We start from the raw sequence: 48,191 nt of genomic DNA, 5'->3' as shown, positions 1-48,191 counted from the left end.
ACGATGATACAGAAAAACTAGTGGGATTAGCGGGTGAGGTGACTCTTCCTAACTTGGAAGCCATGTCTGAAACCGTATCAGGTGCTGGTATTCTAGGGGAATTTGACAGTGTGAACCCTGGACACTTTGGTTCCCTAACTATTGAAATAGCATTTAGAACCCTTTTTCAAAAGTCATTCACTTTAATGAAGAATAGAGGGAAATCTCTAGTTTTACGTGCAGCACAGCAAAGTTTTGATATATCCAACGGGACCATTAGCCATCGAGGACTAAAAATCACATTAAAATACGCAGCAAAAGGGCTTGAACTAGGAAAACTAGCAGTAGGAGCCGCCACAGAATCCAAAAACACCCTTGAAGTTTTATATATTAAAGTTGAAGAAAACGGAAAGACTTTGCTTGAATTAGACAAGCTTAATTTTATTTATATTTTAGATGGCGAAGATGTTTTGAAAGATATTAAAAAACTAATTTAATCAGGAAGTGGGAATTTAACATGTCAGCAAACGAAAATATTATCGAACTCAAAAAAACATATACCTTTGAAGGGAAGGAATACAAAGAATTGGATTTTTCTCCTTTAGAAGATTTAACAGCTGCGGATTTAATTGAAGCGGATAAAATATTTGGAACCACTGGCCAATTTGCAGTAGTGAATGAGATGACACTCGGATACACCTTGATTGTCGCATCTACAGCTACTCATACACCCATTGAGTTCTTTAACCAATTGGGAGCGTCAGACGCCCTTAAAGTAAAAAATAAGGTGATGGGTTTTTTGAACAACTAGGGGTTATCGAACGAAAAGACCAAAAAATCATAAGAAGTATGACGGGACGAATGCTAAGAAAAATATGCATTCGTCTTTCTTTAACTACGCATACGAATTTAACGCATTTTTTGGAGATGACCCTATATGATTTGTCTGAGTTCATTGAAGATTTACAGGAGGCGAACGAGAAATGAGCAATCAAAAGGTTTATGAGATCGCTTTTAAACTTGGTGCTTCCGTTAATTCTTCCATGAGGACAGCTTTTGCAAATGCCAATAAAAATCTATCAGATACAAACAAAAATACTGACGGAGTGAATAAGAAATCCGGCATGTTGTCTAAGAGCATGAAAGGGTTAGCCACCACAACTCTTGCTGCAGGTGTAGCCGTTGCTGGATTAGCTGTAGGGTTAGGGTCAGCAGTTAAACAATTCGACGAATACAACGGATCAATGAAACAAATACAGGCTTCAACCGGCGCCAGTGTAGCAGAAATGGCTGAAATAAAAGAAGCATCAAAGAATCTCTATAATGCCAATCTCGGTGAAGACTGGAATGACTTAGCACAATCCATATCTGCAGCAAAAAGTGTCACTCAACTATCAGGAAAAGAATTAGAAAAGGCCACTGCAAACGCACTCGTTTACCGTGATGTTTGGGGAGAAGACGTATCCGAATCAATAAAAGCTACTGATACAATGATGCAAAACTTTGGGATATCCAGTACAGAAGCCTATAATTTGATGGCCCAAGGAGCTCAAAAAGGGCTCAATAAATCCGGAGAGCTTCTTGATTCAGCAAATGAATATGCCCCTCAATTCGCGTCTTTAGGCTTCAATGCGAATCAGATGTTTGATGTGTTTAGTGCCGGCTTAAAATCTGGCGCATTTAACCTGGACAAAGTCGGCGATGCCGTTAAAGAATTTAACATACGATCCAAAGATGGGTCAAAGGCAAGTTCGGAAGCATATCAAGCTTTAGGCATGGATGCTGGAAAGATGACAGATATCTTTGCCAGAGGCGGGCCCGAAGCACAAAAGTCATTCAATACAGTGGTACAAGCCATTAGTAAAGTAAAGGATCCTGCTGAAAAGAATGCTATTGCAGTAGGATTATTCGGAACGCAAGCAGAAGATTTAGAGAAAAATGTTATTGCTGCCATGGGTAATGCACGAAGTCAGTTTGATATGACGAAGGATACCATGGAAGACGTTAAAAACATTAAATATGACACGTTAGGAATGGCATTACAAGGAATCGGTCGGCAAATCCAGACCGGTTTTTTAATTCCTGCGGGTGAGAAACTGCTTCCCGTTATGCAGAATTTCTCGAATTTCATCAAAGATAATATGCCAGGTATCAAAAAATCCTTTTCCGAAACATTCGGTTCACTAGGCAATTTAGTGTCTAAGGCTTTTGACAACATAGGACCAGTCTTTCAATCATTAAAGACAAGTGTGGATCCTATATTATCACAAATAGGAACCATTGCCGTTTCAGCTTTTCAGCAAATCTCTGGTTTTTGGGAAAAAAATGGACCGACAATCACTAGTGCTTTTTCGAACATATTAAAGGTAGGTCAATCCATATTTCAAGGGCTAATGAGTGTTGTTCAGTCTGTTTTGCCTATTATTCAACCTATTCTAACAAATATTGTAGGATTTTTTATGCAAATAATCAGTCAAGTCTCCACTTTTTGGAATGAAAATGGTGCGCTGATTCTAGCTGCAGTCCAAAACGTTTTTGGCGGGATTGTAGCAATAATAAAATTCCTTTCCCCGGCCATTTTATTCATCATAAACATGATTTGGGGCAATGTGAAGGGCGTCATTCAAGGTGCGCTATCCATCATAATGGGTCTAGTAAAGGTATTCGCAGGTCTATTTACCGGAGATTTTTCGAAAATGTGGGAAGGAATTAAGCAGCTTTTTACCGGTTCCATTCAATTTATTTGGAATTTAGTAAACCTCTTATTCTTTGGGAAAATTCTAGGTGGAATCAAAGCACTCGCTTCAGGCGCCATTGGGAAAGTGGCAGGAATGTGGACGTCCATTAAGGGCTTATTTAGTGGCGGTGTCAGCGCGGTATGGAAAAACGTTTCAGGGTTAGCTCCTAAAATTCAATCTGGATTTTCGGCAGCCAAAACTGCAGCGGTCGACCTTGCCAAAAGTATGTGGTCAGGGGTTAGGACTCAGTTTAATAAAATTGTAGATGGCGCGAAGGCTCTTCCAGGCAAAATCGGATCTGGTATTAAAAGCATGACAAACGCGGCTTTAGATGGAACCATTTCTATGGGAAATAAACTTATTAAGAGTATTGGGAAAGTCGTTAACGGCGTTATTGACGGACTCAATTTCATTATGGGCAAAAAAGGTCTTAGTCTTGGGATTTCCATTGATAATTGGGGCGTTCCTCAATATGCCAATGGGACATCAGGACATCCTGGTGGATTAGCGATTTTAGGCGATGGCGGAGGTCCGGAGTTGTTCCGAACTCCATCCGGTTATACCGGTATAAGTCCAGGTACAGATACTCTTATGAATTTACCTAAAGGTACTCATGTTATCCCAGCAAAAGAAACTAGACAAGCTTTAAATAATATACCTGCCTATAATAGCGGAAACGTTACTAATGCTTTACAAACCGCATCTAAATGGGTCGGAAATGGTGCCAAATCAATTGCAGATAAAACAAAAGCTGGGGCAAAAAAAGTAAAAGACACCGCCTTCGATATTTATGGATATATATCGGAGCCTGGCAAGTTAATGAATAAATTGCTTGAAAAATATAATGTGACTGCTCCTTCTTTTTCCGGGTCCTTCGGTGACATTGCAACAGGTTCATTTAAGGTGATAAAAGAAAATGCCAAAAAATTCTTAAAAGATAAACTGGCGGACTTCGGCGGGGGTGGGAATTGGTCAGGCGGTACCGCAGCGCCCTCACAAGTAAAATCATGGGTAACGCAAGCATTAAATATGACAGGTACTCCTTTATCGTGGTTACCCCCTATGCTTGTCAAAGCACAAAAAGAGTCTGGTTATAATCCACGGGCTATAAATTTGTGGGATATCAATGCAAAAAGGGGAATTCCGAGTAAAGGATTATTTCAAACGATTGATCCAACTTTTAACGCCTACAAAATGGCTGGAATGAATGACATTTACAACCCAATCCATAATGCCGTTGCAGCCATCAGATACATTAAGAGTCGTTATGGAACAGTCTTTAACACACCAGGCATTAAAAGCATGGCCAGAGGCGGTGCTTACAAAGGGTATTACAAGGGCGGCCAAGTAAATAGTTCACAATGGGCTATGGTTGGTGAGCAAGGTCCAGAATTAATGAAGTTAAATGGTGGTTCACGAATATTCAACAATAAGAAAAGTAATTCGATGCTTTCAAGTTTGCTGTCTTTTGGTACATCTAAAGATCAGCAAGAACAACCATCTTCTAAAGGAAAGAGCAAAGAAACAAGTGATCAGTTCATTTTTGCGCCTGTCCTTCATATCGGTGATCGGGCGGACAGGGCTGATATTGAAGAGATGGTCAAAAGTGCTTTAGGTGATCAGTACGAGCAATTTAAAACATTTTTCACACAATATAAGAGGGAGCAAAAGAGACTTTCTTTTGATGTCTAAGGAGGCGATTTTTTGAGAACTTATACAACGGTTTCCGGGGATACCTTTGATAAAATCGCCTTTGAAACGTTGGGAAGCGAGTACCTCTTCCCTTTGATTTTAACTGAGAATCAGCAATATCGGGATGTCTTGCTTTTTTCTGATAATGTGGTTCTGTATATCCCTGATGTTGAAACGGATGACTATGAAAACATTCCGGAATGGATGACAGATGATTTTACTGATGAATCTGGCGGTTCCGAAGATGAAGAAACGGCAGATGTAGCCTTGGAAGGGGTGGATTCTTAATGGATGGCAGAAGGATAACCACTGATATTTTGTATGATAATCAGACAATCATCGTGGATATTGATCCGTTCATTACAGACGTGGCGTTTACAGACAATTTCACTGGACAAGCTGACACCATATCCCTTTCGCTTGGTGATCGTGAACGAAGATGGATGCATAGTTGGATGCCAAAAAAGGGCGCTTCAATTGAAGCGTCCCTTAATATTTCATCTGATTGGGGCAGCTCCAAATCCACAAAACGGAAGCTTGGATATTTTGAAATCGATGATATAAGCATCAGTGGTCCCCCAAATAAACTGACTGTGTCTGGATCTTCGGTTCCTCAATCTAGTTCATTGAAAGGACAACGGAAATCTAGGTCCTGGGAAAAGACGAATTTTAAAAAGGTCGCGGCTGATATTGCCAAGAAAAATAAAATGAAATTGTATTTTAGCTCAGAAGAAAATCCAAGTTTTGACCGGGTTGATCAGGAAAGTGAAACAGACCTAGCCTTTTTAATGAAACTTTGTAATGATGCCGGTTTTGCATTGAAGGTAGCCAATAAAAGTATTTCTATTTTTGATGAAGTGAAGTTCGAAAGGGAGCCAGTAGTGGATAAGATCAAACGAACAGATTATCGTGTAAAGGATTACTCCGGAAATGACACATTGACCAATATTTATAGGTCATGCAAAGTTTCTTATACCTACACGATTACTGTGAAGGACCCGAAAACAAAAAAACAAAAGAAAATCTCAAAGACAATTACCTATACCTTCACTCCATCTAAACCGCCAAAATCTGACCGGGTGTTGGTTGTTAATGAAGAAGTGAAAACCAAAGCAGCAGCTATGAAGCTGGCCAAAAAGAAGCTACGGGCCGAAAATAAGGAGGGCACCACGTTTTCTATTAAACTGGCTGGATTTGCTCTTTATTATGCCGGGCAGACCGTCATGCTGGCTGAATTTGGCGGATTTGACGGGAAGTATATTATCACTTCTGTAACTGGAAAAACGGGCAATAATTCAGAAATCAGTTTAGAGTTGCGAAAATGCTTGGAGGGTTATTGATGATGAATATCACTTTTATAGGTCGAATTTCAACTATAGATTCAGAGAATATGACTGCAAGGGTTCTTCGGGAAGATAAAGAAATAGTAACAGGTGAGTTTTCCATATTAAATAGAGGGGATGATTGGACCCCTGAAGTTGGTGATTCAGTATGTTGTCTTTCTTTGACTGCTTCAACGGGTTGGATTCTAGGCGGTGCATAGGTAGGATGGTGATTGAATGTGGGTAAGATTGGCAGTTTTGCGGGTGTGAGTTTTGAAGTATCCTCCAAAAAAATCCTTACGTTTAATGACTTTTCAAGAAGTGGCAGTGCTCGTTGGTCACTTCACGATGTCGTTAATCGAAAACCGATGCCGGAATTTTTAGGTCCCGGCCAAGATAGCCTAACCTTAAAAATAAAGCTCTCAGCCAGGCTGGGAGTGAGCCCTACAACGGTACTAAATACGTTGCGTACTTTTAAGGATAAAGGGAAATATGGGTCTTTCATTATTGGTACGAAGCCTATTTCATCAAATTATTGGTATATCGAGGATATATCGGAGGATTACACAAATATTGACGGAAAAGGCCGGGTTATATCAATCGAAATTACCTTGAATATTAAAGAATATCCGAAGCCTGTAGTTGTTTCGGTCAAAAAGAAGGCTAAAGCAAAAAAGAAACCAACGGCAGCTTCTAAAAAGAAGGCGTTGGGTGTCATTACTATTAAAGTAGGTATGCTAAACTGCAGGGCTACTCCATCATTAAAAGGAAGAATCGTAAAAGTATTAAGAAAAAATCAGAAATACACGGTTTATGGAATTAAAAAAACAGATATTCCTTGGTATGACCTGGGTGGGGGCAAATGGACATCCGCGGTATCACAATACACAAGGTTGAAGAAAGGGTGAATCGTAGTGTATGATATTACCCCTTTAAAGAGTATCGATTTCGGTGCAACAGGCATGGCAGCGATATTGCAGAATGCCTGTTTTGTGCTGTCTACGGTTTCTGGCACTTGCTTCATGGATCGTTCCTTTGGTTGGGAACCTCCCGTGGATGAAACAAGCGAATCTGCCAAGTCCATTCTTTCAGCTGAAATAGTAGAGGTCTTGGAAAGTAACATTCCGGGTCTTACTGTCGAAAGCATCGACTTCGAGGAAAACATTTTAAATGGTCATATATATCCGAAAGTGAAGGTGGTGATTGAAGATGTCGCCGAGATTTAATTTGCCCGATATCGATTTTGCAGAGGTGGATCCTGAAGAACTCGAAAATGTAGGTATATCAAAATTTGAGGAACTTATGAAGATCACCCTTACTGATTCAGACCCAAGACGAAAATGGATCCAGGCAGTGGCCTATATAGGCACCATATTAGCCAATAATATCGATTATACCGGTAAACAAAATCTGCTTGCTTATGCATCGGATAATTATTTGGAGCATATCGGAGCCGGAAAAAATGTATCACGATTGCAGCCGATAGCAGCTGAAACAACTGTCCGATTTGAAGTATCGGCTCCAGAGACTTTTACCATTCCTCAAGGGGTTCGCCTTTCCGTGAATGATCTATTATTTGCTTCAGCAGAAGAAAGAGTCGTCAACCCAACAGAGATCACCGCGGATTTAAGATTTGTATGTGAAACACCAGGTACAGATGGAAATGGCTTTTTGCCAGGACAGATTACCAATATAGTGGATCCTGATTTGGTGCCATGGGTGTCAAAGGCGTATAACACTACAAAGTCAGAGGGCGGAGTGAATTGGGAAGAAGATGACCCTTTCGCTGAGAGAATCCGGACTTCAAATGAAAGATATTCAACAACTGGGCCAGAACAAGCCTATGTCTATTTTGCCAAAACAGCTAATCAAAAGATCATAGATGTTAAGGTTTTTTCTCCTTCTCCAGGTGTAGTAGAAATTGTGCCTTTATTAGTTGATGGGGAAATTCCTTCAGAGGCTATTCTGCAGCAAGTAAAGGATATTTGTTCAGATAAGACTGTCAGACCCTTGACCGATTATGTCCAAGTTTCTGCCCCGGGAATTTTCAATTATGACATGGAAATAAGTTATTTTTTGCCTAATTCAAGTTTAGCTGAATCCTCAAAAAAACTGATAGAGTCAGCTTTTAATGAGTACCTTGTATGGCAGCGATCAAAGTTAGGGCGTGGAATAGACCCCAGTGAGTTATATGCCAGGTTACAAAATGCAGGTGCCAAGCGCATAAGTGTGACACCTAGTAATTATGTAGCGTTGAACATTAATCAGGTCGCCAGAGAAGGCTTAGTGAGTTTGACATTTGGGGGATTTACGGATGATTAATTTGGAAAATTTCTCATTGTCTCAAATGCTCAGAGGCAGTCTAGTTCATACAGAAGAGGAAAAAGCATTAGCTGAAGCAGCCACAGCCATTTTAAGAGAAGTGATTCAAAAATCAAAAATATTGGATCCTAACCATGAGATACCGGATTCTCTTTTGGACTTGATTGCATGGGAGGAACATGTGGATTTTTATGATTCCACATTGACAAGCTCACAAAAAAGAGAACTCATCAAACGATCTGATTTTTTTCATCGACACAAGGGGACCTCGGCAGGAGTGGAAGAATTAATCACCCTCATTTTTGGGGAGGGGAAAGTCGTTGAGTGGTTCGAATATGGTGGTGAGCCTTATCATTTCAAGGTTATAACAAATAATCCATCCGTTACGGTAGAAAAAGCCCTGCAATTCGCTGAAGCTGTCAATTCGGTGAAAAATTTACGTTCCAAACTAGAAAAGGTAGAAATAACAGCATCAGAAAAATTACAAATCTTCTTTGCAGGCGGTGTTCATACCGGGGACAAAATAACGATAAAACAGGTGATATAAATGAGCTCTTTTGGAGGAGTATTTTTAACTAATAATGGGACGGTATTGCAAACAAAAGCACAGTCCGGGAAACTACTAAAATTTACTAGGATAGCCCTAGGAGATGGAGAAAAGGGACCAACTAACCCAAGTGATCAATCAAAACTCATTCATGAAGTGAAAACGCTAGAATTACTTAAATTGAAAACTTTACCTGAAGGCCAAATAGTCGTTGGTGGAGTTCTCAATAATAAGGATCTTATAACTGGATTCTATTGGAGAGAAATTGGTTTGTTCGCTGAGGATCCTGATACAAAAACAGAAATACTTTATAGCTATGGCTATGCAAAGAACGGAAACGCAGAGTATATTCCTGCCGGAGGCGGTGCGGATGTCATTGAAAAAGCGATTGATGTTTTCACAATCATCGGGAACGCTTCTAACGTATCTGCCCAAATCAATCAAAGCAACGTCTATGAAACGCCAGATGGTACTATGGAAAAAATCGAGATACACAATAATAAAACCGCAGGCGTCCATGGAGCTACAAGCGCGGCCACAGCCAATCGATTAATGACCAGGGATTCTGCCGGCCGGGCAAAGGTGGCTCCTCCTTCAGCTGATGATGATATTGCCATATTAAGCACCATTAAGAATGCTATTACAAATTTAATTAACGGAAGTCCCTCCGGTCTGGATACTTTACAAAAATTGTCCCAGGCGTTAGGTAATGATCCTAATTTTTCCACTAATATTACCAATTTGATTGAGACCAAAGAAACTCCAGATGGGGCAAAAGCTAAGGCGGATAAAGCAGAAACTAACGCAAAAAACGCATCAGCACCGATTGCGCACGTTGAGGCGGGCGGAAATGCTCATGCCGCAGTAACAACCACTTCAAACGGGTTTATGGTTGCTTCCGATAAAACAAAACTTGATGGAGTCGCAACAGGTGCAAATAATTATGTGCATCCAGCAACACATTCACCTAGCATCATTACGCAAGATGAAAATAACAGATTTGTCACGGACGTAGATAAAACCAACTGGAACGGGAAAGAAACTCCCACAGGAGCTCAATCAAAAGCAAGTGCTGCAGAGTCCAATGCAATTAATTTTGCAAAAGGATTTGGTATTGGAGATATTTCAAAAGATATATCCGGCACAGATTTAAACGTTCTGGATCTTACCGGATTTTACAAAGGAAACAATTTAACTAACAGCCCTAAAGGAAATGTATCGGATTATTTTTTCGTAATAAACCAAATGCATAGCACGACTAATAAGGTTCAAATAGCCTTCCATTACGGTACGGGATCACCGAATATCCCTACTATATATATTCGGAATTTTAGGGGAGGTACATGGTATGCATGGGAAGCTATCGAAACCGTTTCTGGTTCCCAGTCAAAGGCTAACGCCACACAAGTAGCGAAACTTACTCAGGATAACGGTTATTCAATTGTTATTCCAGATGGAACAGATATAAAAACCATAAATATGTCAGGTTTTTATATTGGGTACAATATGGCTAATATGCCAAGTAGTAAATATTACAGGATTCTAATAAACGCAAATTCACAAACGTCCCGTTTTTTAATAGCGATAGATTCAGCTAATCTTGCTTATTTTGCCACAATGAATGCGGGTGTTTGGAGTGATTGGGTTCAAATAGAAACCCCAGATGGGGCAAAAGCTAAAGCGGATAAAGCAGAAACTAATGCAAAAAACGCATCAGCACCGATTGCGCACGTTGGGGCGGGCGGAAATGCTCATGCTACAGTTACAACCACTTTAAATGGCTTTATGATATCGACAGACAAAGCTAAGCTTGATGGAGTTGCTACAGGGGCAAATAATTATGTGCATCCAGCAACACACCCGCCTAGCATCATTGCGCAAGATGCAAATAACAGATTTGTCACGGACGTAGATAAAACCAACTGGAACGGGAAAGAAACTACCACAGGAGCTCAGACGAAAGTAGATGCTTCTTTCAAAAGATACAAAGTGGCTAATAATACAGATATAAAAACTTTACCTGCAGGAAGATATTATGGTTCGCTTTTATTAAATGGTCCACTAGATATCTCCGACTCTTCATGGTTATCAGTAGATGTTTTTGAAGCCAGCGAACATTCCATGAAACAATTTCTAGCGATAAGAAACTTAGATAATAAACGTTGGATTTCAACTATTCACACAGATGGAGTGTTAAGAAATTGGGAGGAAATCATAACAGATAATACCCAAAATATCGGTACCGGATGGAAAACACCCACTTTATTAAATGGATATGTTAAAGGGAACGCAGATGAACCTTTGAGATATAAGAAAATAGGGAACATGCTGCACTTACAAATTACTGCTTACGGAACAGCGAACGGCACGACAAATCCAATTTTTAATTTGCCAGCCGAATATAGACCTGAGTACGATCTTTTTCCTCCTGTTTCCATGATTGGTAACTATAATACAGCGCGAGGTTTTATAGGAAAGAACGGCAATGTTTCAATATCAACAAAATCAGAAGTTATTAGCGGAATGACGGGTGTCATGTTCCATATTGTAGTGCCGTTAATGTGAGGGGGGATGAAAAATGGAATCAAAGATTGCTCATGTGTGGGATGAAAATTGTTTTTATAAAGAAGCTGTGGAAATTTTCCCGGATGAATCAGGACAATATATATTGCCTAAAAATGGAACATTCGAACCCCTTCCTATACCTAACTATAAACCTAAATTTGTTGAAGGGAAATGGATTGAAACAATTAGCAAACCAAAACCAGAACCAGAATATGTCTCTGAGACCTTGGAAATTAAGCTAGCCCTTGCTGAAATTGCAGAAGCAATGGAACTGGAAAAAACAGCTACTCAATTAGCTATTGCAGAGTTAGCTGAAACAATCACAGGGGGTGCTTGAAATGGCAAAACTTTATTACGATTTAATTAACAAAGGATTGCGTGCAATTGAGGATGTTCCGATACGTTGGCGAGAAGATTCCCAGGCCCTACTGGATGCGGACCAAGTAACTGTATAGTTTAGGAGTATCCAGAAGTACTATCATGAGATGGGATACAATAAAATGGTGTATCATATTTCTTTTTATGTTAAATTTATCTTATGAAAAAATTACTAATTTTTATAACGATTCTATTAACCGGATGTACCTCAGAAGTTGCTAATACCCAAGATGATTTATTAATCATTGCGCATCGAGGGGATTCATCAGAGGCACCAGAGCACACTATGCCAGCTTATGAGAAGGCTATAGAATCAGGAGCCGATTACATTGAAATTGATTTGAGGATGACTAAAGACGGTCAGTTAGTTGCTATGCATGACGAAACAGTTGATCGCACCACAAACGGAAAAGGAAAAGTATCTGATTACACTTTAAAACAGTTAAAGGATCTTGATGCAGGTATTTGGTTTAGTGATGAATACAAAGGAGAAAAAATCCTTTCGTTAGAAGAGATTGTGGATAAATTCGGAAGTGGTACACAGTATTATATTGAAACAAGAATCGTCGATATTCAAACTGGAATGGAAGAAAAACTTCTTGATATCCTTTCAAAACGGAAACTTCTTGAAAATGTAGTCATTCAGTCTTTTTCCCCAGAAAGTTTGAAACGAATGCATAAATTAAATAAGGATATACCTCTTATCCAATTATGCCAGAATGCAGATGTTCCTTATTTGAAGGAAAATGAAATCAACCAATATGCTAATGGCATTGGGCTAAATGGCAAATTAGTAGATGAAGATTTTGTAAAAAAAATGCATGTTGCTAATTTAGAGGTGCATACTTTTTTTAATAAAGAAAATGAGAAAAAGATAATTAAAGATGTGGTTTCTTATGGAGTAGACGGGGTCTTAACTGATTACCTAGTCAATGCCAAAAGATACCGATAACAAGAAGTCGTCCAAAAGGGCGGCTTTTTCTTATATTTAAACACCCAGACATACAGACCAGAGAGAATTTTATGTTAAAGGGGGTCATGGACATTGGAGGAGATGGACATGCCACAACGATTAGAGAACCATGAGCAACGAATATCGAAGTTGGAAACCAATTATGGTGAGGTTATCGATAAGATTAATAGCATGGAAAAGGGGCAATTAGAAATTCAAAACGTGGTCCTTAAATCTTCTGGTGATCAAAAAGATTTATTAAATAAATTAATCGAACACAGCCTAGGAATTACCGTTAAACAAGAAGAGACTAAAGGTGAGGTTTCTAAACTAAAAATAAGTTCACGTAAGGAAATCGTTTTAGGAATACTTGGTGGTGGGGGAATTGCTGGTATCCTCACTGCCATAATTGCATTCTTTACAAAGTCATTCGGAGGTTGATCATATGGATAACGAAGTCATGCAACAAGTATTAATATTTACAACTCTTTTAATACCAATCGTCACAGCGGTAGTCCAAGTCGTTAAAAGTACCATTACTTTGCCAAACAATGCTCTACCAATAGTAAGTTTGGTCGTTGGACTTGGAATAGGTTCTGTTGCTTTTCCGTTCACAGATATGGATATTGTTTTAAGGCTATGGGCTGGAGCATTCGCAGGTCTGGGTGGTACTGGTCTTTATGAAGTATTCAATAACCGTAAAGGTACTACAAAATAAGCTGCCCATCCGGGTGGCTTTTCTTTTTAAAAAACAAGGAGGATATTATTATGACGACTATAAAAGGGATAGACGTTTCGCATTGGCAGGGTGTAATTAATTGGGATAAAGTCGCAAAAGATGGTGTGAAGTTTGTATTTATTAAAGCAACCGAAGGAACGAGTTATTCCAAGCTTTCCTATTTTAAAGATAATGTTCCGAAAGCTTTGGCAGCAGGGTTAAAAGTCGGAGCCTATCACTATGCTAAGTTTGCTACTGTGGAAGAGGCAAAGGCTGAAGCAGCGTATTTCTTAGGTTCTATTCGTTCTTTTGGATTAAATTACCCTGCCGTTCTTGATCTAGAAGAAAACAAGAGAAGTGCAAGTAAAAAGATACTAACGGACGCTGCTATTGCATTTTTAGAAGCTATTGAAGATGCAGGACACACAGCTATGCTATATACAGGTAAATCCTTTCTTGAAAAACATTTAGATGAATCAAGATTGAAAAAGTATGCTTTGTGGATTGCTCGATACAATAGCACTTTGGGACGCAGTGCAGATATTTGGCAACATTCTGATACAGGAAAAGTAAATGGTATTAGTACAAAGGTGGATTTAAACATAGCCTATAGGGATTTCACATACACAGTAAATCCTATTAACCCACCTGACAACCCTAATACATCAAAACCTACATCCACAACAACTTATACTGTGAAAAAAAACGACACACTTAGCTTGATTGCAAAAAAATATAATACAACCGTAAAAGCTCTTGTTAGTCTTAACGGAATTAAAAACCCAGACAAAATTAATATCGGTCTGAAACTGAAAGTCAATGGATCATCTTCCACTGCAACAACAAATGGTACTAAAAAATATCACACTGTTAAAAGTGGCGATACCGTATCAGCTTTAGTTAAAAAATATGGAAGTTCCACATCTCAAATTAAAACTTGGAATAGTTTAAAAAACATTGATAAAATTTATGTCGATCAAAATTTACGTGTGAAATGAATACAAAATAATTTTACGGTTATATTATCTATAAGCTCTCAATTACCACCATGCTAGTAGCCCTTCTCTTAGTGAGAAGGGCTCAGGCTGTCGACAAAGTCGACAGCTATTTTTTGTATCAAGTTTAGCAACAATATATTGTGTCCTTCTTTCAAGTAGACAACTAAATATGCTGGTTTAAAGATATGAAATCCCCTTTTTCACCAATAACTTCTTTGAAAAAGGGGTTTGTCTACAGTCCGGAGCACCCATTGCATGCTTTTTGTAGCATTTATATGGAAATTCAAGGTATTATTATAGGATACTAGTCATAGATGGGGTGTACGCATGGGTGTGAAAATAGAAATTGCGATTTATAGTGAAACTGGCAAACCGATGAGTAATTTAAAAGCTAATGAACAGGAACTGAATGGGAAGAATTTTACATGCCCATACTGTAGCAAGGGATTAATATTTAGGAAATCGGGAAAAAGAAAATTAGAAAATAGAACAATAGACATATCCCCTTATTTTTATTTAGAAAAGGGGATAGAGCATGGTCCAGGATGTCGGTACAATACATTCGGCCAGATTGAAATTATAGCTAGACAACCCTTGGCGTTAACAGATTTTATGGAAAAGAAGAAAGAAAATCAAATGGCAATAAGATTACAAGTTGTGAAAAAAGCAATGGCGGAGCCGCCAGAAGATGGAGAAGGGGGTACGGCAGACCCAAAAGGAAAAGGGGACGCTCAAAATAAGAAATATAAGAATAGTGGTTCAATGGCTCCATATCTTAGTAGGATGAAAGATATCATGGTACTTCGTTCTAGAATGGAAGAGAATAAAGATATTAAGAAATACTTAAAATTAGAATATGGAAAAAAGACGATCAGCTGGGACAAGTTTTATTTTGGCCCCGAATATAAGGGTTTCCTAGAACTATCAAAGTATTTTAGAAATAAACAGGCACCGAAGCACCCTGTATGTGTTGAGGGAATAATAAAAGAATATAAAAAAGTACAGAAAAAAAGGGGAGGTTATTTTTATTCATTCCTTCTAGAAAAACCTTTTATAGAAGATACGGATACAGAAGGTTATCATCATATTCCAAGTGTAAGTTTAAATATAGATGCTGAACATGAGAGATTAGTTAACTATATGAAAGATAATTATCAAAAGCATGTAAAACAAGTGGTTGCTTATGGAGATCCTTATGCGGAAGTAAAACCCTCAGAGGCACAAAAGATAAAATATCATAATATTTCTATCTGGATTAACCGTACGGCGCAAGTTCATTTGTTTAATGATGTTTTTACTCAGTTATTGGGAGAATAAAAGCGCTACATATTAAAAGAGCACCCTAAGGGGTGCTTCAGATTGTAGACAAAAGGGTTTCGGAACGAGAACATTCCGAAACCCTTTTGATTTTTAATTGGATTGGAAGCAGTTATAGAGAATAGTTGACCTCTCTGAGGTCATTCTAGTTCTGGGCCTCGTCAAGTCCATTTGACCATTGTATGTTAACTAGATTTGTATTAAGTATTCATGGAAACCTAGAAATTTTACCATCTAGATTTTAATTAATTTCAAGCTAACATCTTTGGGATATCGGTATCTAATGTTGTCCCTAACCCAATAAATAAACAATACTAAAGAAAACAATAACATAAATGCTCCAATAAAAAGAACTGTTGGTTTCAAATGTATTTGTGCAATATCCATTTCTATTTGAAAGTTTTTATTACCGATATCTGAAACGTACCCACTAAAAACTGTTCCATAAAAAATGTTATCTTTTCTTTGATATTTATCAGGTTCTTGGTTTAAATTTTCAGGATAAACATATGTCTTACCTTGACTTTCACTTTTTCCTGTAGTCATCCAAATAGCTTTTATAGTAGGATTTTCATTAACTAAATACGGAAGTGTGGAGTGATTTTCGATTTCTTTCATAGCAAACAAGTCTACATCGATCGTAGCCCTATCAAAATCTTTCTGTACTAAATGCATATTCCAAAAGTAAAATCCTAAGATGGTAAAAGCACTGACAAAAAACAGGAGAAAGGCTAATCCAAGAAATTTATTATTTGTAAATTTTTTCACCTTATATTCAGCACTTAACTCTTTAAGCACACTTTGAGGAGATTCATATTCACTTATAGCCATTTTTACAGCTGAATTGGAAACGATCCCCGTATCCATATAAGAAATAGCTTTTTCCTTTATATTTCCAAACAATTCTTCTTCCACATCATTTTTAATACTATTCGATTCTTTTAAGTTATATTTCACCTTTTTACAAAAATTGCGTATTAACTTTTCATCATCACGATTAATTTTTGTCATGAGCTTCTCCCTCCTAGAAATAAATCTATTAATTTCTTGAAATGTTCCCACTCTTTTTTCTTATTTTGATAGTTGATCACGCCTTGTTCGGATATTTCATAAAACTTTCGTCTTCCTCCCTTACTATGGTCTGACCAAAAAGAACTGACTAGTTCTTTTTTTTCTAACCTTTTAAGTGCTAAATACAAAGTAGACTCTTTCATATCAAAGGTTCCACCACTAAGTTGTTTTATCTCTTTTGACAGCATATATCCATACATTGATTGAGTATCAAGCAAAGATAAAATAATAATATCAACATATCCTTTTAAAAGTTCTTTATCTATCTCCAAAATAACACCCCTTCCACTATACAAAGTACTCTACAACACAAAGTAGTTGAAGTCAACAATAATTTGGCAATTAAAGCTAATTATGGTAAATTATTAATAACATTAATAAAATTAATGAAATTTATAGTATTTATGGAGGATTATGTAATGAAACGTTTTTTCTTTTCACTTGCTTTATTAATAGGAATTTTATCTCTTTCTACATTTTCAAGTGCTAGTGCATATGTAGAATCCGAACCAACATCAACACTAAATAAGTATCTTCAAGCTGTAAAAGATAAAAATATTGAGGAAATTATTAATAATGTTCAAGATGATAGATATGAGGATGACAAAAATTTACAAAAAGATGAATATATGAATCAACTTAACGAACAAAAATTAACAAACTATGAAATTATTGATTCCAAAGTAATCGATGAGAACAATCAGCAATTAAATGCTGTATTAACTTTTGAAAATGGGGAAATTGTGGAAATTCTATTTTCACTAGAAAAAAATGGCGGAACTTGGAAAGTACATGTTTCTTTAGACTCTCTTGAAGAAGAAGAAGATGACTTCCACATTATTCAGGAAGGAAAAGAAATTTCTACGATTTCACCCAAAGCTGCTGCTTTAGTGTCATGGAGTTTTTCAGGTAGAGCTGGCGGTTCAGTGTTTTATTCCACTGATTCATTTACTATTCCTGGGACCACTGCTACTTTAGCAGGAAACCAATCTCATAGTTATGTTAGTCAAGGTTGGCCTGTAAGTATTACATATCAAGTAGTCAAAAAACACTGGTACGGTGATACAGTTTGGGGAGGAATTACGGTTAAAGGATCTGGTTCGTTTAGCAAAAAGATTACAGGTACTGGTAAAATGACAGGTGCAAAAATTAAGTTTAAAACTGCAAATGGCAATACTACTTCTATGGGTTATAAGGGTAGTGGTACATTAAATAAATAACAAATTTAGATTGCCTTAATATGAGACAAACTCAGCCCCTCTCTTTAACAGAGGAGGGCTTTTTTTTGGCTTTGTCATTTTGATCACCTGACGTCCATATACTTTGTTAAAAGGGGGAATTCAATATGAGTTATAGACCAACCGTAAGATATCCAGATATGTATAAAGACTACGTGGAGAGCGTATTTCACGCAACTTCATTAGATCGTAACCAAATCATTCGTTTAGCTTTATTTCTAGCAGCTCATTCACATGATTATAAAAATATACTTAAAAAATATCAAAATGCTGACGTCACTCTCCCGCATCCAAAGTGGGAATGGTTCGAAGATGATTGTTGGAAAGACCAAAACTATACTGCGAAAGAAAAAAATCCTTTAAATAATGACAAGAAAATTATAGATCAAGGTGGAATAGTAATAAAAATCGGATAGTTATTTATGTGATTTCTTATATTTAACAGGTTTCATGCTTTTAATATCATTCAAAGTTTTTTCTTTTTCAGCCAGCTTTTTTGCTATTATTTTATTTTCTTTAGTATTAGGAATTAATTTACTCATTGCGATCACTCTCCTGGTAACAGTCATTGCCATATTTACAGCATTTATACCTCCCTCTATCCTCAAAAAAGCAAATCCTTTTGACCAACTGACCAACCAACCCAAGGGAAACGACTGTTGAAAGGGGTAAAAAGAATGAAGAAGAGTAATCATTTAAATCCATCTCTCTCGCCTTGCAAAAAGCCATTTACAGAATCACCGAAAAGAAAAATACGTTCAGATAAATTACATGATATTAAAATCCCCATAAGCGAGCCTCTAGACGCTCTTTTGCGTCGTGAGTCCCGTAGGTATTGGGATGGTTCTAAAACGTCTCTAGGGACTGAAATTTTAGTGTTTGGGTTAGAGCAAATGTTTGTTTATCCTGACGTCACCTATCAAGACGAACCTTTTACCGTCCATTGCAAGGTAAATCATGAAATATTTCAAAAGATTGGTAACCATGCTTCTACGTGGAAATGTAGTGTAAGGCAGGCTGCCCACCGCATTTTTATGGAGGCTTTAAAAAAGAAGCAGATGGGCGGGATAACCGATGGTGAAATATAGTGCTGCTAATTTACTCGATGAAGAATTATCCTTCATCGGGTCCACAGATTTTATTAGCAAAATGATTTATAAAATGACCAAGACGTCAACCGTATCATTGAAAATTGAAGTTCCATTGAATTTATATTTACGTGCAGAAGTTCTATGTGAAGACATTATGGAACTATCAGAAATGCCATTTCACCAAAATAATTTAATGAATTTGCTATATAATGATTTTTTATTACATGCTAAGAAAAACCCCGACCCTATGGCTATCTTCAACCTTTTAAATCGATTGGAAAAAGAAATCGGTAAAGAATCAAGTTTCCAGCAGCAAGCCGGAACAACCACTTTTAACAGACTACAACGTGAAAAACGACAACAAATGAAAATTTTGGATTGCAGTATGAGAAGAAAATCCGCCTTGCGAGGTGAAGTCATTCTGGCAGATATGGAAGATGTACAGGAGGCACATGGGTATACATTAGAAAGAGTGTTTGAACTGTTATATATCGACTTTATAGAAAAGTTCAAACGAGGTGGTACCAAAGACACCATTGAAAATATACTATACTTAATTGATGACCTTCACTAAGCATAAAATGCCCCTTCTCTTTTAGAATGGGGGGTTTTTTGTCTTACTATCTCAGTAATATCATGTTCTTGATCGTATATTACCTTATCAATCCGGAAATCTTTGCTAAAACCCATTTCTTTGTTAATGGCCCGAATCCACTCATAAGCTGATACCGCAGCAGCTTGGTCTGGTTCTTTCTTGAATTCAGAAACATTGACAGGAAAAACACCAGACTTTAAAAATCTCGATCCATGAGCATGAAGATAGACTTGTAAGTTGATTCTCATACTATCACTCCCTTATTAATAATTTTGTCCACAAGTTCCAAGACTTCGCTTGGAAGTATCTGCTTTGCTACAGCCTCTTTTAAAATCGTTGATAATTCTATTTTTCCATCCTCCAATTTAACGGATAGACCCCCTAAATTTACTAGTTGCAACACAATTATTTGTAGATTATCCATTACTTACGTCCTCCCAATTTATACATTGGCTTATGATATTTATAATAATATAGGAAAATATGTTCGTTTCATAGCTTTTAATAGAATATATGTTCGTGTATAATTATTACTTACATATCATTTTAAGGAGCTGCATCTATGTATTACGAAAAATCACAAAAGGTCCGCATCCAGGAATTAGAAGAAAAAGTATTTCAAGAAATAGAAAAGTATATAGCAAAAAAAGGATACTCTCCCAGCGTTCGAGACCTTAAGAGATTGACTGGTATTCCCTCTACTTCTACCACACTTCAATACATGAAGAGATTGCAGCAAAAGAATCTTATTGATTGGGAACCACGCCAAGTAAGGAGTTTGAAAGTGTTATAGCGGCAATGTTTAAATATATATGGTTCTTAATGTAAGATATAGCACCATATCATCGATAAATCGCCATAATTATAAAGAATGAGTGTTATTACAAATCACTTCGCGTTATAAACGCTATATCGTTATAAATCACTCATAACATCTGTTATACTTTTTAAAAATCAAGGAGTTTAAAAAATAATAACGAATGTAGTAGCGAGGTGATTTTGATTGAGTGAAGAAAAGGAAGTAAAACAAGAAAATATATACAGCAGCAATGATGTTTCCACACTTTTAAAAATTCAAGAATCAACTTTAAGAAAGTATGCTCTAATGCTAGAAGATAACGGATATAAATTTCATAAGAATGAGCAAGGGCATCGAGGTTACTATGATAAGGACGTCATAGCGTTGAAAAAGTTAATCGAATTAAAAAAACACCCTGACATGACGTTAAAACAGGCTTGTATCGCCCTAATGACTTGGCTTTCTGAAAAGAGTAAATCGAACACTGACACAATCGATATAGCGCAACACGAACGACATGGCGATGGCTATAACGAGCTTTTACAAAAGATTGACTTACTTCAAAAGGAACAAGAAAAACAACAGGATTTTAACAAGCTTTTAATAGATCAGTTAAAGAAACAACAAGCACATTCGGATTTAAATCATCAGCAGTTAATGGATGCTATAAAAGTGGTCAATGAGCAAAAACAGCTGATCGCAGCAACAAAAGAAGAAAAAGTTTCTCCAGAAAAGAAGAAAAAAAGCTGGTTTAAATTCTGGGAATAAAAAAAGAGCGTCCTGGAGGATGCTCTTTTCTAGTGAGTTATTTAAATACCTTCGAAAGAATTCTTCCTATAAATCTATTCCATAGACGCTGGCCGATTGTCCCTCGTTTGATCGCGTTTATATCTCCAAGGATTCGCGCTGATTTATATAAAATACTTCTAATCTTTCCTATACTCAAATAAATCTCCATCCCTTATTTAAAATGAACCATCTTTTGGCAATCCCTTTGGACGCTGTTTCTTTATTTCTTCTTTCGGATTGTCTTGCTTATTCGTAGAAAGTCCTGGAGAAGTATTAACTGTTATAACACCGTCACCATTGGATGCTTGTAAATAAAACCGAATAGCATTCCTTACAAGTTCGGCTTTACGAGCTCTAGGGAGCTCTTTAAGCCAAACCGCAATGTCTTTATCGATTTCGTCATCGTAAGGTAATTGATAAATTTTATCAGCCATCTTTATTCTCCTTTCAAAAATTCACCATAACGGTAAAACCCGTCTGCATTGGCAGTTTGGCTATCCTTAACTGATTCAGCATCTTCTATTAGTTGCTTTAACTTTTGACCTAAACTAGAAGCACCGCCGCCTGTAATTAGAATCTTATCGAATGCCTCCCAGTTTTTCCAAAGCTGAGTAATACTATTTTTCACATCCATAGCTACCTCTTCAAGCGCTGCTTCTTTAATGTCTGAAATATCAACTGCTGCACGTTGAGATAACTTAAAACTAGACGAACTAAACTGGTGTTCTACATTTTGAGGAGTAACATTGAAGCTTGGATGCTGCTTCTTAATATGTTTCACTACAGTTTTATAGACATCGAACATTCCGACAGAAATAGATTGTGTACCATCTTCAAGACGTCTTAACTCATTAATATGATCCAAATCAGTTGTACCGGTTCCTAAGTCGATTATCCCAATATTAGCAGTCTCATAAGAATCATTTTCAACAAACCCTTTTTCATCTAAATAAAGTGACATAACAGTTCCAACTGGTTGAGGTAGAACAACCACTTTACTGACTTTTATTATCTTATCTTCACCATTTACCTTAATTAAATGTGAGCCAGTTAATGTTCTTTTAATATCATCTTCTACACTGGTACCTTTTTCTTCTGAGGGAACACCAGTAATAACCCATACATTTTCTATTACATCCATTTCCAGTGAAGATAATGCTTCAACTAGAGCAAATTGATTGAGAAGGGCGTAATATTTTTGTTTGTACCGGTCTTGACTGCCATAAGTTGAAAGTAATTTTTTTGATTTAATGACATCGGGGCCCCAAACATATACTTCGCCTTTTGCGTGATTACTTTCATATTCTTTAACGTTCAGTGATTTTCCGACAAGCCCTTCCCCTAAATCCTCACGACGAGCGATATAAGAAGGTAATATAACTTGATTTGTTGCAGTACGTGCTTTAACCCATCCGTTTCCGTGATCTAGACCGACAATGATTGGAGCAGATTCTTTATTTGACATGTTTGACTCCCCTTTATATTGAAGTTTTATGTAAAACTTTACTACTTAATTCAATAATAAAGGATAATATATACAAAATCAACAATAAATATTGAGTTTTTATATAAAACATCAATATTTATTGTTGAGGTATTGAATATAAATAAGACTTATATCTACGTAAAGAAAAGGCATTTTTAAATCCAAATAGCTTCACCACATCTTCGTCTGATCTTCCAGACTTCAAAGCATCAAGGATACATGAATTCCGAAGATTAATAGCTGTTATCCTTCGTAAGCCAGCCAGGTAAACTTCCGATTGGATTATATGTTGGATTGAGCGAATTGATAAACGACTAGGCATGCCCCTCTGATAATCAAATCTATAGGTTGAGTTGCTGTTATAGAAAGCTACAAAAAGAGGATCTCTGGTCCTATAGCGTGGTCGTAACGGTTCGGGAACACTATTAAAATACCTCAATATAACGGCGATATGCTCACTAGATACATGAATTGTTCTTTTATTCAACGTTATAACACTTTGAGCAAAGTTAATATCATTCATATCTATAAAATGTATTTCTGCAGGTGATAGGCCGTATTTACATATTAAATAGATAATAGATATATTCCTATCTATTAATCTATTGCGCGTTTCAAGGCCTGTCCCAGGGGCCGTATAGGAGGTGTTTTGCATACTAGAAAGGAGTTTGTTCATTTCCTGTTTTGTAACGAAGTCAGTTTCGGTTAAATCGCGTTTATTAGGTCCTGAAGGATGTATTTGATTTATTGACATATTAATCCCTAAATAGGTAAAAAAACGATTCAGTACAACGCGTAAGCGCCTAACAGTATCATCTGAATAGTTAAGGCTTGATATGTAGTCCATGTATTGAGCTAGATCCGTTATGGATAGATTTTGTATAGATTCTAAGTTAGATTGTATCTTATTATCTTCTATCCAAGTGAAAAATTGGCGTAAATCAGCGCTATAACGTTTAACACTGGACACTTTGAGCCCTTCGTTAGTTAATTCCATTAAAAAGTCTCCAACTACATCTGGAAGCATTTTCATTCCTCCTAATATATAATTTCACGCAATCAATTAGTTAATTATATTTCACACAGACATTAACAGCAAAAATAACATTTAAGCTGCTATATGAATTTTAGTGTTTAATCTACACTGTTTGATTGCGTGAAATTATTGTTTTTAATTTGGTTGTTCTTTAGTGGTTTGAAAAAAGAAGCATAGCTGACATATTCATTTAAAAAGGACAATGCTAATTGTATAAGATCAAAATAAGTAAATAATCATAAAAGATAAAATAACTCAATAAAGATAAAAGAGATTCAATAAAGATAAGCAGTTATTGAAAATATGATGTGGTGCTTACTTAGACAAGGAGTTCACAACAATTTCAAGTAAACTACAATTTTATTATCAACAAATCTCACAAGACAACAACCGTTTTAATCATATAGTCAGTAATCAACTACCAGTCATTATTCTATTTAGTGGACAACTATCATAATTTATCTAATTTAGTAGACATCTACCGATTGAGGGAAACGGTAGACTTATAACCATAAAGAGATTAATAGGAATGAATTTTACACAAAAAAAGGCGAATACTCATAAAAGGAGCATCGCCCTAAAATTCACTATAAAAAAATGCAGCAAAAATACCCTTCTAAAAATGGATATTTTTTACAAGGGTGATAAAACTATTTTTTTTAAAAATTAAGCTAGAAGCGCTTTTTTGTGGATACGGTATTTTTCCCAGATTGCGGGAATAGGTGCTTCAGCTTGATGATAAAACGTTTCAATATCAATATATAAGTTGTTATCGTCTAAGAATTGAATGACATATTCTTGAAGCTTTACATTAATAAAAGCTCCAACAGATTTAATTTTGTTTCCTTTACGCAAAAAGTCTTCCAGTTGTTCTAATGCATGTTGCATTGAATCTCTAAGCAATTTCGTTTTTTGTTTTTTACTCTTGATGAATTGCGCTATCTCTTTCACCGATCCCTTATAAGCTGCTCTTATTCCAATTCTATCTTTTTGGAAAATAGGTAGTTTTAATAGTCTGAGACGGTAATCCGCGTCTTTATAAGCTTTTGTTGTTTCTTCATTATGTGCTTCTTTTTCAATGATGCAGCCTGGCTTAATATGTATTTCGTATTTACGGACCCAAATCTGCGTTACAGACTTTCTTACTCGCGTTATAACATCAAGTCGAGGTTTTCTTTCTTCTAGATCAATAGGTTTAAAAGTGAAAATAGGGGAAAGAACCTCTAGAACTTCTCTTACACGCTTAGAGCTGCTTTTACCTAATTTATCTTTTAAGGTGCTTGTTTTCCGTTCGGTTTTATAATCAGAAGCAAATGCTTTCTCGCCTCGTAATTTTTGACGGAAATCATTTAGAATTTCAAGCATAAGTATAATTCCACGCGGAGACTTTTTACTGACAAGGCTTGCCAGTACTGTTGTTTGAATCAAATCAAATGGAACAGTAAAGTAATTTAGCTTTTTATCTGGGTTACCAGATTCTTCACGGGATAAATTATTCGCTGCATAACCTACTATTTCATATTGATTCTTCTTATCTGTTTCTCGTTCAATAATTAGGCCACGATCGAGAAGTTGGTTTATGCCATTTGCTCCAGTTGCGGTTGGGATATTTAATTCTTTTGAAAGGGCAGACACATGAAAGTCTGCATCGAGGAGGCCAGCACTGCTACATTTTGAATGTAAACCTACATATATAGCTACTGCGGAGGCATCAAGGCCTTTGTTGTGGCCAAGTGAAGTATAATTGTACACTTCTTCTCTAATTTGATTTAAAGCGTACTGGAAGAATTTAAAACCATGGATCTTGAATTTCTTTTTTTCAATAGACTTTTGTTGCGAGTACGATGGTCTTTCAGACACAAAAAAACCAGAGTTACTATTAGTCATTTAAATACACCTCTCTCGTAAATACGACAAAGATATGACCAAAGGCACCCCAGGGTAAGTTAAAAAGTTCAAATGATTTTCTAATAATTGCACTTGCACATTATATTAGTACGGTTTATACTAATATTAATTGATTTACCTATGGCGAATAGGATTTCGGGGGCCTCTACTGTTGACGCAGTAGGGTCTTTTCTTTGTATATTTAATTGTTTTTGTAAAATGAATTTTTAAAATTAATCCTATAATGCATTATAAATAAAATAATCGCTTCATGCAACATCTTTATTTATTTAAGGCCATCCTTTGGATGGCCTTTTTATATTTCCTCTATATATTCAAGTATGTCATTAGGAGTAAAATTATATTGAATATCCTTTTCTTTAGCTATTTTATTAAGTGTTTCCAGAATTGAAACTAGCGTATTAAAAGTAATCCTATCATTCTTGTTATTAATAAGGTCATAAATAGTATTGGAACGAATTCTACTTTCAACAGAAAATCGATTCGGAGTAATCTGTATCCGTTCCAAAGCTTCATTGAGTTTAATCTTTATTGTAGCCATCAACAGACACCTTTCGGAAAGGAACGCCCTTTTTTTAACCTAATATATCATAATACTAGCCATATTTAACCATTATTTTTAAATTTCATAAAATTTCCTTTGCTATAAAATGAAAAGATAGTAAAATAACATCATCAAGAGTTGAACGCTTGACGTTGAATAAAAAGGGGGGGAAAGATGGATAAAGTTTTGGAGGAAATTAAAAACGATTTAAAAAAAGGGGATATTGAACAAAAAGTAATCGCGTCCAAAATGTCAACAACCTCAGGAAATCTTACACATAAACTGTCAGGTAAAAATGACATGTCATTTTTACAATTTTATATTTTAGTTAGCACCATTTATGATGATAAAAATATAATTCAGCGAATGATTAAGGTATTCATTCAACATACGAAAAAAAATGAAAATATAAAGGATTGCTTGGAATGGTCCTTCCAAAATGGTGAGAACGAAATTTTCGAAATTGCTCTAGATAAAGTCGATAAAGAAACGGCCAACGTATATGAATTGTTGATGCTCCGGAATAAGAAAAAAATCGATGGGCCAGAACTATTAGAAAAAGTCGAAATGATGAAAATAGGAAAAGTAAAACAAAAGGATATGGAGGTCATGCTGCAAATTATTTCATTATACGCCTGGTACGATACGCAAAATTATAATTTAAACTCTGTTTATGCCAGTTTTACATTGAAACGGATTGCATTATTAAAAGATGGATTTTTAAAAGATGCCTATAAAGCCAGAGTTATGGAAATTACAGCAAGTGCAAATTTTAAAAGTGATCAGGTTGAATTGGCTAAAGGTTTGGCTGAAAAATTAATCCAAGAAATAGACAAGGATGTGTTTCCATTAATTGTTAATTCTATGTATAACCTTCTCGCAGAAATTCATGTGTTCTCAGACCCAAGAAAAAGCATTGAGTACAACAGAAAAGCGTTGAATATGTTCGAGGGATTAAAATTTGGAAGTTACCAATATAGAGAGCATTCTTTAAAGGCAACTCACGATTTTATTAAAATAACAAATAACATATTTGATGGATTATATTTAAATGATCGTGCAGAGGCAGCTCACTATTGGGCTAAACAAACCGACAGGGGAAGTAAAAAGAAAGCTCTATCCATTTTGGAGGAAATTGAGAATAATAAAACTCTTTCTCCTATGCAGCTGTATTATCGATATTTGGCAACGGGAAATAGAAGAGATTTGGAAGTTGCAAGAAAAGAATTTTACATAAAAGGAGAATTCTTTTATTGTCAATTATTCGAAAATGCAGATAATTATTAAACGAATATGTATATCCTTCATTATTCAATATGATATATAACTATAGGCATATCTGTTTATATTGTTATTTGGAATTGGTAGTATAAAAGGACTAAATAACCCTCTAAAATTTACCTTTTAAGTATTTTAAAAGAAAACATAGACAAATTGTGACATGAAGGTATAATAATATATATATATCGCATGAAGCGTTATAGGAGGGTGAAAAATGAAAAAGTTGAAAAGGGTTTTTACATCTTCTTTGTTTGCTGCCACATTAATTATTGGGGCTGGCGGCGCAGGAGCATCTGCAATTGATGTTGAGCATCAAGTTGCAAAGGACAATGGGATTGTAACATTTAAGAAAGACCCAGGAACATTGGGTTAATGAGAAAAGACATCTTCCTTGTACTAGGTTGATGTCTTTCTTCATGTAAAGGGTAATTTAGTAAATTTGCATTTTTTAAAAAAACTAAATCGGCGCAGGGGGCACTTGATGAAACAGGCAGTGAATGAAAAAGAAAGATTAAATAATGTAATCAAAGAGTTGGTCCAAACCAAGGGTATTCAATTAAACCATACTAATTTAGATAAAATTGAGATTCAATCCTTACTTTTAGACTTAGAAGGAAAAGTAAGTCCAGAGCTAATTAGTGGCATTATGGAAGTCACAACAAAAGAATACAGGCAATCCTCATAAAGGGTCGCCTGTTAGTTCTTTCCTTTATTTAAATAGCTTTCAATAAGATCAGCAATTTCAGACGCTTGTGTATCACTTAAAGGGTCACCTTTCCAAGTGATTTCAGTTTTATCTAGCATTTTTTTCTGAAATAATTCCGATAGTTCTTCAGTTGTTTCTTGGTTTATGTTATCTGAATTTAGCATTAAATAATCAACATTGGTTTGTAAGTATGAAGCCAATTGAGTAAGCATTTTACTTAATGGTACTCTTGAACCTAATTCCCAACTGGAATAAGTGGAGCGAGGCAAGTTCAAAGCTTTACACGTTTCATCTATGGTATATCCCCGTTCTTTTCGTAAACTTCGAAGTCTGTGGCCAAACTTAGTTCTGAATTCTTGAGTATGACTATAATTTTTTTCTTTCTCCATAAACAATCCCAGTCCCTTAGTTATATATTTTTAGATCCAACGATATGTAGTCTTTCGTTATGTAATTATTTATTGTACTTATTTGTTCTTTAAAATATGTAGGTACTTGCAATACATTTGCTTAAGAACACTTTAATGGTTTTGCTTGATATCAAATTGATTGAAAAAACTTTGCAGTAACTTAACTTAACCTAATTTAACTTACTATAAAGGTATATATGTCTATCCCATATATGGTATATTATCGTTTATAAAGTCGCTCTATGCAACATTTTTAAGGTGAAAACCAAAAAATGTTTATTTATTTATTGCAAATATCGCCTCATGCGTTTATTATTAAGTTATGTTTAATGGTCGCATATAGCAACTAAGGGAGGTTTAGGAAATTAATGTATGAGTGATTTCATAGGTAGAAGGAAGTTAAGAGAGTCTAGAATAAAAAAGAACTACACTCAATATTATGTTGCGGAAGCTGTGGGAATTTCCCGTAACTTTTACAACCAAGTGGAAAAAGGAAAGAGAAATCCGAGACTAGATACAGCATTTAAAATCAGTGACCTGTTAGAGGTTGATGTAAATGAATGGAGATAGTCTATTTTTTTTACTCTTTAATATCGCATCATGCGTTGTTTAGGGGAGGAGATTTAGTATGAAGATAGACCATTGGAAACCACAATTTAATGACTTGGAAAGAAACAAGCGTAAAGAATTTGGGGAAAATTTTAAAAAAAATAGAATAGAAAATGGATTCTCCATAGAAGAAATAGCAAAAATCCTTTTTATATCAGAGGATATGGTTCTTCGTATTGAAAGAGGAATTGTATCACCGGATTCTCCAAATTTACAAGAAAAGCTAAATAGAATACAGAATAGAAAGTCCCTTATCATTTCATGAGACAAGAAAAGAAATGGCCTAAGTTTATTGAACTTCAATATTACGATGAAAGTTCTGGAGGGATTAAGGGTTTCAGTGGCTTCATGAATAATTCGGAAATGATGTTGGAGGTTCTTTATCGCTATCGGATAACAGAGCCAAATCTTTTAAGGTGGGTTGTACAGGACATAAAGGACCCATCCAAGGAGGTTAAAGTTCTGAACAGCGAAGCTATTTCAAAGATGTTTGTACTTTATGATTTGCATAGAAAGGAGATTGAAGAAAAAAATGAAAAACGGGAAACGTCTAACAAGAAAACAAAAGGAACTGATCCAGGAGGCAAAGTTAAATCCTAGCGATTGGTTAATAGCTAAAAACCTTCCTAACGAATTGCACTTAGTACATAGAGAATGCAGCAAGACAACAAAAGTGATTTCATGTTAAATACAGACACAATCATGGATATCCATTGTGCAGAAGAACGAATCAACATCTATATCGCCCTGGAGGATATAAATTATGAATGGTCGAAGGTGAGTATCCTTCAAGTATTGGATTTATGGAATGCAGGTTTCTCATTGAATTATATTAGCGAAGAAGTTCAGAGGGAATACGACGAGGTAGCTTTACTCATCATGGACTTAGATGATTATTTATTTCATCCACGAAGCAGAAATGTTCAACTATCCGAACCATTAAAAAACTTGTCCCCTAGATACTACGGGAATAAAAGGAACTTTTTTAAAAACATCGATGAGGAATATCTGGTATTTACAAACATTGGGGATGAGGTCATTTGGAATGAACGTGACGTAATCATGTTTGAAAGCCTCTGGAATACTGGATATTCTATCGAAACCATTGCTGCTGACGTTAAGAGAACTGAATTTGAAGTGATATTACTTGTTATAGACCGGTGCAGACTCCATCGCATTAAACCACGAGAATCGGGTCTAGGTGGTCATGAAAACCATTAGTTTTGTGTAGCGCTATAACACATAATTTCACGCCATATTATAGAAGAAACTCGTCATTGAAAGGTAGAGTGAATATGCAATTAGATTGGAGTAAAGCAACTACTGAACAGCTATTTACAATCATGAGATATGAGGATTGTTCCGACTCCTATAAAGTTAGAGCCCAAGAAGAAGTAACAAGGAGGATTGCTGAATTTGTATGAATTCAAAGAGCTGCTCGAGGAGCAACAGAAACATGAAAGGCAAGAAAAGTCAGTGTTCCTGCTGTGGGAAGTTATTTGTGATTAAAGAGGAAGCAAGGGTCCTGTTTTGTACCAAGCGATGTGAAAAGTCGCATGACTTATTTAAATGGAGGAAAGCCGAATGAAAAACTTGGGACAGTTGGCCTTCCAAAAGAAAATCATCAAAGAAGAATATGTTACCGAAAAGGACATTATTCATCGAGTGGAAGAGTTAAAAAAACTAAAGAAAAAATAACAGGAGTGGTCGCGAGTGGAAGCAAGAATTAATTTAGAAGAAGATAAAATTTACATCGTCAGAGATCAAGAAATTACAGAAGTAAGTGCTCCACCTTCCGGACATGGAACGCATTCTTGCATTTGGATTAACGGAAAAGTAGACCGTGTGGAAAATAAATTCACAACCAAAGTGAAGAAGGAGAAAACGCAATGATAATAACCATTATCTTTCTACTTATTTGGACCCTGCTACTCATTATAGAAATCCGATATTTAAAGCAGCAAAAGGCACTGAAAAAGAACTTGGAATTAGTGTTGGGAAAAATGCAGCATGGGGTTGATCTTTACCACAGGAAATCGCAGCTCGCTGGATTCACTTTGAAAAAGGCGCACCTATTGTCGGAAGACCTGAAAAAAGAACAACTAAAAATCAAAGAAACAAATCAATTCATGAATAAGGCCGTGAAAGAAAAAGTCAATAAGAAAAAGATCCGTGGAAAAAGAAGACGAAAAACAGCGTAATTTATACAGGTTTTTATTCAGTCCTTGAAAATTTCACTGGCACCCTGAAAGTTGAGAAAGTGAGGCGTACCAGTGATTTTCAATGAGTGCATAAAAGTCTATAAAAAATGATAAAACACAAATCTTGATATAACAACATTTATGCATCAGAAGAACTGCCGCAAATGTCAATTATGTAAACTAGTTTTGTATATGCATGTATGACGTATTCATAAGGAGGGCCTATGACAAAAAGTAAAAATCCAGTGATCAAAAAGGCCAGAGAAGAAGGAATCAAAATCGGGATGAAAATTGGCCAGAAAAAACCTTTTTATTCTTCTTTGAATTTCTGGAAGAGAATTTGGATAATGTCCCTGGAATAGGCCCGACTCGAAAGCAGCATGTCATTGATTACTTTTTAAAGAATTTTGGAATTGAGAATACCCAAGAAAAATAAAGGAGTGAATCGAATGGCAGCTGTACTGGAATACACCAATAAAACAGGTTACAGAAATCAAAGAGCATGGAAGCCAAGTGATGAAAGAAGGTTCACGGCATTAATCAAATGCTATGTTCAATCCCCAGGTAAAAAAGAACTCCAAGTGATTGAAAAACCTTCTACCAGACCAGCAACTTTTGAAGAGTGCTGCAAGTTTGCCGGGAACTTAAAAAAGCAATACGGGGATACTTTGAAACAATTGATTGTATGGGACCTGGATGAATTGAATGCAAATACAAATTGGTACCAGCATTAAAGGAGGTTATTTGAAATGGAATGGTATGAAGGATTGAATGAGCAGCAGCGTTTAGATGTATTGGGCTTTACATTAGGATACTTAGATTCCACGGTTAAAGGTCCTTGTGAAAATAAAGCTGATTCTTATGTGAAAGAGTACGCTATTAGATTATTAGGTCACTTAAAAAAGCAGGTTGGAGATAAAAGAAATGACAAGAACATTTAAGACGATTTACGCGGTATATAAAGGTGGTTTATTAATACATTCGAAAAAGCTTGAAATGGGGTGGTAAATAATTGGTGCCTATGAGTCTCAGAAAGAGCATGAGATATAGAAGTTAGAAGTGTATCAGAAGGGGTGTTTCAAAAAAATCAAAAAGAAAAGGAGCCCGCGCAGTCGCAGTCCCCTTATCTACTTATAGTATACCCAATTGCACGTACGCTGTAAACAAAAGTTATTACATTTTTGTTTCACTTTTTATGACATTTTTCGATACTCATTTTTATTCACTACTCTGGTCTTGTTCACACTTACGCTCAATCTCTTCAATAAGTGAACTGCTAATACGGCTCGGAAATGTCTTAATACCGTATCCAATTGGTGAACGATTTCTAGGATTTTTATAGATCTTATTGTAGAAGACTGGAACGGATGGATGGCATTCTCCCTTAAGGTAAGTTCTAGCGAAAGGATACAAGCATAGGTCAACAATTTGATGACCTGTTTCGTTTTCATCCTTCCTAACAAAATCCAAACTGGAGATGAATTCTAATTCTGCAGAACTTACAAATCCTGTACCAGCATTTTTGTAGTATTCAAATGTTTTGAGAAGCCTGGCATTCTCAGCATGATCCCTGCTCTCAGCAATAAACCGACATGTAGCATGAGGATATTTCTTCTTGATGAGAAAATAGCTTCTTTCCATTATGAAGGATAAAGTCAGATCATAAGGGTTGTCTGGATCCACATATTGCTCTGAATGTTTAAGCTTGTCTACTAAAGACATAACGAAATAAAACGGAGATTCCTTCATTGCAGAATTAAGGTCATTGAAGAATCTTTCCCGAGTGTCAGAGTTTAATAGGATATTGAAATCTTTTCTTCTACGTCTTATGTCTGTGGAGTGTAGTAAGACATGCCTTTTATGAAAATATCTGTATTTCAAGTCATCAAAGATGGGATTTATTTGTTTGACATAATCATCATATCTACAAAATAAAGCACCTAGACCGAATATAGGATATTCTTTATCGATGTGCCGTAAACTGTGATCTCCGGTTTCATCTAAAAACACAACAAATTCTTCATTCAATAGGCTCGTCTCCTCATTTACTGTTATATGGAAAATTATAAGGGGTAGCCTATTCGATTTTCAAGGTTTGAACAAAATAAAGATTCTTTAAGGGCGCCAGTTCCGCAAATGCGGATTTACAGCGCTAAATCTTTTGAGACAAGTAAAGGGAGGAATCACTTTGTTACAAGGTGTATGTGTAGATCCTGGACAAACTAATGTGCTTAACAAGGAAGCATCCTATTTTTTATTCCCAGCAGGAAATTCGCATTATTTCGTATCGAAATTCCCTAATAAGAAATCGCATCGAGGATGCTTTGAATCCAATCGATTTCAATTAATGAATCCTCCAGAGCCAGAAAAACATTCGACAATAGAATCGGAACTGAAAATCCCAGAATATGAGCAACTCTCATTATTATTCTAGTTAAAAGGTGGAGAAGATGATGAGTCAAGTGATCGTGTCGTACATGACGGAAAAAGAACGCCTGGCTTATATAGCAAAAAATCCAATAAACCTAAGAAAAAAGACTACAAAAGATTATCGATGGAGAAGCGAAAAAGGAGCAGCTGCAACCAAAGCAAACGCGGCAGCCAAACATGAGAGATTACTAGAAAAGTAGTGTTGCTACGGCGCTCTGTAGCGAAATTAGAATCAAATTTACGTATAACTACCCATTAAATGCAACTGAGGAGGATATAAAAACATGGTCATCATTAAACAAATTCAATTAGAGAGTAAAGAGGTCGAAGAAGCCATTTCCCAGTATTTAAAAAATGAGGGATTCAAGGCCGTTTCATTTAAATTCAAAACCAAGCCCAATATGCTGGGGAATGCACAAGTGTTGAGTTATCCCATCATGGCATCCATTGAGGTGGAAGATATTCAAGATCCTAAAACTACATAAATTGTCTGGCCAAAAAATCTGGAGGACATCGATTTGAGTGACGGAACCCATTCCGTTTCCCACATCGATGTCCTTTTTTTATTACCTAAAAGGAGGAAGTACAAATGAAATCACAACCAAAACCACAAAGAAAGATGGTTTACAAAATGAAATGGTCCGTTAATCCCCATCGCAAGGATAAACGGACAGGCGCCATCAGTCCTGTACCCATGAGCCCATATACCAAATACGCATTTGAAGAAATTGAACGTCAATTCAGGCGGTAACTTTCCATGAAAATCAAAGAGAATCGATTGTTTGCTACTAAGAATTAAATCTGGGGGGGACCTGTTTTGGACTCACACGAGTATGTGGAAACAAACAATGTGGAAGAATTGCTGAAACAGTACGAAAAGTCGTTAGCTGACACGAAGAAAACGTTAAAAAATTTAGAAGAAGAAATCCAAATCTATTCCGTCATTTATGAAGATAAGGACACTGAGGAGAACGTAAAGGCGTGGGCGAGGGAAATGGCTGCCCCATTCCTTGAAGATAAAGAGGTCGTGGCCAGTTGGAAACGGAACCTGGAATATTGCATGACCTGGATGAAAACAGGTCACCGCCCTGGACTGAAGCGAGGAATCGAACGAAGGGCTGCCTATCAAAACGAAAAGCCGGTGGATCCTTTATTGATGCAACGTTATTTCCGTAGCTCTACGAATCCCTATGATTGGGACCAGGAAGAAAAGGAATATGTAATCACCCCGACTGAACAGATCATTTTGAATGAAGCATTGGCCGTGTTATCGGAAAAGGAACGGGAAGTCTATATACTGTCCAGAGGGAATGGACACTCTCAATATAAGGTGGCTGAGATGATGAATCTTTCCCGCAGTAGCATCAAAACGATGTTGAGCCGGGCAGATAAGAAGATTGCCAGCATCATGCGGAAATATAAAGAAGGTGAGAGCTGATGGAGTATGTTCAACCCATACGGGATATGGAGATGGTCGAGACCATCCAGACCTACTTGAAGGAAAGGAATGAACGGGATTATGTAATGTTCATGGTGGGCATCACGACGGGCCTTCGGATATCCGACATCCTGCAGTTGAAGGTGGGCGATGTGCAAGGTACACACATCCGGAGAAAGGAAATCAAGACAGGTAAGGGAAGGCGGACCCCCATCTCTCCCGAACTTCGGAAAGCATTGGCTCCATATATCAAGGGTAAGCCAGAGGATGAATGGTTATTCCTTAGCCGGCAAAAGGGACGGGAAGGAAACATCAAACCGATTGACCGCAGCACCGCCTATCGAATCATAAAGGATGCCGCACGCAAGGCTGGGTTCCGGGATAACTGCGGGACGCATACGATGCGGAAGACCTTTGGATACATGCATTATAAGAAGTGGGGAAATGTTGCTGCACTTCAGAAAATCTTCAATCACGATACGGAACTTGTCACCTTCGCTTACATTGGACTCGAAGATGACTTCCTGGATAAAACGATCATGGGACTTTACCGATAATCCCATTCGTTTTATCCTTTTTTATGTTGTCATGAATGGGTAAGAAGGAGGATAATGCATAGTTTTTGTCTAACTAAGAGAGAGGATATTAACAAAAAAAGTTTTTCATGGATATAATTTCAACATCAAAAGGAAAAAGGTGATCGAATGATAAGGTGTATTACAAGTGAAAAAGAAACGCTCATTGCATCAAATTGTGAAGTAGACAGCACAAAGAAGCTATCTAAAGAAAAAAAACTTCAATGCCCAAACTGCCAAAGCACCGTCATTTTTAAACCCGGAAACGTATATAGATCACATTTCGCGCATTTTAATTCGGAATGTGTCGTTACCAATTATGAACCTGAAACACCCTCACATCATAAAGGAAAGAAAATTTTGATTGAGTGGATAAGAAAGAATTATCCGGATGCAGAAGTTGAATATGAAGTATATATACCGGAAACGAAGCAAATAGCAGATGTTTTTGTCATCCATACGGGGGAAGGAATGGAAGGCATACGTTGGGCATTTGAGTTTCAGCACAGTCCACTTTCACCTACAGATTGGGAAGGCAGGCATGAACTTTATCAATCGGAAGGCATACAGGATTTTTGGATCCTAGATAAAGCGAAATATATGAAATTCTCTAAAGCCCAGGGGATTACTGATGCCCGCCTTAGAAATGAATTAGAGAAAGCTATATATAACGAAACAGGCCTTTGCTATTTCTTGGACTTGGAAACATCCGAGCTGACCATTGATTTTGATTTTATCACGTCTTATGAGACTAGGAATGTAAGGGGAATAGATCGGAGAACTGAATATACGTATCATAGCCCTATCCAACATTCGATTCATTTGGATCAAGTCAGAATCAGAATGAATGAGGAATTTAAGAATGGGGTATTGATTTATCCTGGAATAGAAAGCCGTATGGAACCCAGGTTATCCTATATTATAAGAAAGCTTAGGAGGGAAAAGGAACGACAAGAGGAATTAGAGCTACAAGAAAAAGCTCTGGAAAAGAAGACGTTTGCGGAGATGGAATATGGAAAAGAAAAAACAGATGTGATTTGGAAATTCATGAAGACAAACAAAGAGGCTTTTACGGAGGATGTACGATTTTTACAACCCCAGACTTTCTTTGAGAAATATCACGAACTGATTGAAAGACTTCTGTTGGATATCCATGAATTGAACATCATAAAAGCTAGTGAGGACTTCACGAAGAAGATACTCGCAAGCCTCATTTTTGAATCTGAGCTTTATGAGCTGACGTTATTAAATGAGCAGGGTATCCTTTCATTAGAAGAATATGTGATGGCGATCCATCAAGAGACGGTGTCCTTGGTTACATACGTCTATGAAACATATAAGGAAGAATTAGAAAAGCTCGCATCAATGCATCCCAAGCATATAGAACGAGAATTAGGGAAGATTAACTACTCCTTAACGGTATGGGAAAGCAATCCCACAGCTGTTGATTATGCGCTTAAGTATCGCCGTCTTGAAACGGTAGGAGAAGCAGATGAGTGTATGAAACAAATTAGGGATAAGATTATTAATTATAATCCTTTTGCTGGTGACGGTTGGTAAACCTTTACGAAACTATTTATAATCATTGCATCCCTTGGTGGATGCTTTTTTTATGGGGAAAGAGAGGGAATGGCAAACAATCATTTCGTTTTAACCTCTTAAACCCCTTTTGCCCCTCCGGTGCAACATAATCGGAAGATTGTGCACTAAAAGTATAAATGTTTAATAAATCCTTATGTATCAAGGGATGAAGAGGGCAAAACGACTGCACCAGAATTCTAAGATATGATGTACTGAATGAGATTTGTCACCCACTTGCCACCTAAGAGTGAGAAGAAGTTTTTCTGAAACATTACAAATACATACGAAGAAGTGGCGCGAAGCCTTGGTGTCATTAGGTTTCACTAAACTTTTTAAAAAATAAAAACCTGACAGAAAAATTTGGGTCCTCCGGGAGATTTTTTCTTCCTACGGGTGCATACGACCCCAAAAAGCGTCCAGTTTCTGGGCGCAAAAGGTGATTTCGTTTTCCGAAGCGAAAATCTTGGGAAATAATTTGGGAGGAGGGAATGGACCCTTGGTACATCAACTTTTTAAGGATGATTCCTATATCATCACGACCCAGCAAATAAGCGAAATACTCGGGATGACACCCCGAAATATTCAGCTATTAACGGCGAAAGGGGCGCTGGTGAAAGTCGGTCATGGGAAATATGATCTTCGTCGTTCGATTAAACAATATATCGAATCTATGGTGGAAAAAGCCGGTCCGGCAGAGGGAGAACTGGACGGCGGGCGAGAAATGGCCCTTTGGACAAAAGCCAGAAGAGAGAAAACGGAACTAGAAGTGAAAATCATTAAAGGCGAGCTTCATCGGTCGGGGGATGTCGAACGGGTCATGAATGACATGTTAGGTGCCTTTCGGGCCCGGCTTCTTTCCCTTCCTTCCAAAATGGCGCCGCAAGTGTTAGGGAAAACGGAGATTCCGGTCATCAAGGAACAGTTAAAAGAGGCGGTCTTTGAAGCGATGAACGAACTGGCCGATTATGATCCTCTCGTTTTTTATGATACAAGCAACGACCGAATGTTCTTGGAATCCAAAGAGGAAGAGGACGCGCCGGAAATGGATGTGTAAGTCATGGGGGCATCAGAAAACAGAGACACCTTTTCTTTATTTAAGAGAATAGCCAAAGAAACCATGGCCCCACCCCCTGATTTGACCGTTTCCGAGTGGGCGGATTCCTATCGGCGCCTTTCCAGTGAATCTTCTGCCGAGCCGGGTCAATGGAGAACGGATCGGGCTCCTTATCAGCGCGAAATTTTAGACAGCATCACCGACCCCAATTATGAGGATATCGTGATCATGGCGAGCGCCCAGGTGGGAAAGAGTGAAATCGTCTTGAATGCGGTCGGGTATCACATTGATTTCGACCCAGCACCGATCTTGATCATCCAGCCGACCGAGCAAAAGGCGAAAGATTTTTCGAAGGAACGGTTGGCCCCGATGCTTCGGGATTCCCCGGCCCTTCGGAATAAAGTCGCCGATAGTAAATCGAGGGATGGCGGGAATACGACACTGCAAAAGAGTTTCCCCGGTGGATATGTGGCCCTCGGCGGGGCGAATGCCCCGTCTGGCCTTGCTTCCCGTCCCATCCGGATTTTACTGGCTGATGAAATCGACCGGTTCCCTGTTTCAGCGGGTTCGGAGGGAGATCCGTTAGACCTGGCGGAAAAACGGACGAACAATTTCTACAACCGGAAGAAAATCAAGGTGTCGACTCCCACCAATAAAGGGTCATCCCGGATTGAAGCCGAGTTCAACCTGAGCACGAAAGAATATTACCACCTTCCTTGCCCGTCTTGCGGAGTCTATCAACCTCTGAAATGGGCGCAAATTTCCTTTGAATCGGAATGTCATGCCTGCCGGGAATGTGGCGCCATTCATAATGAGTATGAATGGAAAGACCAAAAGGGAAAATGGGTGGCTGAGCAACCGGATTCCTCCATCCGAGGCTTTCATTTGAATGAGCTATTGAGTCCATGGCGGAAATGGAAAGAGATCATCGCTGCCTTTAAGAAAGCCAAAATAAAAGGGCCGGAAGCCATGAAAGTGTGGGTGAATACGTCTCTCGGTGAATCATGGGAAGAAGAAGGCGAACAATTGGACGATACGGATTTATTCAACCGCCGGGAAGTCTATGAAAGTGACATTCCGGAAGACGTCAAAATCTTGACGGCTGCCGTCGATGTTCAGGATGACCGGTTTGAAATCGAAGTGATTGGGTGGGGCGCCGGCAAAGAATCGTGGGGCATCGAGTACCATCAAATTTATGGGGACTTGAAACAGCAAAAGGTATGGGATGAATTGGACGAATATTTATCCCGTACCTGGGAGAAGGAAGACGGACGAAAATTTGGAATCGCCTGTACGTGTATGGATAGTGGGGGGCATTTCACCCATGAAGTCTACAAGTTTACGAGACCGAGAGAAGCACGGCGCATTTACGCCATCAAAGGGAAATCGGTTCAACAAGGGGAATATGTCCCGTTGATTGCCGGGTATAGCCGGGTGAAACCAAGCAAAACCCTTCTGGTGAATCTTGGGGTCAATGATGGGAAATCTCGTGTCATGTCAAACCTTCAATTGACGAATTTCGGGCCGAACTATTGTCATTTTCCTAACGGGCGAGGGTATGGACCCAAATATTTCGAAGGGTTAACGGCCGAGCGTCTGGAAACCCGGTACACAAAAGGGGTGCCTCACCAAGTCTGGAAAAAGGTTCGTGCGCGAAATGAGCCATTGGATTTACGTGTATATAATACGGCAGCCCTTGAAATTTTAAATCCGAATTTAGAAAAAGAATACGTCCTGCCACCGCCAAAGAAAAGGCGGAAGAAACGAAGAACTGCGTCGAAAGGGGTGCAATAAATGGAGGGTGTTACATTAGAACGAGCCAAGCTTCATTTGGAAGCTTGGCTTGATGCAGAGTTGGCGGTATCCACTGGCCAAAGTTACAGTTTCGGAACGAGACAGCTGACAAGAGCTAATCTTTCCGAAATCCGAAAGCAAATCACGTATTGGCAGAGCTCCATTTCTTCCTTAAGCGGAAATAGGAGACGGGCGAAGAGATATATCCCCCGTGATCTGTAAGCGTAGAAAGGAGTGAATGTATGAATCCGATTGATCGAATGGTGGCTGCTGTGTCACCTGTTACGGGGCTAAAGAGAGCGGCAGCACGAAAAAGAATCCAAGTCATGAACGAAGGATATGGAAATCATGGGGCAAGTAGCAAAAAGAAAAGTCTAATGGGCTGGTTGACCCGTTCAGCTTCGGTTCTGGAAGACATTGAGCATAATGTTGAAACCCTTCGAGGTCGATCCCGTGATTTATTTATGGGATCCCCCATCGCCACGGGTTCAATCAAGACTTTACGGACAAACGTCATTGGGGCAGGTTTACGACTAAACGCGCAGATTGACTCTGATTATTTGAATATGACGTTAGAAGAGGCAGATCAATGGGAAACGCACGTTGAACGGGAATTTTCCCTGTGGGCGGATTCCGTCCATTGTGATGCACAACGGATGAATAACTTTTATGAGCTGCAACAATTAGCTTTCTTATCTTGGATGATTAGTGGAGATACTTTTGCCCTGTTACCCGTGATGCCACGTCCTGGCATGCCTTATGATATACGCGTTCAAATTGTGGAGGCCGACCGGATTTGTAATCCAAATCTGGGGAGTGCTTCATTGGATACGAAGATCGTAAATGGAGTCGAGATTAATCAAGTAGGTGAAATCGTCGCCTATCACATCGCCCAGGAGCATCCGCATTCTTCGTCGATGAGCGGAAACAAGTGGATGAAAGTTGAAAAGTTCGGAAGTAAGACTGGACGGCCAAATATTATTCACCTAATGGAATCCGAAAGACCTGAACAACGTAGAGGGGTTCCGGTATTGGCACCTGTTATGGAAAGTTTGAAGCAACTATCGCGTTATGCCGATGCCGAGTTAATGGCAGCGGTGATAAATGGGATGTATTCCGTCTTTGTCACTACCGAGAATGCGGGAAGTTCTTCTGAATTCGGCTCCATCGATCAGGAAGATTTAATCGATGAAGCCGACGAATCGTCTATTGAACTAGGGTCCGGGACGGTTCATTTTCTTGGAGAGAACGAGAAAATCCAAGAATCTAATCCTGGAAGACCGAATCCGAATTTCGATGGGTTCGTTACATCCATTTGCCGCCAAATAGGCGCAGCCCTTGAAATCCCTTATGAAATTCTACTCAAAAACTTTACCTCTTCTTATTCAGCTTCGAGGGGAGCCTTACTGGAAGCGTGGAAAATGTTTAAAATGCGTAGGGAATGGATGGCTAATGATTTTTGCCAGCCTATCTATGAAGAATTTTTAGCTGAAGGCATCGCAAAAGGGAGAATTCATGCACCCGGTTTTTTTACGAATCCAATGGCACGCAAAGCTTACTCAGGTGCTGAATGGAACGGACCTTCACAAGGCCAATTAGATCCTTTGAAGGAGGTGAATGCAGCAGAGAAACGTGTGAATAACGGATTCACGACTCGTGCACAGGAAACAGTTTCTATAGGTGGGGGAGATTGGTTCCGGAATCACCGCCTGCGCAAGGTAGAAGAAGAAATGAGGAAAGAGGCTGGATTCGTCACAGAAGCATCCAATGGAACCGCAGCTATCCTTCCGGCAAAAGAAGAGGAACAGAAAAAAGATGAAGAAGGAAAGGAGGGTGATGAGGATTGAAGATCAATGTGAAGGGTCCCATTATTTCAAGTAATGAACAATGGATATACGATTGGTTTGGTATTGAGGCAACTAGCCCAAAGAAAATTTCTGATCAATTGAGCCAGGTGAAAGGTGAAGACATTGATATTGATATTAACAGCGGTGGCGGTTCTGTATTTGATGCCTCTGAAATTTATGCCCTTTTAAAAGATTATCAAGGAAAGAAAACAGGGAAAATTCTTGGACTTGCTGCGAGCGCAGCCTCAGTTATCGCCATGGCTGCGGATACTTTGATGATGGCTCCCACGGCTCAAATCATGATTCATAACGCGTCTACCCGTTCCCAGGGAGATTACCGCGATATGGATAAGACTTCTGATTTTTTAAAGAATGTCAATCAAACCATAGCAAATGCGTATCAAATTAAAAGCGGAAAATCTCATGAGGAATTGCTGTCCATGATGGATAACGAGACTTGGTTAACGCCTCAACAAGCAATGGAACATCATTTAATAGATGAAATCATGTTTGAAGATCAAGGTGTCCAGATTGTGGCCAGTAACGACGGGGGAATGATCCCGCCTCAAGTCATCGATAGGATGAGGAAAGAACTGCAGACTTCCGGCATTCAAAATCAAGCCATCCCTGAACCAAAACCGGATGTAAGCCCTCCGGTCAATACGAAGAAAGAAGGCGAAACCATGAACATAGAGGAATTAAAAAATAATCACCCTGAATTATTCAAGCAAGTAAAAGATGAGGGAGTTGCAGAAGGAATCAATTCAGAAAACAAACGCATTCAGGCGATTGAAGACTTGCATCTTCCGGGAAATGAAGCACTGATTAATCAAGCCAAGTTTGAAACCATGGCAAGTGCCAATGAATTGGCCGTCCAAATTATCATGGCTGAAAAACAACGCGGCCAAAATTTCCTGCAAGATCGCAAGGATGATGCTGCTGCATTAAATCAATTCCAAGGCGGTGCGGCGCCAGAGCCAACAGGTAAAAATTCGGGGAAAGAAGAGGACATGCTACTTAACGTTATCGCTTCTCAAAAAGGAGGGCCTAAATGATGAACCTGGTTAATACAAATGCTGGAGAAGTTTCCTATGACGATTTATTTTATGATACGACCGTTCCAGTCAACACAAAATCGGTCAAGTTAAGTGCAGGGCAAGGTGTGCTATTAAGGGGCACTGTACTAGGCGTGATAAAAGCAAGTGGTCTGGCAGTTCCTGTGGATAGTACGAAGACGGACGGAAGTGAAGAGCCTGACTGCATATTGGCTGATGACATTGACACCGGAACCACCCAACCAACTGTTTATACGGCTTACAGTTCCGGCTTGTTCAACCGAAAAGCACTTATCGTCGGCGGCACAGACACCGTTGACCGCCATGAAAAAGAACTGCGGGCCATGGGTATTTATTTGAAAGACATAATCGGATAACGGGGGATTATAAAATGAATCTTAATTTTTATAGAACACAAACACTATTAAAGGCTACTGACAATTTACCGGTCGTCAACACATTTTTAAAAGACACATTCTTCCCGGATGGAGACACATTTCCTACGGAAGAAGTATTAATCGATGTTCGGAAAGGAAAACGCAAAATGGCTCCATTTGTTGCCCCTAGAGTTGGCGGCGTTACTGTTGCTCGTGATGGATTTAAAACGGACAAATACACTGCTCCAAAGATTGCACCACAAAGAGCACTAACGGTCGATGACCTCATGATTCGGGGATTAGGGGAAAATGTTTTCAGCAACCGCACGCCAGAACAGCGTCAAGCGGAATTTCTTGTGAAGGATCTAAAGGATCTCCAAGATATGAATGCTCGCCGAATGGAGTGGCTGGCAGCACAAGTTTTAATTTACGGGAAGGCCATCCTTAAAGGATATGTGGATTTTGAAAATAAAAACTTTGTAGAACAGGAACTTGATTATAATTTCACCAATAAAGTCTTTCTATCAGGTACAGATCAATGGGGAAAAGGCGGTGCTATCTATGACCAACTAGAAGCTTGGCAACTGAGTGTGGTGGAGGCGACCGATGAAAAACCTTCCATTGCGATTTTTGGTCGAGATGCGTTGAAGGAATTCAGAAAAGATTCGGACATTCGAGAAATGATGAACATTCGCAATATGAACTTTGGTGAAATCAAACCGGAGGTCCGAGGAAAAGGCGTGAGTTATATCGGCAGGCTTCCGGAACTTGGGCTTGATATCATTACGTATGATGCTTGGTACGTAGACGATGATGGTATCTCTAAACCTTATATTCCTAAGGACCATATTGTATTAGCGAATGAAAATTTGGGTGAGTTCTTGTATGGTGCCATCACTCAAATGGAAAGTGATGAATCTTTTAAAACCTATGAAGGGAAAAACATCCCGAAATCATGGGCAGACAATGCCAACGAAATACGCATGCTGCGTTTATCTACTCGTCCACTGCCAAGACCTAATGATGTAGATTCATGGTTAGTCGCTAAGGTGGTGGGCTAATGAGGAATATTAAAGCGGTGGCTCACATTTGGCATGATGGGGAGAAATTCAAACCAGGACAAGTAATTCCTTCTATGAATGAAGAGGTAGCAAAGCAGCTCGTAAAAGATAGAGCGGCTTTTTTTGTGGACGAAACTCCCTTTTCAATTAAAGATGAGAACCAAGATTCCAGTAAAACCACTTCTTCACTTGACGATTCCGAAGATGATTTCAAGGTATTGGATGAAGCATATACCCTGGATGAACTAAAAGAAACAGCTGCAGGTGTAGATGGTGTAGATTTTAAAGGCACGATTAGCAAAAAGGACCTGATTACATTGATTATTGAATCCGGAAAAATCGATGAATTCTTTGAGGAAACTGAGTAACATGCCGACCTTTAAGGATTACCTTTCAACGGATATTCACAATGTATTTTTCAATATCATGGAATTTGCGTCAGAAGAGTTAATCGACGGTCAACCAATGCTGGTCATGATCGATGACGAGCAGCTGCAAAAACATAATCTCAAAAGTAGTGGAGAGGGGCTTGCAATGGGTGAGCTCCTTTTTCATGCAAAAAAAGCGGACTTTACAGAAGAGCCCTTTATTGAAATGCGGCTGATGTTTAATAACAGCCTTTATGAAATCCTTTATCTAACTGAAAATGCTGGTGTATATACCATTACCTTGAAGGGGTATCATTCATGAACGATTTTTCCGTAAGTTTAGATGAACGGATGTTAAAGGACGTTCAAGATAAGTTAGGGGCCTTTTCAAAAAAGGCCCCTAACGCTATTTCTAGTTCACTAAACCGTGCCGTTACAAATGTTGCCTCCAATGTCAGTAAGGAAGTTCGAAAAGAATACAACATAAAGTCTGCAGACATTAAGAATACTTTGAGCAAAACAAGGGCTAGTCGTTCCAATTTAAGCGCAATTGTTGAATCGAGAGGGGAATTAATCCCCTTGGACAAATTCAAGGTTTCTCCTCGAACTGTACAGCCTAAGAGGAAGAAACCTATCAAAGTTGGCGTGAAAAAAGGCGGCGTAAAACCATTACTCCATTCTTTTGTTTCAGATGTCAATGGAATTAAGGTGTTTGAAAGAAAAGGAAAGGCTAGGTTACCAGTTAAAAAACTATTTGGCCCATCCATTCCTCAAATGCTAAAGAATGAGGATATTCGAAAAAATATAGACCGAGAAGGCTCTGAAACCTTCAATCGTCGTCTTGATCATGAAATTAATCGAATCCTGGATAGAGGAAGTGCTTCATCTTGATTCCAATAGACTTACAAGAAGGACTTAAAACCCGATTGGAAGCGGAATTTTCAAATAGAACTTTTAAAAATCCCAACAATCAGGACGTACCACTCAATGTTTTCGAACAGCAGTTGCCACAAAAAAAGAAAGAAGACTTAAGCTTATATCCCTACGTGATTATTCAATTAAACGAAGGAACCCAAGTTACGGATAGTTCTTCTGAAGATATAAGAATCATGTTTATCATTGGCATTTTTGATAATGACAGTTCCAATCAAGGATATCGGGAAGTAACGAGAATCATCAATCGAATTACTACCAATCTTACATTGAATCCATTGGTAAATGGCAAGTTCGAAATGAACTATCCTATAAAATGGACTATTTATGAGGAAGATGTGGCTCCATATTTTTTTGGAGGAATAGAAACAACGTGGGCAGTCTCGACTTTCTCACGACAAGATGTGGAGGAATTGATATGACCAAACCAAAAAATGTAGCTGTGAATCAAGCAATTGAATTGAAGCCATTGGAAATCAAAGAGGAAACGCTGGATACAGCACCCAAAACAGAAAATACAGAGTTGGTTATCTATATAGGCGATAGCTTAAAGAATGGGAAGCTTGAACAATTCACCGTATTTAATAACGGAATCCCTAAATTCTTAGCGGAGGATATTGAAAAATGCCCTGCTATTAACTCTTTGATTCTACCTATTTCCCAATTAGGAGAATCTAGACAGAAATTGGCCATTCAAGGAACAATGGAACATACCTTGAACAGTCAAATCACCCAATATGTAAGGAGTGAAAAATAATGGTATATGAACACGGAATTACGATTCAAGAGAATGCAACATCAGTAACACCGCCGATTCAAACCAGTTCAGGCGTTCAAGTGGTCATCGGAACTGCACCCATCCATTTGGCATTAGATCCAAATGCCGCCGTTAACAAACCAATCTTGGCTAGTACATGGGATCAAGCTGTTAAAAGCTTGGGATATAGTGAGAATTTTAAATCCTATAGCTTATGTGAATCCATGTTTGCGTCTTTCAAATTATTTCAAGTTTCACCAGTTGTCTTTATTAATGTGTTGGATCCTTCTGTACACAAGACAGCCGTGACAGATCAATCCGTTTCCTTTACTAAGGGTTCAGGCATTATCGAAGCAGAAGGCGTTCTATTAAGTTCCGTTGAATTAATAAATGAAGATGGTACAAAAACATTCGTGAAAAATACGGATTATACCCTTGCTTTTAATAAGAATAATAAGCCAGAAATATCCGTCATTCCATCGGGAGCTATTGGAGTTACGGAAAGCTTGAAAGTAAGTTTCGACAAGGTGGATCCAACAAAAGTCACCAAAGATGACATTATTGGCGGATACGACGCCGTAACAGGGAAATACAGTGGTGCAGAGCTAATTCGCCAAGTCTTCCCTATGTTTAGTTTAATTCCAGGTTTACTTTTGGCACCAGGTTGGAGTCATTTTCCGGAAATCGGCCTTATTTTAGATGCAAAAGGAAGAAAAATTAACGGGAATTTTAATTGTATGAATGTCCTGGACATTGATAGTAGTATCGTAAAAAAATACGAGGATGTTGCTGCTTGGAAAGCTAATAATTCCTATACAAGTGAAAAAAGCATCGCGTTATGGCCTAAAGTAAAGGTTGGAAATTTAATCCTATCTTACAGTGCAGTAATGGCGGCTTCTATTGCGCATATAGACGCTTCAAATGAAGACGTTCCATTTGTATCTCCTTCTAATAAACGTCTTCCCATTTCTGGAACGGTTTTAGCTGATGGTACAGAGGTTTACTTGGAACAAACACAAGCTAATTCCTTGAATGGTTCTGGTATCGTGACGGCGATAAATTGGAGCGGTTGGAGATCATGGGGAAATAATACAGCGGCATATCCAAATACAACAGATCCAAAGGATCGATTCATTGCTATCAGAAGGATGTTTGATTGGTGGGGGAATACATTTATTCAAGCTTACTTTGATCGAGTAGATGATCCCCTTAATTTCCGATTAATAGAGAGCGTCGTAGATAGTGAAAATTTAAGGGCAAACGGGTATCAAGCAAAAGGACAAATTGCCGGTGCTTCTATTGAGTTTAGCGAAGAACTTAACTCACAATCAGATATTTTAGCAGGGAAAATCACCTTTATTCAAAAAATCGCTGCCTTTACGCCTGCTGAACATATCGTTAATATTTTAGAATTTGATCCAACAATGCTAACTAACTCAATTTTCGGAGGTGAATAACCATGGGAAATCCAATTCCAGAGAAAGTGGTCAATTATAACGTTTACGATGATACAGAAAAACTAGTGGGATTAGCGGGTGAGGTGACTCTTCCTAACTTGGAAGCCATGTCTGAAACCGTATCAGGTGCTGGTATTCTAGGGGAATTTGACAGTGTGAACCCTGGACACTT

The 48,191-nt window shown here is 38.0% G+C and carries 69 protein-coding genes and 1 pseudogene; 58 read left to right on the top strand and 12 right to left on the bottom strand.

Annotation, left to right across the window (positions count from 1 at the left end; genetic code table 11):
* The 18 genes from N0M92_RS25980 to N0M92_RS25895 form a co-directional block, all read left to right on the top strand.
* Window positions 1-476, top strand: a 476-nt coding sequence (locus tag N0M92_RS25980) for a phage major tail tube protein (protein ID WP_260288516.1), incomplete at its 5' end; no start/stop codon positions are given.
* A gap of 20 nt (window positions 477-496) precedes the next feature.
* Complete coding sequence (locus tag N0M92_RS25975) at window positions 497-790, top strand: phage tail assembly protein (protein WP_260288515.1); 294 nt, start codon at window positions 497-499, stop codon at window positions 788-790.
* Between the two features lie 172 nt (window positions 791-962).
* Window positions 963-4,409, top strand: coding sequence for a phage tail tape measure protein (locus N0M92_RS25970; RefSeq protein ID WP_260288514.1), 3,447 nt, complete (start codon window positions 963-965; stop codon window positions 4,407-4,409).
* A gap of 12 nt (window positions 4,410-4,421) precedes the next feature.
* Window positions 4,422-4,697, top strand: coding sequence for a hypothetical protein (locus N0M92_RS25965; protein WP_260288513.1), 276 nt, complete (start codon window positions 4,422-4,424; stop codon window positions 4,695-4,697).
* The gene (locus tag N0M92_RS25960; protein ID WP_260288511.1) at window positions 4,697-5,749 is read left to right on the top strand and encodes a phage late control D family protein; all 1,053 of its coding nucleotides are present in this window, start codon (window positions 4,697-4,699) and stop codon (window positions 5,747-5,749) included. Before N0M92_RS25965 ends, N0M92_RS25960 begins: the two co-directional genes overlap by 1 nt.
* Window positions 5,749-5,952: a hypothetical protein gene (locus N0M92_RS25955; protein ID WP_260288510.1), complete on the top strand. Its 204-nt coding sequence runs from the start codon at window positions 5,749-5,751 to the stop codon at window positions 5,950-5,952. Before N0M92_RS25960 ends, N0M92_RS25955 begins: the two co-directional genes overlap by 1 nt.
* Before the next feature lie 18 nt (window positions 5,953-5,970).
* A complete protein-coding gene (locus N0M92_RS25950; protein ID WP_260288518.1) occupies window positions 5,971-6,639 on the top strand; it encodes a phage tail protein in 669 nt (222 codons plus the stop codon).
* Window positions 6,640-6,645: 6 nt separating this feature from the next.
* Window positions 6,646-6,957: a hypothetical protein gene (locus N0M92_RS25945; RefSeq protein ID WP_260288509.1), complete on the top strand. Its 312-nt coding sequence runs from the start codon at window positions 6,646-6,648 to the stop codon at window positions 6,955-6,957.
* The gene (locus N0M92_RS25940) at window positions 6,941-8,053 is read left to right on the top strand and encodes a baseplate assembly protein (protein ID WP_260288508.1); all 1,113 of its coding nucleotides are present in this window, start codon (window positions 6,941-6,943) and stop codon (window positions 8,051-8,053) included. Before N0M92_RS25945 ends, N0M92_RS25940 begins: the two co-directional genes overlap by 17 nt.
* Entirely contained in the window at window positions 8,046-8,600 is a 555-nt protein-coding gene (locus N0M92_RS25935) for a phage tail protein I (protein WP_260288507.1), read from the top strand. The genes N0M92_RS25940 and N0M92_RS25935 overlap by 8 nt, the downstream gene beginning before the upstream one ends.
* Window positions 8,601-11,165 carry a phage tail-collar fiber domain-containing protein gene (locus tag N0M92_RS25930; protein ID WP_260288506.1) on the top strand — a complete coding sequence of 855 codons (2,565 nt, stop codon included), beginning with the start codon at window positions 8,601-8,603 and terminating at the stop codon, window positions 11,163-11,165. It begins immediately after the preceding gene.
* Window positions 11,166-11,178: 13 nt separating this feature from the next.
* Window positions 11,179-11,502 (top strand): hypothetical protein, encoded by a 324-nt coding sequence (locus N0M92_RS25925; RefSeq protein WP_260288505.1) that lies wholly within the window; start codon window positions 11,179-11,181, stop codon window positions 11,500-11,502.
* Between the two features lies 1 nt (window position 11,503).
* Window positions 11,504-11,620, top strand: a complete 117-nt coding sequence (locus N0M92_RS25920; protein ID WP_260288504.1) for a CD1375 family protein — start codon at window positions 11,504-11,506, stop codon at window positions 11,618-11,620.
* Between the two features lie 83 nt (window positions 11,621-11,703).
* Entirely contained in the window at window positions 11,704-12,495 is a 792-nt protein-coding gene (locus N0M92_RS25915) for a glycerophosphodiester phosphodiesterase family protein (RefSeq protein ID WP_260288503.1), read from the top strand.
* A gap of 108 nt (window positions 12,496-12,603) precedes the next feature.
* The gene (locus tag N0M92_RS25910) at window positions 12,604-12,936 is read left to right on the top strand and encodes a hypothetical protein (RefSeq protein WP_260288502.1); all 333 of its coding nucleotides are present in this window, start codon (window positions 12,604-12,606) and stop codon (window positions 12,934-12,936) included.
* Between the two features lie 19 nt (window positions 12,937-12,955).
* Window positions 12,956-13,213 (top strand): holin, encoded by a 258-nt coding sequence (locus N0M92_RS25905; protein ID WP_260288517.1) that lies wholly within the window; start codon window positions 12,956-12,958, stop codon window positions 13,211-13,213.
* Window positions 13,214-13,263: 50 nt separating this feature from the next.
* Window positions 13,264-14,211, top strand: coding sequence for a glycoside hydrolase family 25 protein (locus tag N0M92_RS25900; RefSeq protein ID WP_260288501.1), 948 nt, complete (start codon window positions 13,264-13,266; stop codon window positions 14,209-14,211).
* Window positions 14,212-14,538: 327 nt separating this feature from the next.
* On the top strand, window positions 14,539-15,528 hold the full coding sequence (locus N0M92_RS25895; protein WP_260288500.1) for a hypothetical protein: 990 nt from the start codon (window positions 14,539-14,541) through the stop codon (window positions 15,526-15,528).
* Between the two features lie 234 nt (window positions 15,529-15,762).
* Here N0M92_RS25895 and N0M92_RS25890 read toward each other — a convergent pair whose 3' ends face one another.
* Window positions 15,763-16,539 carry a hypothetical protein gene (locus N0M92_RS25890; protein ID WP_260288499.1) on the bottom strand — a complete coding sequence of 259 codons (777 nt, stop codon included), beginning with the start codon at window positions 16,537-16,539 and terminating at the stop codon, window positions 15,763-15,765.
* The gene (locus N0M92_RS25885; RefSeq protein ID WP_260288498.1) at window positions 16,536-16,871 is read right to left on the bottom strand and encodes a PadR family transcriptional regulator; all 336 of its coding nucleotides are present in this window, start codon (window positions 16,869-16,871) and stop codon (window positions 16,536-16,538) included. The genes N0M92_RS25890 and N0M92_RS25885 overlap by 4 nt, the downstream gene beginning before the upstream one ends.
* Window positions 16,872-17,018: 147 nt before the next feature.
* Between N0M92_RS25885 and N0M92_RS25880 the strand changes: the two genes are divergently transcribed.
* Window positions 17,019-17,819: a hypothetical protein gene (locus N0M92_RS25880; protein ID WP_260288497.1), complete on the top strand. Its 801-nt coding sequence runs from the start codon at window positions 17,019-17,021 to the stop codon at window positions 17,817-17,819.
* A gap of 125 nt (window positions 17,820-17,944) precedes the next feature.
* On the top strand, window positions 17,945-18,253 hold the full coding sequence (locus N0M92_RS25875) for a hypothetical protein (RefSeq protein ID WP_260288496.1): 309 nt from the start codon (window positions 17,945-17,947) through the stop codon (window positions 18,251-18,253).
* On the opposite strand, the gene N0M92_RS25870 is transcribed toward N0M92_RS25875, so the two are convergent.
* Window positions 18,254-18,379 (bottom strand): hypothetical protein, encoded by a 126-nt coding sequence (locus tag N0M92_RS25870; protein WP_260288495.1) that lies wholly within the window; start codon window positions 18,377-18,379, stop codon window positions 18,254-18,256.
* 135 nt (window positions 18,380-18,514) lie between these two features.
* On the opposite strand from N0M92_RS25870, the gene N0M92_RS25865 reads away from it, so the two are divergent.
* Together N0M92_RS25865 and N0M92_RS25860 are read left to right on the top strand one after the other, a co-directional pair.
* The gene (locus tag N0M92_RS25865) at window positions 18,515-18,925 is read left to right on the top strand and encodes a hypothetical protein (RefSeq protein WP_260288494.1); all 411 of its coding nucleotides are present in this window, start codon (window positions 18,515-18,517) and stop codon (window positions 18,923-18,925) included.
* Window positions 18,912-19,502, top strand: coding sequence for a hypothetical protein (locus tag N0M92_RS25860; RefSeq protein WP_260288493.1), 591 nt, complete (start codon window positions 18,912-18,914; stop codon window positions 19,500-19,502). The genes N0M92_RS25865 and N0M92_RS25860 overlap by 14 nt, the downstream gene beginning before the upstream one ends.
* On the opposite strand, the gene N0M92_RS25855 is transcribed toward N0M92_RS25860, so the two are convergent.
* Both N0M92_RS25855 and N0M92_RS25850 read right to left on the bottom strand, forming a co-directional pair.
* Window positions 19,499-19,771: a hypothetical protein gene (locus N0M92_RS25855; RefSeq protein ID WP_260288492.1), complete on the bottom strand. Its 273-nt coding sequence runs from the start codon at window positions 19,769-19,771 to the stop codon at window positions 19,499-19,501. The genes N0M92_RS25860 and N0M92_RS25855 overlap by 4 nt on opposite strands.
* Window positions 19,768-19,947, bottom strand: coding sequence for a hypothetical protein (locus tag N0M92_RS25850; protein ID WP_260288491.1), 180 nt, complete (start codon window positions 19,945-19,947; stop codon window positions 19,768-19,770). The genes N0M92_RS25855 and N0M92_RS25850 overlap by 4 nt, the downstream gene beginning before the upstream one ends.
* A 138-nt stretch (window positions 19,948-20,085) precedes the next feature.
* Between N0M92_RS25850 and N0M92_RS25845 the strand changes: the two genes are divergently transcribed.
* Both N0M92_RS25845 and N0M92_RS25840 read left to right on the top strand, forming a co-directional pair.
* The gene (locus N0M92_RS25845) at window positions 20,086-20,316 is read left to right on the top strand and encodes a LexA family protein (RefSeq protein ID WP_260288490.1); all 231 of its coding nucleotides are present in this window, start codon (window positions 20,086-20,088) and stop codon (window positions 20,314-20,316) included.
* Window positions 20,317-20,526: 210 nt separating this feature from the next.
* Entirely contained in the window at window positions 20,527-21,090 is a 564-nt protein-coding gene (locus N0M92_RS25840) for a MerR family transcriptional regulator (protein ID WP_260288489.1), read from the top strand.
* Window positions 21,091-21,287: 197 nt separating this feature from the next.
* Here N0M92_RS25840 and N0M92_RS25835 read toward each other — a convergent pair whose 3' ends face one another.
* The 5 genes from N0M92_RS25835 to N0M92_RS25815 form a co-directional block, all read right to left on the bottom strand.
* Complete coding sequence (locus N0M92_RS25835; protein ID WP_260288488.1) at window positions 21,288-21,545, bottom strand: hypothetical protein; 258 nt, start codon at window positions 21,543-21,545, stop codon at window positions 21,288-21,290.
* 2 nt (window positions 21,546-21,547) lie between these two features.
* On the bottom strand, window positions 21,548-22,576 hold the full coding sequence (locus N0M92_RS25830) for a ParM/StbA family protein (RefSeq protein WP_260288487.1): 1,029 nt from the start codon (window positions 22,574-22,576) through the stop codon (window positions 21,548-21,550).
* A gap of 118 nt (window positions 22,577-22,694) precedes the next feature.
* Entirely contained in the window at window positions 22,695-23,624 is a 930-nt protein-coding gene (locus N0M92_RS25825) for a tyrosine-type recombinase/integrase (RefSeq protein ID WP_260288486.1), read from the bottom strand.
* Window positions 23,625-24,299: 675 nt separating this feature from the next.
* The gene (locus N0M92_RS25820) at window positions 24,300-25,520 is read right to left on the bottom strand and encodes a hypothetical protein (protein WP_260288485.1); all 1,221 of its coding nucleotides are present in this window, start codon (window positions 25,518-25,520) and stop codon (window positions 24,300-24,302) included.
* A 316-nt stretch (window positions 25,521-25,836) separates the two neighbouring features.
* Window positions 25,837-26,082: a helix-turn-helix domain-containing protein gene (locus N0M92_RS25815; protein ID WP_260288484.1), complete on the bottom strand. Its 246-nt coding sequence runs from the start codon at window positions 26,080-26,082 to the stop codon at window positions 25,837-25,839.
* Between the two features lie 177 nt (window positions 26,083-26,259).
* On the opposite strand from N0M92_RS25815, the gene N0M92_RS25810 reads away from it, so the two are divergent.
* The 3 genes from N0M92_RS25810 (at window position 26,260) to N0M92_RS25800 (ending at window position 28,051) form a co-directional block, all read left to right on the top strand.
* On the top strand, window positions 26,260-27,372 hold the full coding sequence (locus N0M92_RS25810; RefSeq protein ID WP_260288483.1) for an AimR family lysis-lysogeny pheromone receptor: 1,113 nt from the start codon (window positions 26,260-26,262) through the stop codon (window positions 27,370-27,372).
* 208 nt (window positions 27,373-27,580) lie between these two features.
* Entirely contained in the window at window positions 27,581-27,739 is a 159-nt protein-coding gene (locus N0M92_RS25805; protein WP_260288482.1) for a hypothetical protein, read from the top strand.
* 108 nt (window positions 27,740-27,847) lie between these two features.
* Window positions 27,848-28,051, top strand: a complete 204-nt coding sequence (locus N0M92_RS25800; protein ID WP_260288481.1) for a hypothetical protein — start codon at window positions 27,848-27,850, stop codon at window positions 28,049-28,051.
* 11 nt (window positions 28,052-28,062) lie between these two features.
* Here N0M92_RS25800 and N0M92_RS25795 read toward each other — a convergent pair whose 3' ends face one another.
* Window positions 28,063-28,461, bottom strand: a complete 399-nt coding sequence (locus N0M92_RS25795; protein ID WP_260288480.1) for a helix-turn-helix domain-containing protein — start codon at window positions 28,459-28,461, stop codon at window positions 28,063-28,065.
* A 393-nt stretch (window positions 28,462-28,854) separates the two neighbouring features.
* Here N0M92_RS25795 and N0M92_RS25790 point away from each other — a divergent pair, with 393 nt between their 5' ends.
* The 10 genes from N0M92_RS25790 (at window position 28,855) to N0M92_RS25750 (ending at window position 32,233) form a co-directional block, all read left to right on the top strand.
* Complete coding sequence (locus tag N0M92_RS25790) at window positions 28,855-29,052, top strand: helix-turn-helix transcriptional regulator (RefSeq protein WP_260288479.1); 198 nt, start codon at window positions 28,855-28,857, stop codon at window positions 29,050-29,052.
* A 58-nt stretch (window positions 29,053-29,110) separates the two neighbouring features.
* Window positions 29,111-29,356, top strand: coding sequence for a helix-turn-helix domain-containing protein (locus tag N0M92_RS25785; RefSeq protein WP_260288478.1), 246 nt, complete (start codon window positions 29,111-29,113; stop codon window positions 29,354-29,356).
* Entirely contained in the window at window positions 29,353-29,691 is a 339-nt protein-coding gene (locus N0M92_RS25780; protein ID WP_260288519.1) for a hypothetical protein, read from the top strand. The genes N0M92_RS25785 and N0M92_RS25780 overlap by 4 nt, the downstream gene beginning before the upstream one ends.
* Window positions 29,624-29,779 carry a DUF6906 family protein gene (locus N0M92_RS29545; RefSeq protein WP_397443925.1) on the top strand — a complete coding sequence of 52 codons (156 nt, stop codon included), beginning with the start codon at window positions 29,624-29,626 and terminating at the stop codon, window positions 29,777-29,779. Before N0M92_RS25780 ends, N0M92_RS29545 begins: the two co-directional genes overlap by 68 nt.
* Window positions 29,773-30,312 carry a hypothetical protein gene (locus N0M92_RS25775; protein ID WP_260288477.1) on the top strand — a complete coding sequence of 180 codons (540 nt, stop codon included), beginning with the start codon at window positions 29,773-29,775 and terminating at the stop codon, window positions 30,310-30,312. Before N0M92_RS29545 ends, N0M92_RS25775 begins: the two co-directional genes overlap by 7 nt.
* Window positions 30,313-30,804: 492 nt before the next feature.
* Entirely contained in the window at window positions 30,805-30,984 is a 180-nt protein-coding gene (locus tag N0M92_RS25770) for a DUF3954 domain-containing protein (RefSeq protein WP_260288476.1), read from the top strand.
* Window positions 30,981-31,292, top strand: a complete 312-nt coding sequence (locus tag N0M92_RS25765; protein ID WP_260288475.1) for a hypothetical protein — start codon at window positions 30,981-30,983, stop codon at window positions 31,290-31,292. Before N0M92_RS25770 ends, N0M92_RS25765 begins: the two co-directional genes overlap by 4 nt.
* Window positions 31,293-31,516: 224 nt before the next feature.
* Window positions 31,517-31,654, top strand: coding sequence for a hypothetical protein (locus tag N0M92_RS25760; RefSeq protein ID WP_260288474.1), 138 nt, complete (start codon window positions 31,517-31,519; stop codon window positions 31,652-31,654).
* A gap of 87 nt (window positions 31,655-31,741) precedes the next feature.
* On the top strand, window positions 31,742-32,026 hold the full coding sequence (locus tag N0M92_RS25755; protein WP_260288473.1) for a hypothetical protein: 285 nt from the start codon (window positions 31,742-31,744) through the stop codon (window positions 32,024-32,026).
* Window positions 32,027-32,041: 15 nt separating this feature from the next.
* Window positions 32,042-32,233: a hypothetical protein gene (locus N0M92_RS25750; RefSeq protein ID WP_260288472.1), complete on the top strand. Its 192-nt coding sequence runs from the start codon at window positions 32,042-32,044 to the stop codon at window positions 32,231-32,233.
* Window positions 32,234-32,510: 277 nt separating this feature from the next.
* Here the strand turns inward: N0M92_RS25750 and N0M92_RS25745 are convergent, their stop codons facing one another.
* Complete coding sequence (locus N0M92_RS25745) at window positions 32,511-33,320, bottom strand: DUF3800 domain-containing protein (protein WP_260288471.1); 810 nt, start codon at window positions 33,318-33,320, stop codon at window positions 32,511-32,513.
* A 160-nt stretch (window positions 33,321-33,480) separates the two neighbouring features.
* Between N0M92_RS25745 and N0M92_RS25740 the strand changes: the two genes are divergently transcribed.
* The 21 genes and pseudogenes from N0M92_RS25740 to N0M92_RS29540 form a co-directional block, all read left to right on the top strand.
* Window positions 33,481-33,726: a hypothetical protein gene (locus N0M92_RS25740; protein WP_260288470.1), complete on the top strand. Its 246-nt coding sequence runs from the start codon at window positions 33,481-33,483 to the stop codon at window positions 33,724-33,726.
* 19 nt (window positions 33,727-33,745) lie between these two features.
* Window positions 33,746-33,922 carry a hypothetical protein gene (locus tag N0M92_RS25735; protein ID WP_260288469.1) on the top strand — a complete coding sequence of 59 codons (177 nt, stop codon included), beginning with the start codon at window positions 33,746-33,748 and terminating at the stop codon, window positions 33,920-33,922.
* Between the two features lie 84 nt (window positions 33,923-34,006).
* Window positions 34,007-34,207, top strand: coding sequence for a hypothetical protein (locus N0M92_RS25730; protein WP_260288468.1), 201 nt, complete (start codon window positions 34,007-34,009; stop codon window positions 34,205-34,207).
* Window positions 34,208-34,311: 104 nt separating this feature from the next.
* Window positions 34,312-34,473, top strand: a complete 162-nt coding sequence (locus N0M92_RS25725) for a hypothetical protein (protein ID WP_260288467.1) — start codon at window positions 34,312-34,314, stop codon at window positions 34,471-34,473.
* 66 nt (window positions 34,474-34,539) lie between these two features.
* The gene (locus N0M92_RS25720; protein ID WP_260288466.1) at window positions 34,540-35,160 is read left to right on the top strand and encodes a sigma factor-like helix-turn-helix DNA-binding protein; all 621 of its coding nucleotides are present in this window, start codon (window positions 34,540-34,542) and stop codon (window positions 35,158-35,160) included.
* Complete coding sequence (locus tag N0M92_RS25715; RefSeq protein WP_260288465.1) at window positions 35,160-35,717, top strand: site-specific integrase; 558 nt, start codon at window positions 35,160-35,162, stop codon at window positions 35,715-35,717. The genes N0M92_RS25720 and N0M92_RS25715 overlap by 1 nt, the downstream gene beginning before the upstream one ends.
* A 147-nt stretch (window positions 35,718-35,864) precedes the next feature.
* Window positions 35,865-37,295: a competence protein CoiA gene (locus N0M92_RS25710; RefSeq protein WP_260288464.1), complete on the top strand. Its 1,431-nt coding sequence runs from the start codon at window positions 35,865-35,867 to the stop codon at window positions 37,293-37,295.
* 517 nt (window positions 37,296-37,812) lie between these two features.
* Window positions 37,813-38,370 carry a type IV toxin-antitoxin system AbiEi family antitoxin domain-containing protein gene (locus N0M92_RS25705; protein ID WP_260288463.1) on the top strand — a complete coding sequence of 186 codons (558 nt, stop codon included), beginning with the start codon at window positions 37,813-37,815 and terminating at the stop codon, window positions 38,368-38,370.
* Between the two features lie 3 nt (window positions 38,371-38,373).
* Window positions 38,374-40,164 (top strand): phage terminase large subunit family protein, encoded by a 1,791-nt coding sequence (locus N0M92_RS25700; RefSeq protein ID WP_260288462.1) that lies wholly within the window; start codon window positions 38,374-38,376, stop codon window positions 40,162-40,164.
* Window positions 40,165-40,386 (top strand): DUF6148 family protein, encoded by a 222-nt coding sequence (locus tag N0M92_RS25695; protein ID WP_260288461.1) that lies wholly within the window; start codon window positions 40,165-40,167, stop codon window positions 40,384-40,386.
* 20 nt (window positions 40,387-40,406) lie between these two features.
* Entirely contained in the window at window positions 40,407-42,011 is a 1,605-nt protein-coding gene (locus tag N0M92_RS25690) for a phage portal protein (RefSeq protein WP_260288460.1), read from the top strand.
* Window positions 42,008-42,742 (top strand): annotated as a pseudogene (locus N0M92_RS25685) (head maturation protease, ClpP-related); the annotation flags it as partial. The gene N0M92_RS25690 and the pseudogene N0M92_RS25685, both read left to right, overlap by 4 nt.
* A gap of 320 nt (window positions 42,743-43,062) precedes the next feature.
* On the top strand, window positions 43,063-43,443 hold the full coding sequence (locus N0M92_RS25680; RefSeq protein ID WP_260288458.1) for a head decoration protein: 381 nt from the start codon (window positions 43,063-43,065) through the stop codon (window positions 43,441-43,443).
* Between the two features lie 14 nt (window positions 43,444-43,457).
* Complete coding sequence (locus N0M92_RS25675; protein ID WP_260288457.1) at window positions 43,458-44,504, top strand: major capsid protein; 1,047 nt, start codon at window positions 43,458-43,460, stop codon at window positions 44,502-44,504.
* Window positions 44,504-44,872 carry a hypothetical protein gene (locus tag N0M92_RS25670; protein WP_260288456.1) on the top strand — a complete coding sequence of 123 codons (369 nt, stop codon included), beginning with the start codon at window positions 44,504-44,506 and terminating at the stop codon, window positions 44,870-44,872. Before N0M92_RS25675 ends, N0M92_RS25670 begins: the two co-directional genes overlap by 1 nt.
* 1 nt (window position 44,873) lies before the next feature.
* The gene (locus tag N0M92_RS25665) at window positions 44,874-45,194 is read left to right on the top strand and encodes a hypothetical protein (protein ID WP_260288455.1); all 321 of its coding nucleotides are present in this window, start codon (window positions 44,874-44,876) and stop codon (window positions 45,192-45,194) included.
* Entirely contained in the window at window positions 45,191-45,763 is a 573-nt protein-coding gene (locus tag N0M92_RS25660) for a phage tail protein (RefSeq protein ID WP_260288454.1), read from the top strand. Before N0M92_RS25665 ends, N0M92_RS25660 begins: the two co-directional genes overlap by 4 nt.
* Window positions 45,760-46,227, top strand: coding sequence for a hypothetical protein (locus N0M92_RS25655; RefSeq protein ID WP_260288453.1), 468 nt, complete (start codon window positions 45,760-45,762; stop codon window positions 46,225-46,227). The genes N0M92_RS25660 and N0M92_RS25655 overlap by 4 nt, the downstream gene beginning before the upstream one ends.
* Window positions 46,224-46,562, top strand: coding sequence for a hypothetical protein (locus N0M92_RS25650; protein ID WP_260288452.1), 339 nt, complete (start codon window positions 46,224-46,226; stop codon window positions 46,560-46,562). Before N0M92_RS25655 ends, N0M92_RS25650 begins: the two co-directional genes overlap by 4 nt.
* Window positions 46,562-48,019: a phage tail sheath family protein gene (locus N0M92_RS25645; RefSeq protein ID WP_260288451.1), complete on the top strand. Its 1,458-nt coding sequence runs from the start codon at window positions 46,562-46,564 to the stop codon at window positions 48,017-48,019. Before N0M92_RS25650 ends, N0M92_RS25645 begins: the two co-directional genes overlap by 1 nt.
* Window positions 48,020-48,021: 2 nt before the next feature.
* A partial coding sequence (locus tag N0M92_RS29540; RefSeq protein ID WP_397443927.1) for a phage major tail tube protein occupies window positions 48,022-48,191 on the top strand: 170 nt, incomplete at its 3' end.

Origin of the sequence: Peribacillus aracenensis (assembly GCF_025175645.1) — a bacterium.
GTDB classification, from domain to species: Bacteria; Bacillota; Bacilli; order Bacillales; family DSM-1321; genus Peribacillus; species Peribacillus aracenensis.
This window is presented reverse-complemented; position numbering and strand designations above follow the sequence as displayed.

What these genes read in the sequence shown, in the direction of transcription:
- N0M92_RS25975 (WP_260288515.1), top strand. Translation starts at nt 497, where the DNA reads ATGTCAGCAAACGAAAATATTATCGAACTCAAAAAAACATATACCTTT.
- N0M92_RS25970 (WP_260288514.1), top strand. Translation starts at nt 963, where the DNA reads ATGAGCAATCAAAAGGTTTATGAGATCGCTTTTAAACTTGGTGCTTCC.
- N0M92_RS25960 (WP_260288511.1), top strand. Translation starts at nt 4,697, where the DNA reads ATGGATGGCAGAAGGATAACCACTGATATTTTGTATGATAATCAGACA.
- N0M92_RS25955 (WP_260288510.1), top strand. Translation starts at nt 5,749, where the DNA reads ATGATGAATATCACTTTTATAGGTCGAATTTCAACTATAGATTCAGAG.
- N0M92_RS25940 (WP_260288508.1), top strand. Translation starts at nt 6,941, where the DNA reads ATGTCGCCGAGATTTAATTTGCCCGATATCGATTTTGCAGAGGTGGAT.
- N0M92_RS25935 (WP_260288507.1), top strand. Translation starts at nt 8,046, where the DNA reads ATGATTAATTTGGAAAATTTCTCATTGTCTCAAATGCTCAGAGGCAGT.
- N0M92_RS25930 (WP_260288506.1), top strand. Translation starts at nt 8,601, where the DNA reads ATGAGCTCTTTTGGAGGAGTATTTTTAACTAATAATGGGACGGTATTG.
- N0M92_RS25925 (WP_260288505.1), top strand. Translation starts at nt 11,179, where the DNA reads ATGGAATCAAAGATTGCTCATGTGTGGGATGAAAATTGTTTTTATAAA.
- N0M92_RS25920 (WP_260288504.1), top strand. Translation starts at nt 11,504, where the DNA reads ATGGCAAAACTTTATTACGATTTAATTAACAAAGGATTGCGTGCAATT.
- N0M92_RS25915 (WP_260288503.1), top strand. Translation starts at nt 11,704, where the DNA reads ATGAAAAAATTACTAATTTTTATAACGATTCTATTAACCGGATGTACC.
- N0M92_RS25910 (WP_260288502.1), top strand. Translation starts at nt 12,604, where the DNA reads ATGCCACAACGATTAGAGAACCATGAGCAACGAATATCGAAGTTGGAA.
- N0M92_RS25905 (WP_260288517.1), top strand. Translation starts at nt 12,956, where the DNA reads ATGCAACAAGTATTAATATTTACAACTCTTTTAATACCAATCGTCACA.
- N0M92_RS25900 (WP_260288501.1), top strand. Translation starts at nt 13,264, where the DNA reads ATGACGACTATAAAAGGGATAGACGTTTCGCATTGGCAGGGTGTAATT.
- N0M92_RS25895 (WP_260288500.1), top strand. Translation starts at nt 14,539, where the DNA reads ATGGGTGTGAAAATAGAAATTGCGATTTATAGTGAAACTGGCAAACCG.
- N0M92_RS25890 (WP_260288499.1), bottom strand. Translation starts at nt 16,539, where the DNA reads ATGACAAAAATTAATCGTGATGATGAAAAGTTAATACGCAATTTTTGT.
- N0M92_RS25880 (WP_260288497.1), top strand. Translation starts at nt 17,019, where the DNA reads ATGAAACGTTTTTTCTTTTCACTTGCTTTATTAATAGGAATTTTATCT.
- N0M92_RS25875 (WP_260288496.1), top strand. Translation starts at nt 17,945, where the DNA reads ATGAGTTATAGACCAACCGTAAGATATCCAGATATGTATAAAGACTAC.
- N0M92_RS25870 (WP_260288495.1), bottom strand. Translation starts at nt 18,379, where the DNA reads ATGAGTAAATTAATTCCTAATACTAAAGAAAATAAAATAATAGCAAAA.
- N0M92_RS25865 (WP_260288494.1), top strand. Translation starts at nt 18,515, where the DNA reads ATGAAGAAGAGTAATCATTTAAATCCATCTCTCTCGCCTTGCAAAAAG.
- N0M92_RS25860 (WP_260288493.1), top strand. Translation starts at nt 18,912, where the DNA reads ATGGTGAAATATAGTGCTGCTAATTTACTCGATGAAGAATTATCCTTC.
- N0M92_RS25855 (WP_260288492.1), bottom strand. Translation starts at nt 19,771, where the DNA reads ATGAGAATCAACTTACAAGTCTATCTTCATGCTCATGGATCGAGATTT.
- N0M92_RS25850 (WP_260288491.1), bottom strand. Translation starts at nt 19,947, where the DNA reads ATGGATAATCTACAAATAATTGTGTTGCAACTAGTAAATTTAGGGGGT.
- N0M92_RS25845 (WP_260288490.1), top strand. Translation starts at nt 20,086, where the DNA reads ATGTATTACGAAAAATCACAAAAGGTCCGCATCCAGGAATTAGAAGAA.
- N0M92_RS25835 (WP_260288488.1), bottom strand. Translation starts at nt 21,545, where the DNA reads ATGGCTGATAAAATTTATCAATTACCTTACGATGACGAAATCGATAAA.
- N0M92_RS25830 (WP_260288487.1), bottom strand. Translation starts at nt 22,576, where the DNA reads ATGTCAAATAAAGAATCTGCTCCAATCATTGTCGGTCTAGATCACGGA.
- N0M92_RS25825 (WP_260288486.1), bottom strand. Translation starts at nt 23,624, where the DNA reads ATGCTTCCAGATGTAGTTGGAGACTTTTTAATGGAATTAACTAACGAA.
- N0M92_RS25820 (WP_260288485.1), bottom strand. Translation starts at nt 25,520, where the DNA reads ATGACTAATAGTAACTCTGGTTTTTTTGTGTCTGAAAGACCATCGTAC.
- N0M92_RS25815 (WP_260288484.1), bottom strand. Translation starts at nt 26,082, where the DNA reads ATGGCTACAATAAAGATTAAACTCAATGAAGCTTTGGAACGGATACAG.
- N0M92_RS25810 (WP_260288483.1), top strand. Translation starts at nt 26,260, where the DNA reads ATGGATAAAGTTTTGGAGGAAATTAAAAACGATTTAAAAAAAGGGGAT.
- N0M92_RS25805 (WP_260288482.1), top strand. Translation starts at nt 27,581, where the DNA reads ATGAAAAAGTTGAAAAGGGTTTTTACATCTTCTTTGTTTGCTGCCACA.
- N0M92_RS25800 (WP_260288481.1), top strand. Translation starts at nt 27,848, where the DNA reads ATGAAACAGGCAGTGAATGAAAAAGAAAGATTAAATAATGTAATCAAA.
- N0M92_RS25795 (WP_260288480.1), bottom strand. Translation starts at nt 28,461, where the DNA reads ATGGAGAAAGAAAAAAATTATAGTCATACTCAAGAATTCAGAACTAAG.
- N0M92_RS25790 (WP_260288479.1), top strand. Translation starts at nt 28,855, where the DNA reads ATGAGTGATTTCATAGGTAGAAGGAAGTTAAGAGAGTCTAGAATAAAA.
- N0M92_RS25785 (WP_260288478.1), top strand. Translation starts at nt 29,111, where the DNA reads ATGAAGATAGACCATTGGAAACCACAATTTAATGACTTGGAAAGAAAC.
- N0M92_RS25780 (WP_260288519.1), top strand. Translation starts at nt 29,353, where the DNA reads ATGAGACAAGAAAAGAAATGGCCTAAGTTTATTGAACTTCAATATTAC.
- N0M92_RS29545 (WP_397443925.1), top strand. Translation starts at nt 29,624, where the DNA reads ATGAAAAACGGGAAACGTCTAACAAGAAAACAAAAGGAACTGATCCAG.
- N0M92_RS25775 (WP_260288477.1), top strand. Translation starts at nt 29,773, where the DNA reads ATGTTAAATACAGACACAATCATGGATATCCATTGTGCAGAAGAACGA.
- N0M92_RS25765 (WP_260288475.1), top strand. Translation starts at nt 30,981, where the DNA reads ATGATAATAACCATTATCTTTCTACTTATTTGGACCCTGCTACTCATT.
- N0M92_RS25760 (WP_260288474.1), top strand. Translation starts at nt 31,517, where the DNA reads ATGACAAAAAGTAAAAATCCAGTGATCAAAAAGGCCAGAGAAGAAGGA.
- N0M92_RS25755 (WP_260288473.1), top strand. Translation starts at nt 31,742, where the DNA reads ATGGCAGCTGTACTGGAATACACCAATAAAACAGGTTACAGAAATCAA.
- N0M92_RS25750 (WP_260288472.1), top strand. Translation starts at nt 32,042, where the DNA reads ATGGAATGGTATGAAGGATTGAATGAGCAGCAGCGTTTAGATGTATTG.
- N0M92_RS25735 (WP_260288469.1), top strand. Translation starts at nt 33,746, where the DNA reads ATGAGTCAAGTGATCGTGTCGTACATGACGGAAAAAGAACGCCTGGCT.
- N0M92_RS25730 (WP_260288468.1), top strand. Translation starts at nt 34,007, where the DNA reads ATGGTCATCATTAAACAAATTCAATTAGAGAGTAAAGAGGTCGAAGAA.
- N0M92_RS25725 (WP_260288467.1), top strand. Translation starts at nt 34,312, where the DNA reads ATGAAATCACAACCAAAACCACAAAGAAAGATGGTTTACAAAATGAAA.
- N0M92_RS25715 (WP_260288465.1), top strand. Translation starts at nt 35,160, where the DNA reads ATGGAGTATGTTCAACCCATACGGGATATGGAGATGGTCGAGACCATC.
- N0M92_RS25710 (WP_260288464.1), top strand. Translation starts at nt 35,865, where the DNA reads ATGATAAGGTGTATTACAAGTGAAAAAGAAACGCTCATTGCATCAAAT.
- N0M92_RS25700 (WP_260288462.1), top strand. Translation starts at nt 38,374, where the DNA reads ATGGGGGCATCAGAAAACAGAGACACCTTTTCTTTATTTAAGAGAATA.
- N0M92_RS25695 (WP_260288461.1), top strand. Translation starts at nt 40,165, where the DNA reads ATGGAGGGTGTTACATTAGAACGAGCCAAGCTTCATTTGGAAGCTTGG.
- N0M92_RS25690 (WP_260288460.1), top strand. Translation starts at nt 40,407, where the DNA reads ATGAATCCGATTGATCGAATGGTGGCTGCTGTGTCACCTGTTACGGGG.
- N0M92_RS25680 (WP_260288458.1), top strand. Translation starts at nt 43,063, where the DNA reads ATGATGAACCTGGTTAATACAAATGCTGGAGAAGTTTCCTATGACGAT.
- N0M92_RS25675 (WP_260288457.1), top strand. Translation starts at nt 43,458, where the DNA reads ATGAATCTTAATTTTTATAGAACACAAACACTATTAAAGGCTACTGAC.
- N0M92_RS25670 (WP_260288456.1), top strand. Translation starts at nt 44,504, where the DNA reads ATGAGGAATATTAAAGCGGTGGCTCACATTTGGCATGATGGGGAGAAA.
- N0M92_RS25665 (WP_260288455.1), top strand. Translation starts at nt 44,874, where the DNA reads ATGCCGACCTTTAAGGATTACCTTTCAACGGATATTCACAATGTATTT.
- N0M92_RS25660 (WP_260288454.1), top strand. Translation starts at nt 45,191, where the DNA reads ATGAACGATTTTTCCGTAAGTTTAGATGAACGGATGTTAAAGGACGTT.
- N0M92_RS25650 (WP_260288452.1), top strand. Translation starts at nt 46,224, where the DNA reads ATGACCAAACCAAAAAATGTAGCTGTGAATCAAGCAATTGAATTGAAG.
- N0M92_RS25645 (WP_260288451.1), top strand. Translation starts at nt 46,562, where the DNA reads ATGGTATATGAACACGGAATTACGATTCAAGAGAATGCAACATCAGTA.